Consider the following 56,230-nt stretch of genomic DNA (forward strand, 5'->3'; position numbering starts at 1 on the left):
CTGGCGCACGGCCTGGGACACGCCATGGGCGCTGAAGATCACCGTGTTGTTGTCCGGCACTTCGTCGAGTTCCTCGACGAAGATCGCCCCGCGCTGCTTCAGGTCGTCGACCACGAAGCGGTTGTGCACCACTTCATGGCGAACATAGATGGGCGCGCCCAGCGTTTCGATCGCGCGCTTGACGATCTCGATCGCACGATCGACACCGGCACAGAAACCACGCGGGTTGGCGAGCAGCACATCCATCAGTTCAATCTCCCGGCAGCGGCCGGCTTACGGCTTCGGATTGGCATTATCCGCCTTTTTGGCGGACTTGCCGTCGAACAGGCCAAACAGGGCGATGCCGATGGCACCCACCACGATGGCCGAGTCGGCGATGTTGAACGAGGGCCAGGTGTAGCTGCCCACGTACCACTGGATGAAGTCGACCACGTGGCCGTGCACCTGGCGGTCGATCACGTTGCCGATGGCGCCGCCGATGATGAGCGCATACGGCACCGCGGCCTTCCAGTTGCCGCGCGCGGTGCCGCGCAGCCACCACGCCATCAGGCCGCTGATGGCGATCGCCAGCGCGGTGAAGAAGTACTTCTGCCAGCCACCGGCGTCGCTCAGGAAACTGAACGCGGCGCCGGTGTTGTAGGTGCGGTACCAGTTCCAGAAGCCGTCGATGACCACCACCGGCTGGAACTCCGGCAGGCTCGACAGCACCCAGGCCTTGGACCACTGGTCCAGGCCGATGATGGCGGCCGACAGCAGCAGCCAGACCAGGGCGTTCGGATGCGGACGGGGCGCGGCCATCAGAACCAGCTCCGCACTTCGCCGGCGCCGGTCACGTTGCTCACGCAACGGCCGCACAGTTCCGGATGGTCGGCGTTGCTGCCGACGTCGGCGCGGTGGTGCCAGCAGCGCACGCACTTGGCCTTGGTGGTCGGCTGGGCGCTGACGAACACCTCGTCGGTGGTCGCCGGGCGCACCTGCACGTCGCCACTGATGAATAGGAAGCGCAGTTCATCGGCCAGCGGCTGCCACTTCGCGGCCTGCTCCTCGTTGGCGGCAATGGTGATCTCCGCTTCCAGCGCGGCACCGATGGCGCCGTTGGCACGCATCGGCTCGAGCACCTTGGCCACCTGCTCGCGCACAGCCAGCAGCTGGTCGAAGTCGGTGGCGTTGAGCTGGGCATCGGCCGGCAGCGGCGCCAGGCCGTCGTACCAGGTGGTGAACAGCACATGGCCGGCGTGCTCGCCCGGCAGGTAGCCCCACAGCTCGTCGGCGGTGAAGGTCAGGATCGGCGCCACCCAGCGGGTGAACGCTTCGGCGATGTGGTACATCGCGCTCTGTGCCGAACGGCGACCGTGCGAATCGGTCGGCATCGTGTACAGGCGATCCTTGGTCACGTCCAGGTACAGCGAGCCCAGGTCCACGCTGCAGAAGTTCAGCAGCAGCTGCACGATCTCGGCCATGTTGTAGCCGTCGTAGGCCGCCTTGATCTTCTCCTGCAGCTCCCACGCGCGATGCACGATCCAGCGGTCCAGCGCGACCATCTGGTCGAGCGGACGCAGGTGCTGGGCCGGATCGAAACCGTCCAGGTTGCCGAGCAGGAAGCGTGCGGTGTTGCGCAGGCGGCGGTAGGCATCGGCATTACGCTTGAGGATCTCCTGCGACAGCGACATCTCGTTGCTGTAGTCGGCCGAGGCGATCCACAGGCGCAGGATGTCCGCGCCCAGCTTGTTCATGATGTCCTGCGGCTCGATGCCGTTGCCCAGCGACTTGGACATCTTGCGGCCGTGCTCGTCCACGGTGAAGCCGTGGGTCAGGCACTGCTTGTACGGGGCGCGCTTGTCGATCGCCACGCCGGTCAGCAGCGAGGACTGGAACCAGCCGCGGTGCTGGTCGGAACCTTCCAGGTACAGGTCGGCCGGCTTGCCGAAGCCACGCGCGGCGAGCACGCCTTCATGGGTCACGCCCGAATCGAACCAGACGTCGAGGATGTCGGTGACCTTTTCGTAGTCGGCGGCTTCAGCGCCCAGCAGTTCGGCGGCATCCAGCGAGTACCACACGTCAATGCCCTCGGCTTCGACGCGGTCGGCGACCTGCTGCATCAGCTCCACCGAACGTGGATGGATCTCGCCGGTCTGCCGGTGGGTGAACAGTGCGATCGGCACGCCCCAGGTGCGCTGGCGCGAGATGGTCCAGTCCGGGCGACCGTCGACCATGCTCTGGATGCGCGCCTTGCCCCAGGTCGGGAACCAGCCGACGGTGTCGATGGCGGCCAGCGCATCGTTGCGCAGGTTGGCCTTGTCCATCGAAATGAACCACTGCGGGGTGGCGCGGAACACCACGGGCGTCTTGTGGCGCCAGCAGTGCGGGTAGCTGTGGCGGATCGGATGGAACGCCAGCAGCGAACCGTTGTCGCGCAGCACGCCGACGATGGCCTCCTGCGCCTTCCACAGGTGCTGGCCAGCCAGCACCACGTCACCGGCCGGCGGGGTCGATTCCAGGTACACGCCACGGCCGTCGATCGGGGTCACCTGGCCGGCGTTGTACTTGTCCAGCAGGCCGTACTTCTGGCTGACCACGAAGTCTTCCTGGCCGTGGCCGGGGGCGGTGTGCACCGCACCGGTACCGTCCTCGTCGGAGACGTGGTCGCCGTTGAGCACCAGGATCTCGCGCTCCGGGTAGAACGGGTGCGCCAGCAGCTGGTTCTCCAGCGCCGCACCGGTGGTTTCACCGTGCAGCACCACGTTTTCGACGCCATAGCGCTGCAGCGCGCGCTCGGCCAACGCCGCAGCCAGCACCAGCCAACGGCGCTTGCCGTGGTGCGCCGGGCCTTCGGCCAGCACGTAGGTGATCTCCGCGCCCAGCGACACCGCCAGCGAGGCCGGCAGCGTCCACGGGGTGGTGGTCCAGATCGGTACGGCCACGTCCACGTCGGCCGGCACGCTCACGCCGAACGCCTGGCCGATGGCCTGCGCATCGCGTGCGGCGTAGGCCACGTCGATCGCCGGCGATTCCTTTTCCTGGTACTCGATCTCGGCCTCGGCCAGCGCCGAGCCACAGTCGAAGCACCAGTACACCGGCTTGGCACCACGCACCAGGTGGCCGTTGGCCACGACCTTGGACAGCGCACGGATCTCGTTGGCTTCGAAGTCGAAGCTCAGGGTCTTGTACGGGTTGTCCCAGTCACCGGTCACGCCCAGGCGCTTGAAGTCCACGCGCTGGATGTTGATCTGCTCTTCGGCGAACTCGCGGCACTTCTGGCGGAATTCAACGGCGTCGAGCTTGGTGCCGACCTTGCCCCACTTCTTTTCCACCGCGATCTCGATCGGCAGGCCATGGCAGTCCCAGCCCGGCACGTAGGGCGCATCGAAGCCGGCCAGGTAGCGCGACTTGACGATGATGTCCTTCAGGATCTTGTTGACCGCGTGGCCCAGGTGGATGCGGCCGTTGGCGTACGGCGGGCCATCGTGCAGCACGAACAGCGGGCGGCCGGCGGCGTTGTCGCGCAGCTGCTGGTAGAGCCCCTGCTCTTCCCACCGCGCCAGAATGCCCGGCTCGCGCTTGGGCAGATCGCCGCGCATCGGGAATTCGGTGGCTGGCAGGTTCAGGGTGGTCTTGTAGTCCTGGCTCACGCAGTGGCTCGCAATCTATGTTCGGAAAGGATGGCGCGCGCCTGTTCGGCGTCGCGGTGCATCTGGTCGGTCAGCGCCGCCAGATCATTGAATTTCTCTTCGTCGCGCAGCTTGGCGACGAACTCCACATCGATGTGGCGCCCGTACAGGTCGCCCTGGAAATCGAACAGGTGGGCTTCCAGCAGCGGCTCCACGCCCTCCACCGTCGGGCGGGTGCCGAAGCTGGACACTGACGGCCACGGCTGGTCGAACACGCCATGCACCCAGGTCGCGTAGATGCCCGACAGCGCCGGGGTCTTCGGGAACCGCAGGTTGGCGGTGGGGAAGCCCAGCGTACGGCCGAGCTGGCGCCCGCGCACCACCCGGCCGCTGATCGCGTACGGACGGCCCAGCAGGTCGTTGGCACGGGCGAAGTCGCCCTGCTGCAGCAGCTGGCGGATGCGGGTGCTGGAAATGCGTTCGCCATGCAGGTCGACCGCTTCAATTTCGCCCGCAGTGAAACCCAGTTCGGCACCCATTTTCTGCAGCAGAGCCAGGTCGCCACGGCGGCGGTTGCCGAAGCAGAACTCCGGGCCGATCCAGACCTCACGCGCACTCAGGCGCTTGACCAGCAACTGGCGCACGAAGGCCTCGGCCGGCATCGCTGCCATCGCCGCGTCGAATCGCAGCAGGCCGACCGCATCGACACCGAGCTCGCGCAGGATCTCGACCTTGCTGCGCGCCAGGGTCAGCCGCGGCGGCGGTGTGCCCTGGGCGAAGAACTCACGCGGCAGCGGCTCGAACGCCACGGCCACGGCGGCCACGCCCAAGGCGCGCGCGCGGGCAACCGCGTGGCGGACCAGCGCACGATGGCCCAGGTGGAGGCCGTCGAATGCACCGATACAGACCACGCTTCCGTTGGGGAACAACCCCCCGCCCTCGACGCTTCTGAACAGCCTGCTCATCAACTCTCGTTCCGGCCCGACCGGGGCCGCCGCTTCAATGGTGTAACCCTGAAGTATAGCCGCCACAAGCCGCGATCAATGCCCACGCAGATCGCGCGGGCGGAAGCCCATCGCCAGCATGGCTACCGCGTAGGTGGCACCGCCACCGCCGACCAGCAGCGACAGGCTGCCGATCCGCTCCCACACGCTCATCGCCGAGAAGCCTGGCAGCCAGTGCAGCAGGGCCAGCAGCACACCAACCATGGCCGCACAGGCCAGCAGCAGTCGCAGCAGATAGCCGCCCCAGCCCGGCCGGCGCTGGTAGACGTCGGTCTTGCCCAGCCAGTACCACAGCAGGCCCAGGTTCAGGTAACTGGACAGTGCACTGGCAATGCCCAGCGCCAGATGCAGGCCCGGCTGCTTGCCGATGGCCGCCATCACGCCCTGCGCCTTCAGCTCGTCCGGCACCATGACCTGGTACAGCACCGCCAGCAGGGCGAAGTTGAACACCATGTTGGCCACCAGCGCGGCCACACCCGCGCGCACCGGGGTCTTGGTGTCCTGGCGTGCGTAGAACGCTGGCAACACCACCTTCAGCAGGGCGAACGCCGGCAGGCCGAAACTCAGGCCGTACACCGACAGCGCGGTCATGCGGGTATCGAAGGCACTGAACTGGCCGTGCTGGAAGATGGTCGCGATCAGCGGTTCGGCCAGCAGCAGCAGGCCCAGCATGGCCGGCACCGAGATCAGCAGGGTCATGCGCAGGCCCCAGTCCAGCGAGCGCGAGAAGCCTTCGCGGTCGGTGCTGACGTGGTGACGGGCCAGCGCCGGCAGGATCACCGTGCCCAGCGCCACGCCGAACACGCCCAGCGGCAGCTCCAGGAAGCGGTCGGCCAGCGACAGCCAGGACTGCGAGCCATCGGTCAGCTTGGCCGCGATGACGGTGTCCAGCAGCAGGTTGATCTGCGCCACCGAGGAGCCGAACAGGGTCGGCACCATCAGCGTCATCACCTTGCGCACGCCCGGATGGCTCCAGCCCCAGCGCGGCAGGGTCAGCAGGTTGATGCCCTTCAGCGAGGGCAGCTGGAACAGCAGCTGCAGGATGCCGGCAGCCAGTACCGCCCAGCCCAGCGCCAGGATCTGCTTTTCCGGGGTGCCGCCCAGCCGCGGGGCCAGCCACAGCGCGCCGGCGATCATGCACAGGTTGAGGATGACCGGGGTCAGCGCCGGCATGGCGAAGCGCTGGAAGCTGTTCAGCGCGCCGCCGGCCAGGGCGGTCAGCGACACGAACAACAGGAACGGGAAGGTCAGGCGGAACAGGTCGACCAGCAGGCCCTGCTTGACCGGATCGGTATCAACGCCACTGGAGAAGACCGAGGCCAGCTGCGGCGCGAAGATCAGCGCCAGCGCAGTGACCAGCATCAGCACCCCGCCCAGGGTGCCGGCGGTGCGGGCCATCAGTTCACGCAGCTCGGCGTGGCTGCGGGTCTCCTTCACTTCCGTGAACACGGGCACGAAAGCGGTGGCGAAAGAGCCTTCGGCGAACAAACGCCGCAGGAAATTGGGTACCCTGAAGGCGACCCAGAAAGCATCAGTGATGGCGTTGGTGCCGAACGTGGTGGTCACCACGAAGTCCCGGACAAGTCCGAGAACGCGCGAGACCATGGTCATGCTGCTGAACGACAGCAGGCCCCGCAACAACTTGGGTGAACTCACTCAGCGTCCCTCTTGACAATCGACTTGACGTGCATTTCTTACGCCATCATACTAGCTAGCTTGCTGTTCCCATAACACCGATTTTTTCAGGAAACCACCACCGTGGCCAATATCAAGTCCGCCAAGAAGCGCGCCAAGCAGACCGTCGTGCGCAACGCGCGCAACGTGGCTCAGCGCTCGATGCTGCGCACCGCTGTCAAGAAAGTGATCAAGGCGCTGGACGCCAACGATGCCGCCGGCGCCGAAGCCGCCTTCGCCGTTGCCCAGCCGATTCTGGATCGCTTCAGCGCGCGTGGCCTGATCCACAAGAACAAGGCTGCTCGCCACAAGAGCCGCCTGAACGACCGCATCAAGGCCCTCAAGGCCGCCTGATCCGGCGTTGCCGCCCTGCCCTTAGGGGCCGGGCAGCAGACAAGAACCCGGCCCCGGCCGGGTTTTTTGTTGCCAGCGATCCACGGGGTCCGCGCGATCCGGTAGTGCCGGGCGCTGGCCGGCAACCCCGAGGAATGCCGGCCAGCGGCCGGCACTACCGGGGAACAAAAAAAAACCCGGCCGAAGCCGGGTTTTTCGCATGGAACCACAACAGCATTAACGCGCGTCGCGGGCTTCCTGCTCTTCTTCCTTCTGGCGATCGAAGAAGGCCATGATCCGGCTCATGATCGGGAAGGTGCCTTCGCGACCCAGCGCGGAGACCAGGAACCACGGCTCCTTCCAGCCCAGGTCGGCGACGATCTGCTCGGCCGCAGCCTTCGCTTCATCCTCGAACATCAGGTCAGCCTTGTTCAGCACCAGCCAGCGCGGCTTCTGCAGCAGTTCCGGATCGTGCTTTTCCAGCTCGCGCTCGATGGCGCGCACCTGCTCGACCGGGGAAATGCCTTCCACCCCACCCTCCATCGGCGAGATGTCCACCAGGTGCAGCAGCAGGCGGGTGCGCTGCAGGTGGCGCAGGAACTGCGCACCCAGGCCGGCACCGTCGGCCGCGCCTTCGATCAGGCCCGGGATGTCGGCAATCACGAAGCTGCGGTAGTTTTCCACCTTCACCACACCCAGGTTCGGGTACAGCGTGGTGAACGGGTAATCGGCCACCTTCGGCGTCGCCGCCGAAACGGCACGGATCAGGGTGCTCTTGCCGGCGTTGGGGAAGCCCAGCAGGCCGACGTCGGCCAGCAGCTTCAGCTCCAGCTTCAGCGTGCGCTCCTCACCCGGCTCGCCCGGCAGCGCCTGGCGCGGCGAGCGGTTGGTCGAGCTCTTGAAGTGCATGTTGCCCAGGCCACCGCGGCCGCCCTTGGCCACCAGCAGGCGGTCGCCGTGCTGGGTCAGGTCGCCGATGACTTCATCGGTGGCAACGTTGATCACCACAGTGCCGACCGGCACGGTGATGGTCAGGTCTTCGCCGCCCTTGCCGTAGGCCTGGCGGCCCATGCCGTTCTCGCCACGCTGCGCCTTGAAGATGCGGTCATGGCGGAAGTCGACCAGGGTATTCAGGTTTTCGTCGGCGCGGATGTACACGCTGCCGCCCGCACCGCCGTCGCCGCCGTCCGGGCCGCCGAGCGGAATGAACTTCTCGCGACGGAAGCCAATGCAGCCGTTGCCGCCGTTGCCGGCGAACACTTCGATTTCTGCTTCGTCTACCAGTTTCATTGTTTCGATGCCTGCGATGGGCGCGGCCTGCCGGCCGCCACCTTGAATGTTATGCCTGCCGATGGCCGGCAGCCCGGCCTGGCCGGTCTTGCTTCAACTCTAACGAAAAGCCCCGCCGAAGCGGGGCTCTTCATGCAGCACCCCCATGCCGAGGCACGGGCGCCGGCGATGCCTGGATCAGGCGTCGGCCGAGACGATGCTGACGGTGCGACGCTTCTTGGCGCCCTTGACCGAGAACTCCACCTTGCCGTCCACGAGGGCGAACAGGGTGTGGTCACGGCCCAGGCCAACGCCGGTGCCCGGGTGGAACTGGGTGCCGCGCTGACGCACGATGATGTTGCCGGCTTCGATGGCCTGGCCGCCGAAGATCTTGACGCCCAGGTACTTCGGGTTGGAGTCGCGACCGTTGCGCGAGGAGCCTACGCCCTTTTTATGTGCCATGACTGCTTCTCCTGATGCTTAGCCGGCGATGCCGGTGATCTCGATTTCGGTGTAGTACTGACGGTGACCCTGACGCTTCATGTGGTGCTTGCGGCGACGGAACTTGATGATCCGGACCTTGTCAGCACGACCCTGGGACAGGACCTTGGCGGTGACGGCAGCGCCCTTCAGCGCATCGCCCAGCTTCACGCCGTCGCTGTCACCCAGCATCAGGATGTTGTCAAACTTGATCTCGCTGCCGACTTCGACTTCGAGCTTTTCAATGCGGAGCTTTTCGCCCTGCGCCACGCGGTATTGCTTACCGCCGGTGACCAGTACTGCGTACATGACCAGGCCTTCCTCTGTAGTTATTGTGGTCTGAGCTGCCGCCATCGAGGGCGGACAGGAGCGGAATTTTACGCAGATCAGCGGGCGCGGGTCAAGTCAACCCCTGAACGTCGAAGGAGACGGCACCGGAAAGGGGTCAGAACCCTTTTCACGCCGTCAGCCAGGGATCTGACCCCTGGCTGACGGCCTGTCTCACAAGGTGAGACACCGGGCTGGCAATGTCGCCCATTGCCCCCATCTGGTCACCTCGGTAGGCTGACCGATTGCCGTTCCCTGCTGGCCCGGCACCCAGCCAACGCCCCCACAACCGGATCCCCCATGGCGATGGATTTCATCCGCATCCGCGGCGCGCGGACGCACAACCTGAAGAACCTCGACCTCGACCTGCCCCGCGACAAGCTGATCGTGATCACCGGCCTGTCCGGCTCGGGCAAGTCCTCGCTGGCGTTCGACACCATCTATGCAGAAGGCCAGCGCCGCTATGTCGAGTCGTTGTCGGCCTATGCGCGCCAGTTCCTGAGCGTGATGGAAAAGCCGGACCTGGACCACATCGAAGGCCTGTCCCCGGCCATCTCGATCGAGCAGAAGTCGACCTCGCACAACCCGCGTTCGACCGTCGGCACGATCACCGAGATCTACGACTACCTGCGCCTGCTGTACGCCCGCGTCGGCACCCCGCGCTGCCCGGACCACGGCTATCCGCTGGAAGCGCAGACGGTCAGCCAGATGGTCGACCAGGTGCTGACGCTGGACCCGGAACAGCGCTACATGCTGCTGGCGCCGGTCATCCGCGACCGCAAGGGCGAGCATGCGCAGGTGTTCGACCAGCTGCGTGCGCAGGGCTTCGTCCGTGTGCGCGTGGACGGCGAGCTGCATGAAATCGACGCGGTGCCGCCGCTGGCACTGCGCCAGAAGCACACCATCGAGGCGGTGATCGACCGCTTCCGCCCGCGCGAGGACATCAAGCAGCGCCTGGCCGAGAGCTTCGAGACCGCGCTGAAGCTGGGCGACGGCATGGCCTCGGTGCAGAGCCTGGACAACACCGGAACCGCGCCGACGCTGTTCTCCTCCAAGTATTCCTGCCCGGTCTGCGATTACTCGCTGCCGGAGCTGGAACCGCGCCTGTTCTCGTTCAACGCACCGATGGGCGCCTGCCCCGGCTGCGATGGCCTGGGCATGGCCGAGTTCTTCGACCCCTCGCGCGTGGTGGTGCATCCCGAACTGTCGCTGGCCGCCGGTGCGGTGCGCGGCTGGGATCGTCGCAACGCCTATTACTTCCAGCTGATCGCCTCGCTGGCCAAGCACTACAGGTTCGACGTCGACGCGGCGTGGAACTCGCTGCCGGCCAAGGTGCAGCAGGCCGTGCTTTATGGCAGCGGCGACGAAGCGATCACCTTCACCTACTTCACCGAAGCCGGTGGCCGCACCCAGCGCAAGCACCGCTTCGAGGGCATCATTCCCAACCTCGAACGCCGCTACAAGGAAACCGAGTCGCCGGCGGTGCGCGAAGAACTGTCCAAGTACATCAGCGAACAGCCGTGCCCGGAATGCCACGGCGCGCGCCTGAACAAGGCGGCTCGCAACGTGTTCGTGGCCGACCGCCCGCTGCCGGACCTGGTGGTGCTGCCGATCGACGAGGCGCTGAAGTTCTTCAGCGAACTGAGCCTGCCGGGCTGGCGTGGCGAAATCGCCGCGAAGATCGTCAAGGAAATCGGCGAACGCCTCGGCTTCCTGGTCGACGTCGGCCTGGATTACCTGACCCTGGAGCGCAAGGCCGACACCCTGTCCGGTGGTGAGGCACAGCGCATCCGCCTGGCCAGCCAGATCGGCGCCGGCCTGGTAGGCGTGATGTACGTGCTCGACGAGCCGTCCATCGGCCTGCACCAGCGCGACAACGAACGCCTGCTCGGCACCCTCACCCGCCTGCGCGACCTGGGCAACACGGTGATCGTGGTGGAGCATGACGAGGATGCGATCCGTCTGGCCGACTACGTGCTGGACATCGGCCCGGGCGCGGGCGTGCACGGCGGCGAGATCGTCGGCCAGGGCACCCTGCAGGACATCCTGGAAGCCCCACGCTCGCTGACCGGCCAGTACCTGTCCGGCAAGCGCGCGATCGAGATTCCGGCGCGCCGGCACAAACCGAACCCGAAGATGACCCTGCACCTGCGCGGGGCCAGCGGCAACAACCTGAAGGGCGTGGACCTGGCGATCCCGTCGGGCCTGCTGACCTGTGTGACCGGCGTGTCCGGCTCGGGCAAATCGACCCTGATCAACGACACCCTGTTCTCGCTGGCCGCCAACGAGATCAACGGTTCCTCGCACCCGATCGCCCCGTACAAGGAGATCGATGGCCTGGACCTGTTCGACAAGGTGGTGGACATCGACCAGTCGCCGATCGGCCGCACCCCGCGTTCCAACCCGGCCACTTACACCGGCCTGTTCACTCCACTGCGCGAACTGTTCGCACAGGTGCCTGAAGCGCGCGCGCGTGGCTATTCGCCGGGCCGCTTCAGCTTCAACGTGCGCGGCGGCCGCTGCGAAGCCTGCCAGGGCGACGGCCTGATCAAGGTCGAGATGCACTTCCTGCCGGACGTGTACGTGCCGTGCGATGTCTGCCATGGCAAGCGCTACAACCGCGAAACGCTGGAGATCCTGTACAAGGGCTTCAACATCAACGACGTGCTGGAAATGACCGTCGAGGATGCGCTGAAGCTGTTCGAGCCGGTGCCGTCGATCGCGCGCAAGCTGGAAACGCTGGTCGACGTCGGCCTGAGCTACATCAAGCTGGGCCAGAGCGCGACCACGCTGTCTGGTGGTGAAGCGCAGCGCGTGAAGCTGTCCAAGGAACTGTCGCGCCGCGATACCGGCCGCACCCTGTACATCCTCGACGAGCCGACCACCGGCCTGCACTTCCACGACATCGAAGCGCTGCTGGGCGTGCTGCACAAGCTGCGCGACGAGGGCAACACGGTGGTGGTGATCGAGCACAACCTGGACGTGATCAAGACCGCCGACTGGATCGTCGATCTGGGCCCGGAAGGCGGGCATCGCGGTGGCACCATCCTGGTCACCGGCACGCCGGAAGACGTGGCGGCCTGCCCGCAGTCGTACACCGGCCAGTTCCTGGCCCGCATGCTGCCATCCACCAGCGCGCGCCCGGAACAGCCGGCCGCCGTGGCCAACAAGCCCGATGCCCGCCCGCCGCGCAAGGTGAAGCCTGAGAAGCCGGCCAAGGTGGCGAAGAAGGCGGTGGCTACCAAGAGCACCGGCAAGGCCAGCAAGAGCACGACCAAGAAGAAGGACGCCTGATGAGCAGCGAACACAAGATCCTGGCCCGCATCCCGATCAGCGTGCGCTGGCGTGACATGGACAGCATGGGCCACGTCAACAACGCCAAGTACATTTCCTACCTGGAGGAAGCGCGCGTGCGCTGGATGCTGGGCGTGGACGGCGTATCGATGACCGACCGCATCGCACCGGTGGTGGCCGCGACCAACGTCAATTACCGGCTGCCGATCGTGTGGCCCAACGACATCGTGGTCGAACTGTTCGTCGAGCGCCTGGGCAACAGCAGCGTGACCATCGGCCACCGCATCGTCGATCAGCAGGACGATTCGAAGCTGTATTCCGATGGCAACGTGGTGGTGGTCTGGATGGATACCCAGACCGGCAAGAGCGCACCGCTGCCGGAGGCGATCCGCAGCGCCTCTACCTGACGCGCCCTGGTGGGTGCCGACCTTGGTCGGCACGCTTTGGCTGCAATGAGGTTGCCGGCCAGCGGCCGGCACGACCGACACTGATCAAAGGACTGACATGGTCCACAAGACCGAACTGCGCGACCTGCTGCCCGGCATGGTCCCCTACCCCACCGACGTCTTTCCCGCCGACCAGGCCTGGCTCGGCCAGCACCTGCTGCCGCTGCTGAAGATCGACCTGGGCGTGCTGCGCCCGGAACTGGCTGGCCAGGTGGCAACGATGCTGTGCCCGATCGAGCCGTACGACGGCTGCATCGGCGAGACCACCGAAGAACACCACAACGATTTCACCGGCACCAACTGGATCGCCTTCGAACTGACCGCCGGCAACCAGATGCGCTTCCTCGGCAACGAGGGCTATTTCATCGGCGATGCGGTACAGGACAAGGACGCACAGGAACACATCGCGCAGATGCGCGAGAGCTACGCCAAGGCCCGCGACTACCATGCCACGCACGGTCGTCTCGCCTGCTACTCGCGCTACGGCAAGGGTGAGGCCAGCGAGCGCGATTATCTGGATACGCTGGGTGGCCCCATTGGTTTCGGCAACTGGACCGAGACCGCGGAGATTCCCGCAGCCTTCGAACTGGGCTTCACCGAGGCGGCCGATGACCCCAACGCTGCGGACGATGCCGAAACGGTGATCATCACCCGCAATGGCAACAAATTCTTCGCCGTGGCCGACGTAGCCGGCTACAACTGGTGCGCCACCGGTGCCGACGCGATCGTGATGCTGTACGAGCCGGTCAGCCGCACGGTGCTGTTCTCTTACGACTGGTCGTAAGCCTGTTTGGTAGTGCCGGCCGCTGGCCGGCATACCGAGTTGCCGGCCAGCGGCCGGCACTGCCATCCCGCTACGGCGCGGCCTTGCGCACGGTCAACGTCGCACTCGCTTCGCTACCACCTTCCAGCTGCAGCCGCAGCGGCAGCACCTGCCCTTCCTTCAACGCACCCTTGCCCTGCATCAGCATCAGGTGCAGGCCACCGGGTTTGAACTCGGCACGCGCGCCGGCTGCCAGCGGCAGGCGCTCGATCGCGCGCATCCGGCTGACCCCGTCGACAATCGTGGTCTCGTGCAGCGACACATCACCGAAGCTGCTGCTGGTCGCGCCGGTGATCGCCACCGCCTTGCTGCAGCCGTTGTGGATGACGCCGTAGCCGGCGGTCATCGGCATTGCCGGATTCGGAGGCAACCGCGCCCAGCCCTGCTCCACCGTGACGCACGCCGGTTCGGCGGCCGAGGCCGATGCTGCGGTCGCACACAGGACCCACAGTACGCCAACGAATGGTTTGGTTATCATCGCCCAGGTTCCTTCTTCGCAACGAGACCGCAGCATGACGACGCTCATCGAGGTGATCAACCATGGCCCCATCCGCGAACTGCGCCTGGCACGGCCGCCGGTCAACGCACTGGACACCGAACTGTGCCGGCAGTTGATCCATGCCATCGAGCTGGCCATGGCCGAAGACGCGCATGGCATCGTGCTGTCGGGCAGCGAGCGCGTCTTCACCGGCGGCATGGACGTGCCGCACCTGCTCTCGCATGGCGATGACAAGCACAAGTTGCTGGACACCTGGAACGCCTTCTTTGGCGCCGTGCGCACGCTGGCCGAGAGCCGCATTCCGGTGGTCGCGGCGATCACCGGCCACGCCCCGGCGGGTGGCTGCGTGCTGGCCCTGTGCTGCGACTACCGGGTGATGGCGCGCAGCGCCGATCCGTCGCGGCCGTATGCCATCGGCCTGAACGAGGTGCAGGTGGGCCTGATTGCGCCGGAGGGCATCCAGCGCCTGCTGCGCCGCGCGGTGGGCGTGCACCGCGCCGGCGTGCTGCTGACCACCGGTTCGCTGGTGCCGGCCGAACAGGCGCTGCAGATCGGCCTGGTGGATGAGCTGGCCGAGGGAGACCTGGTGGTGGCACGCGCCATTGCCTGGCTGCAGAACCTGCTCAAGCAGCCGCGCCAGCCGATGCTGCTGACCCGCGCGATTGCCCGTGCCGACCTGCATGAGGCGCTGCACCCGGACCTGATCCAGCTGGACCGCTTCGTCGAGGCCTGGTTCGCCCCGGATGCACAGAACGCGCTGCAGGCCCTGGTAGCCCGGCTCGGCAAGTAAACGGTAGTGCCGGCCGCTGGCCGGCAACCAGGCAATCCTTCCGGGACGCCTGAGGCTGCCGGCCAGCGGCCGGCACTACCGATGATGGGCTGGCCTGCACCGGTATAATCGGGGCCTCTTCACTGCTGTGGCCGCCCCACTTGAACGACACGCCCGAACCCGTCGTCTCCGAGCTGATCGACCTGCTCACGCTGGAGCGGCTGGAGGACAACCTGTTCCGCGGGCAGAGCCGCGACATCGGCACCAAGTACGTGTTCGGCGGGCAGGTGCTGGGCCAGGCGCTGGCCGCGGCGCAGGCCACGGTCGACAACGGCCGCCACGTGCACTCGCTGCACGCCTACTTCCTGCGCGCCGGCAACATCGACCACCCGATCGTCTACGACGTGGACCGCACCCGCGATGGCGGCAGCTTCTCGGTGCGCCGGGTCACTGCGATCCAGCACGGCAAGGTGATCTTCTTCTGCGCGGCCTCGTTCCAGCAGGCCGAAACCGGCGCCGAGCACCAGCACAAGATGCCCGAAGTGCCGCAGCCGGAAGACATCGAACCGAACCGTCCGCTGCCGGCCGAAGTGCTGGAGCGGCTGCCGATCAAGGTACAGCGCTGGCTGTCGCGCGGTGGCCCGTTCGAGTTCCGCCACGTGTACCCGCGCGACGAACTGAACCCACCCAAGCGCCCGCCCTACCACCAGGTGTGGCTGCGCCTGAGCGAACCGGTGGGCGATGCGCCGGAGCTGCACCAGGCGCTGCTGGCCTACGCCTCCGACTTCCACCTGCTGGGCACGGCGACCTTCCCGCACGGTATCAGCTACTACCACCCGCACGTGCAGATGGCCTCGCTCGACCACGCGATCTGGTTCCACCGCCCGTTCCGCGCCGACGACTGGCTGCTGTATTCGCTGGACAGCCCCAGCGCGCAGGATTCGCGCGGCCTGGCCCGCGGCCAGTTCTTCACCCGCAATGGCGTGCTGGTGGCCAGCACCGCGCAGGAAGGCCTGATCCGCGTCGTTCCCGACCAGGCCACGGCCGCTGCCGTGCCAGCCAAGGAGTAACCCCATGCGCCAGATCTTCAGCAGCCAGCGCGTGGAAACCGTCGAAGGCGTGGCCGAGCTCCTGCGCGAGCATGGCATCGACGTCAAGGTGACCAACGGGCGCTCGTACAAGACCCGCCGCCGCGGTCAGTTCAGCTATACCGACCTGGGCAACGCCAACGCCTATCCGGCGGTGTGGATCGTACGCGCCGACGACCAGCCGCGCGCGCGTGAAATCCTGCGCGAGGCGCGCCTGCTCGACACCACCCGTCGCGACCACCCGACCGCCGAGTTCGCCTTCCGCGACGCGCCGGAACCGGGCAGCGGCGGCCGCAGCTGGGCCTGGCGCATCCGCATCGCCCTGCTGGTGGTGATCGCCGGCGTGGCGCTGGTGATCGGCCTGCGCCATCGTAGTGCCCCGGCACCGGTCGCACCGGCCCCTGCCCCGCAGGCCCAGCCGCAGCGGGCACAGCCGGCACCGCAGGCCGCGCCGGAAGAGGAAGAAGTGCGGGTCCGCATCCAGCCCTCCAAGTAACGCACGGGTAGTGCCGGCCGCTGGCCGGCACTACCGCACAGAAAGTCGGTCACATTGGGCGCGCGGCTCCGTCATGGGACACAATCCCCGCAGGAGAGCCGCCGCCATGACGACGTTCGCCGCATCGATCGACCAGACCCTGGAACGCGAACTGCCGGCCGCCGCCAGCGGTTGCCAGCACGCCTATGGCCGCATCGTGCTGGCCTGCCAGAACACGGTCACCGCCATCGCGCTGGCCATCACCCGCGACCGCCAGGCCAGCGAGGACATCGCGCAGGAGGCTTTCGTCAAGGGCTGGCAGCAGCTGCACCAGCTGCGCAGTTCGACCAGTTTCCTGCCCTGGCTTCGGCAGATCACCCGCAACCTGGCCCGCGATTGGCTGCGTGCACAACGTGGCCGGCCGCTGACCGGCGAGGCCGCCGAGGTGGCGATGGGCATGGCCGCCGACCCTTCACCGGGCGCGGCCGACCGGCTGCAGCGGGTGGAAGAAGAGATCGCCGCCGAGGACATCATCTCCGCGTTGCCGGCCGACAGCCGCGAAGTCCTGCTGCTGTACTACCGCGAAGGGCAGCGCTCGCAACAGGTCGCCGATCTGCTCGGGCTCAGCGATGCGGCCGTGCGCAAGCGCCTGTCACGTGCACGTGCCCTGGTGCGCGACGGCCTGCTGCAGCGCTTCGGTGAGTTCGCGCGCAGCAGCGCGCCGAGCGCCGCATTCGCTACGGCGGTGGTTTCGATGGTACTGGTGGCCGCGCCCGGCACGGCCAGCGCAGCGATCCTGCTCGGCACCGGTGTCGGCGTGGGCGGCAGCAAGCTGGGCCTGGGCGGCGTCAGTGCCGCAGGCGGGGCAGCCATGGGTTCACTGACGGCCGCCGCCAGCCAGCTGCACCTGATTCCCGCCAGCGACTGGGCCACCGTTGCCGGTGGCGTCATCGGCGGCATCATCGGCAGCTACCTGGGTGGCCGCTTCCTGCTGCGCTTCGCAGACACCCAGCAGGAACGAACAGCAGTGCGACGCTTCGTGCACCTCAATACGTTCACCGCGATGGTCGTCTGCACCAGCCTGCTGATCTCGCTGATGCTGCAGGTGCCAATCTGGCTGCAACTTGCGATTCTCGTCATCGGCCTGGGTACGGTGAGCTACCAGTGCCTGGTGCCGCTGCAGCGCGTGATGGCACCCATGATCGCGCGCGATTCAGCGCGGCGCGGCCGCAGCGGAACCAACTGGAAATACGAATCCGTGTACGGGCGCACCGGCATCATCGGGGCGAACGTATTCGTGATCGGCCTGGTGGTATATGCGCTGATGCGCAACGGAAACGTGTAACGGACAACGCCGGCAGTACGCCGGCGTTGTCATCGATCACTGCATTGAACCTCAGCGCTGCGGCTTCGGCGCAGCGCCATCACGCGGACCGCCATGGCGCGGGCCACCGTGCATCGGGCCCTTGGCGGCGTCGAACTCGGCCTTGCTCAGCTGGCCGTCCTTGTTGGTGTCGGCGGCAGCGAACCAGGCGTCACGATGCTGCTTCATGCGCAGCTCGCGGTCGGCCTTGTCCAGGTAGCCGTCCTTGTTCAGATCAAGCTGGTCGAAGCGCGCGGCCAGGCGCGGATCGGCCTTGGCTTCCTCGCGGCTGATGCGGCCGTCCTTGTTGACGTCCAGCTTGGCCCAGCGCTCACCGCCGTGGCCACGTCGCCCATGCTGCCAGCGCGGCAGCTCATCGCGCGAGAGCTTGCCGTCCTTGTTCTTGTCCAGCTCGTCGAACTTCGCGGCCAGGCGCGGGTTGGCGGCGGCCTCGCTGCGGTCGATGACGCCGTCGCCGTTGGTGTCCAGCCTGGCCGGGCGCTGCGCGGGCGTGGTCGGGGTGTCGGCCGCGAGCGCGATACTGGAAGCGGAGGTGCCGAGCAGCAGGGCCAGCAGCAGGGGGGTACGGATCATGAGGTCACTCCTGGGGATGGGAACAGCGTCGGGGTGATCACTTCACCCTCGGGGGACAACAACGCCCGGGCGCGACGTCGGTTGACGCTACTGCCGATTCCATTCATCCGCCGGACAGTCGCCGCCACTGCGACAACCTGGGGCTATGCTGTGCCCATGGCGATACATGGCGACAGAGACGACGAACTGCGACTTTTCCAGACCGGCGAGCACCCCTGCGGGTACTGGTCGGACCGGGTGGCACGCGACCTGGTGCTGGACCCGAACGACCGCCGCCTCGGTGCGCTCTATCCGCTGGCACTGAGCTGGGGCTTCCGCCGCAGCGGCGACCTGGTCTACCGGCCGCATTGCGCGCACTGCCAGGCCTGCGTGGCGGTGCGCATCCCGGTGGCGCGCTTCGCTCCGGACCGCAGCCAGCGCCGCTGCGCCGCCCGCAATGCCGACCTGGAGGTGCGGATCACCGCCGCCACCGCGCGCGACGACCTGTTCGCGCTGTACCACCGCTACCTCACCCACCGCCACGCCAACGGCGGCATGGACGACCATGGACCGCACGAGTTCGAGCAGTTCCTGATAGGCAGCTGGTCGCACACCCGCTTCATGGAAATGCGCCTGCCCGGCCACGACGGCCAGCCCAGCCAGCTGCTGGGGGTGGCGGTGACCGACGTCACCGAGCACGGCCTGTCGGCGGTCTACACCTTCTTCGACCCGGACCACGCCGCGCGCGGGCTGGGCACCTTCGCGATCCTGCAGCAGATCGAATGGGCGCGCCGCGAGGGGCTGCCGCACGTGTATCTGGGCTACTGGATCCGCGGCCACCAGAAGATGGACTACAAGCGTCGCTTCCATCCGCTGGAAGCCTACGATGGCCGCCGCTGGCACGATTTCGACAACGATCTGGACGGGCGCTGACAAACCGCTGACACCGGGCCGGGTGCACAATACGGCCCATGAACATGACCCGCCGCCATCCCCTGATCCTCGCCCTGGCCCTGCTCTGCGGCGCCACGGCCCCCGCCTTCGCCACGTCCCCTGCGATGACCGAAAAGCCGTCCGCTGCGCTGCGCCTGGCCACCTACAACACCTCGCTGTACTCCGATGACGCCGGCGGCCTGATCAAGGAGCTGGAAGGCGACAGCGAGCACGCGCGCAAGATCGCCGCGGTGCTGCAGCAGGTGCGCCCGGACCTGGTGCTGCTGAATGAGTTCGACTTCGACGACGCCCATCGCGCCGCCGACCTGTTCCAGAAGCGCTACCTGGAAGTGGCCCAGCCCGGCGGCGGCAAGCCGCTGCACTTCGCCTACCGCTACCTGGCACCGGTCAATACCGGCGTGCCCAGCGGGCTGGACCTGGACAACAACGGCGTGGTCGGTGGCGAAGGCCGCAGCCGCGGCAACGATGCATGGGGCTACGGCCTGCACCCGGGCCAGTACGGCATGCTGGTGCTGTCGCGCTACCCGATCGATGAAGCCAAGGTGCGCAGCTTCCAGCTGCTGAAGTGGAGCGCGATGCCCGGTGCGATCCGCCCGGTCGATCCGCGTACCGGCAAGAGCTTCTACAACGACCACGTGTGGTCGCAGCTGCGCCTGTCGTCGAAGTCGCATTGGGACGTGCCGGTGAAGACCCCGGCCGGCGTGGTGCATGCGCTGGTCTCGCACCCGACCCCGCCGGTGTTCGACGGTCCGGAGAAGCGCAACGCGGCGCGCAACCACGACGAACTGCGCCTGTGGCAGGAATACCTGTCCAAGGGTGACAAGCCATGGCTGTGCGACGACAAGGGCCAGTGCGGCGGTCTGGCGCAGGATGCGCGCTTTGTGATCCTCGGCGACCTCAACAACGACCCGGCCGATGGCGATGGCCGCCATGAGGCGATCGTCGAGCTGATCGAGAACGCCCGCGTGCTGCGCTACCCCACCCCGCGCAGCGTCGGCAGCGAGCAGACCAGCCTGGCCTATGCGGCCAAGGGCATCGAGCGCAAGGGCGCACCGTTCCACGCCACCGGCGATTTCGGCCCGAAGTCCGGCACGATGCGCCTGGACTACGTGCTGCCCTCGACCGGTTTCGAGTACGTGGGCAGCGGCATCTTCTGGCCGGCCAATGAGAGCCCGGAAGCGAAGATCGCCGACGGCAGCGACCACCACCTGGTGTGGGTGGACGTGCGGTAGCGTCGACTGGGTAGAGTCGACTGTTCGTCGACTGCACGGTGGAAAAAGGGGACGGAGGGGATTAAGTCGTTTGTGCCACAAACGACTTAATCCCCTCCGTCCCCTTTTTTGGTTTACGGGCGCAGTTCGACGCCGATGGCGTCGGCGGCATCACGCGCGGTGGCGCGTGCTTCGTCGATGGTTTCCGCGCGCGCCAGGGTCACGCCCACGCGGCGATGGCCGTGCACGCTCGGCTTGCCGAACAGGCGCACGGCGGTGTCCGGCACCTGCAGCGCGGCGGCGACGTTGTTGAAGTACGGCACGCCCTCGCCGTGCGCCAGCAACGCACACGAGGCCGACGGGCCGCTCTGGCGGATCACCGGGATCGGCAGGCCGAGGATGGCGCGCGCATGCAGCGCGAACTCGCTCAGCTCCTGCGATACCAGCGTCACCAGGCCGGTGTCGTGCGGGCGCGGCGACACTTCGCTGAACCATACTTCGTCGCCCTTCACGAACAGCTCCACACCGAACAGGCCCCAGCCGCCGAGGTCGTCGGTGATCGCGCGCGAGATCTCTTCGGCACGCGCCAACGCAGCACTCGACATCGGCTGCGGCTGCCAGCTTTCGCGGTAATCGCCATCCTTCTGCAGATGGCCGATCGGCGCGCAGAACGAGGTGCCGCCGGCATGGCGCACGGTCAGCAGGGTGATCTCGTAATCGAAATCGATGAAGCCTTCGACGATGCAGCGGCCGGCACCGGCACGGCCACCGGTCTGCGCGTACTCCCACGCCGGGGCGATGTCCGCCTCGCTGCGCAGGGTGCTCTGGCCCTTGCCCGAGGACGACATCACCGGCTTGACCACGCACGGCAGGCCGATGGCGGCCACGGCAGCACGGTATTCGGCCTCGGTATCGACGAAGCGGTACGGCGAGGTCGGCAGGCCCAAGGTCTCGGCGGCGAGGCGGCGGATGCCTTCGCGGTCCATGGTCAGGCGCGCAGCGCGCGCGGTCGGGATCACCCGCAGGCCCTGTTCCTGTTCCAGCTGGACCAGGGTTTCGGTGTGGATGGCCTCGATCTCCGGCACCACCAGGTGCGGCTGCTCCTGGGCGATCAGCGCGCGCAGCGCCATCGCATCGAGCATGTCGATCACGTGCGAGCGGTGCGCGACCTGCATGGCCGGCGCATCGGCATAGCGATCGGCGGCGATCACTTCCACGCCCAGCCGCTGCAGCTCGATGGCCACCTCCTTGCCGAGTTCGCCCGAGCCCAGCAGCAGCACGCGGGTGGCGGAGGGGGACAACGGAGTTCCAAGCTTGGCCATGGCGGTTCCAGCAGCGATGTGAAGGCGGGTGGGCATTCTAGCTGGCCGACCGCCCCGGCCACGGCATCCGACGAACGGTAGCCGACAAGTGATATCACTTTGATATCTTCACTCCGAACCCTCAAGGACGTACCGCCATGAAAGAGAAGTCGCTGTCTTCCCTCAACGGCCTCGGCACGCTGGCCGGCGCCCTGCTCGTCGCCCTCGCTGGCGCCGCCCTGTTCGTACTGGGAGTGGCAGCCAAGGCCAGTGCCGGCTCGCCCAATCTGTTGCTGATGCTGCTGGGCGCCCTGCTGGTGGCGCTGGGCGTGTTCATCCTGGCAGGCCTGTACACCATCCAGCCCAACCAGGCGGCGGTGCTGAGCCTGTTCGGCAAGTACGTGGGCACGGTCAAGGACAACGGCCTGCGCTGGAACAACCCCTTCTTCGCCAAGCGCCGGGTCAGCCAGCGCGTGCGCAACTTCGAGAGCGGCAAGCTGAAGGTCAACGAGCTGGACGGCAGCCCCATCGAGATCGCCGCAGTGATCGTCTGGCAGGTGGTCGACGCCTCCGAAGCGGTCTACAACGTGGACGACTACGAGAGCTTCGTGCACATCCAGTCCGAATCCGCGCTGCGCGCGATGGCCACCAGCTATCCCTACGACCAGCACGAGGATGGCCAGCTGGCCCTGCGCAGCCACGCCAGCGAGATCTCCCAGCACCTGAAGAACGAGCTGGCCGAGCGTCTGGCCGACGCCGGCGTGCAGGTGATCGACGCACGCATCAGCCACCTGGCCTACGCCGCTGAAATTGCCCAGGCCATGCTGCAGCGTCAGCAGGCCAACGCGGTGATCGCCGCTCGCACGCGCATCGTGGCCGGTGCAGTCGGCATGGTCGAAATGGCCCTGGCCGAACTGCAGAAGAATGGCGTGGTTGAACTGGACGAGGAACGCAAGGCGCACATGGTCAGCAACCTGCTGACCGTGCTGTGCTCGGACCGCGGCACCCAACCGATCGTCAACGCCGGTTCGCTTTACTGAGCCATCCTCGCAACGGGGCGCCCCACCGCCCCGCCAGGAGTTTTCATGAGTGAGAAGAAAGCCTATCCGCTGCGCATCAATGCCGAGGTCCTGGCCGCGGCACAGCGCTGGGCTGACGACGAGCTGCGCAGCCTCAACGCGCAGATCGAATACGTACTGCGCGACGCCCTGCGCAAGGCAGGACGCCTGCCGAAACCCACGCCATCGCCGGAGGACAAGGAATGAGCAAGCGCTGGAGCTACCAGACCATCGAGGTCAAGACGTCCATGATGGGTGTACTCAAGCCCGAGGACATCCAGGCCGAACTCAGCCGCCAGGGCCAACTGGGCTGGGAACTGGTCAACATCATCATCCCGGCGCCGATGCGCCCGGCGATGCTGGTGTTCAAGAAGGAGGCCTGAACCATGGGCGGCAGCGACCCGAAACCCTTTGACGTGGCCGAGAGCTCGCCGCTGCGCGTGCTCTGGATCGTGCTGCCGCTGCTGGCTGCCTTCGTGGCCTGCCTGTATGCACAGCTGTACAAGGCACCGGCGAGCGCACCCTGGATCGAAGTAACGCTGTCGCCGCCCTGGTTCCGGATGGGCGGCAGTGCGGCATGGAGCCTGCTGGTGATTGCCCTGCTGGGCATTGGACTGGGCACGGCCTTCTTCCGCCGCCGGGTGGAACTGGCCGGCGATGTGCTGGACGTCCGTTCAACGATGTACCGACGGCGGGTGCCGGTGGCGCAGTTGCGGCTGGACCAGGCCGAGGTGGTCGACCTGCAGCGTGACCGCCGCTATGGCATCCGTGTCAAAACCAATGGCTATTCAATGCCGGGCTTCTACTCGGGCCACTTTCGCCTGCAGGGAGGCGGCAAGGGCTTCGCCCTGGTCACCGACCGTGCGCGGGTGCTCGCCCTGCCGGTCAGTGATGGCAACACGCTGCTGCTCAGTGTGGACCGGCCGCAGGCGCTGCTCGATGCGCTGCGCAAGGTGGCCGCGTCGGCGCCGCGGCAGTAAGCTGCGGCGATGCAACGACGTGCCCCCCTGCTGATCAATACCGAGGCCATCGAGCTGTGGCCCGCCCACCTGTTGCGCGCACGCAGCAACCTGGATGCACGCCTGCTGTCGCAGGCGCAGTGGGTGCTGCGGCGCAAGCGTGATGGCCGCTATCTGGCGGTGGTACTGGCGCAGGGTGTGCACCCCATGGTGCCGCGCCTGCCGCGCGAACCCGGGGTCGAGGAAGCACTGGCACTGCTGGATGCCGCGGCTGCACGGCCCTTCGGCGCCGGACTGGAAGATCAGTGGCTGCCGCTGGCCGGGTTGCAGCAGCGCCTGCAGCAGCTTGGCCTGGATGGACAGCGCTATGCCGACGACAGCGGCCTGCCGCTGGAATCCGAGCCGTGCCTGCTGCACTTCGCCGGTCGCGACCGCTTTGCACGTCCATTGTGGCTGCGCCGTGGCGCCGCGCAGGGCTGGCGACGGATGCGACTGCACGCGGCACGGGATGGAATTGCGCTGGATGCCATCTCCGGCTTCCGCAGCCATGCCTACCAGTTGGGCATCTTCGAACGGAAGCTGGCGCGCGGCTTGAGCGTGGCAGAGATCCTGAAGGTAAATGCCGCACCGGGTTTCAGCGAACACCACAGCGGCCACGCGCTGGACATCGGCACACCGGGCGACGCCCCGGCCGAAGAGTCGTTCGACGCCACCGATGCGTTCGCGTGGCTGCAGGCGCATGCCGGCGGGCACGGCTTCCATCTGAGTTACCCGCGCGACAACCCGCACGGCATCGTCTACGAACCGTGGCACTGGTGCTGGAGACCGGCCAACGGCTGAGCCCCTCATGGCGAAAGCCTGGAGCGGTCAGCGCATGGCCGCGGGATGGAACAAGAAGGCAAAGACAGAAGCCGGTCGCTTCACTCGAAGCCTCTATAAGGGATCAGCGCGCGGCTGTTGGGTCCGCCTTCAAGCGAGCCGAGCACCGCAGGTCCGGCGAGGGCGAAGAGGTGCGGGTGTCTGAGCGCAGCGAGTTCCCGCACCGCCCCTCGACGGGCCGAGGAGCGCAGGGGACCGGTGCGCAGCGCCGGCTCGCGGCCGGCGGCGCGTTTCTTTTGGTTACTTTTCTTTTCGCGCGAAAAGAAAAGTAACGCCCATGAACCATCACGATCGCATCGGCATGGATCGGAGCGACAGCCCTGCGACCGTCACCGCCTCAACGCATTGATCGCCAGCAACACCCATCCGGCCATCATGCTGGTGCCCCCGATCGGCGCCATCCGCGTCGGCCACTGCCACAAGGCACCGCCCACCAGGCTGCCGGAAAACAGCAACACGCCCAGCAGCAGCACGTACAGCGCCAGGTGCGCGGTCGCCCCCTGCGCACGCGGGCCAAGCGCCACCAGCACCGCGCCATGCGCGAACGCATACAGTGCCGCCATGTTCAGGTGCTGCTGTGAAAGCGGGTCAGCCACACCGTGCGATGCGTAGGCGGACAGGCCGATCGATGCCGCCGCCAGCAGCGCACCAAGGCAGGCCAGCAGGGAAGGCTTACGTGCGCGACGTTCCAGGTTGAACATGGGGGCTCCTTGCACAGCGCCCTTTCCGGGCGCCAGATGAAAAAAAACGCGCCGCAATGAGCGGCGCGTTTTCGTGTCCAACACTACATGGGTCAGCCGAGGCTTACTTGACGGCCCAGTAGATGTCGTAGGTACCTTCCGGGGTGAACGACTTGTCGATGCCATCCTTCCAGGTTTCGTACGGACGGTCGATCACTTCGTTGCCGGAGGTCACAGCCCAGGCGCGCAGGCCGTTGCGGGCAACGTCCAGACCCGCCATGTGGCCGGTGTAGGCCGCATGTGCCGAGCGGTGCGGAGCCACGTGCACGTACTTCACCGGAGCGCCACCGTCGATCTTGACGGTCAGGGCCTCAGCGGTGGCACCTTCAGCACCCTTCTTCTTCACCGGCTGGGCGATGTCGAAGGCGTACTTCTCCTGGCCGAAGTCGGTGGTGATGATGCGGAACGGACCGGCGGCTTCAAGGCCATTGGCCTCCATCACGCGCTTGATCCACTCCTGGTTGTCCTTGATGGACTTGGTGATCGTGTCCTGACCGCGGTCCACGTTACCGGCGTTGACGACCAGCAGATCCTCAGCCGGCACATCGACGATGGCCAGATCGGTCAGCGGGGCTTCCGGCGTGCGGTAGTCGACGTTCGGGACGGTAGCCAGCATGTTGGCCATGCGCGACAGGCCCATCTTGATGTCGTCGCCGATCTGGCGGCTGACATACAGGCCTGCATAACGGCCGAACAGGTCGAAGCCGTACTTCACCGAGTAGTCCTGGGTGATCTTCACGTTGCGGCCACCCTTGCCGGTCGGCTCCAGGGTGAAGGTGGTGACCTTGTCGTGACCCTTGGTGGCGTCTTCGATGGCGATCGCAACGCGCTTGTTCTCTTCGGCGTCGGTGATCTTCCAGGAGCCGGTGCCCAGGTCCTTGGAGGTGAAGTCCAGGGTGGCACCCTTGCCGGAGGCCGGGCCGGACAGCTTCAGTTCAACGGCGGGATCGCGCAGTACCAGCGGGTTCCAGTCCTTGAAGCGGCGCAGGCTGCTGACCGTGTCGTACACGATCGTCATCTTGCGGTTGGTCTCGATGCTTTCGGTGATGTGACGCTCGCCCGGCAGACATACGCCAATGATGACGAACAGGCCAGCCACGATCCCCAAGGCGATCAGGAACTCGATAATACGGGTCATTCAGAGAGTCTCCGGGGCCGATCCCACGGCCGGGTTGATTGAAGCGAAGCGCCAATCCTAGCAGGCTTCGCGGGCATTGTTTATCGGGATTGGCGCACCGGTTTCCCTGCCGGCTGCGTATTTGTATGGACAAAGAATTCGAAGGGTAACGCATACCGCTACCCGGCAAGTAGGGGGGCACCTTGGCCGGAACCCCCTACCACCACCCAAGTCTTTGTACCGAAACGATTTTCCTCAGACCAGCTGGAGTTCGAACGCCTTCAGTACCGCGCGCGTACGGTCGCGCACACCCAGCTTGGAGAGGATGTTGGACACGTGGTTCTTGATGGTGCCCTCGGCCACGCCCAGCGAGTTGGCGATCTCCTTGTTGGAGAAGCCGCTGGCCATCAGCCGCAGGATCTCGGTCTCGCGGTCGGTCAGCGGGTCCGGGCGGTCCAGGCTGACGAACTCGTTGCGCATGTGCTCCAGGCCCGACAACAGGCGCTGGGTCACCGCCGGCTGTACCAGCGAACCCCCTTCGGCCACGGTACGGATGGCACCGACCAGCTGTGCCAGGGTCACATCCTTGAGCAGGTAACCCTTGGCACCGGCCTTGAGGCCAGCCAGCACCAGCTGATCGTCATCGAAGGTGGTGAGGATGATGGTCGGCGGCAGCTGTTCCTGCCGCGACAGCACCTGCAGCGCTTCCAGTCCGGACATCACCGGCATGCGCATGTCCATCAGGACCACGTCGGGGCGCACCTGCGGGATCAGCTCGACCGCCTGCCGGCCATCGCCGGCCTCGGCCACTACCTCGATGCCATCGTCGAGCGCCAGCAGGGAGCGGATTCCCTGCCGCACCAGGGTTTGGTCATCGACCAGGCAGACGCGAATCATCAACGTACTCCTTCAGGAACCTTGGTAAGGGCGGCCACCAGCACCGTTGCCGGCACCGTTGCCCGCAGGCGGAAGCCTTCACCGGGACGGGTCTCGATCTGCAGCTGGCCACCACATTGTTGCAGGCGCTCGCGCATGCCGCGCAAGCCATTGCCCACATTGACCATGTCCGCGCCGACACCGTCGTCGCGGGCCTCCACCACCACCCGGTCCGGGGCTTCACGGTACACCTTGATCCACAGGTGGCGCGCACCGGCGTGGCGCACCGCGTTGGTGATGATCTCCTGGGTACAGCGCAGCAGGACGTGGGCCCGCTGGGGGTCCTCCACGTTCAGCGGATCCTCGATCTCCAGCTGGATGTCCAGCGAGGGCACGTTCTCGGTCAGCGGGCGCAGCGCCGCGGCCAGGTCGATCGCGCCGGTCTCGCGCAGCTGGCTGACCACCTCGCGCACGTTGCCCAGCAGCAGTTTGGCCAAGGTATGGGAGCGCTTCACGTGCTCCAGCGCCTGCCCTTCGGCCAGGTGCCCGGCCACTTCCAGGTTCAGGGTCAGCGCGGTCAGCTGGTGGCCCAGCAGGTCATGCAGCTCGCGCGAGATGCGGGTTCGCTCATTGACGCGGGCACTCTCGGCAAGCAAGGCGCGGGTGGCACGCAACTCTGAATTGAGCCGGCGCTGTTCGTCGCGCGCCTCGGTCTGCTGCCGGGCAACCAGGCTGGTCACGAAGATGAACATGGAAAAGCCGCCGTACAGCAGCGACTGCATCACCGCTTCGAACAACGGGAAGCGCAGCAGCAAGTAGTAGACCGGGGCCACCGCCAGTTGGCTAACCAGCAGCCACAGCACGCCCAGCCGCACCGACAGCATCCACGGGATGACCCCGGCGGCCACCATCATCAGGATGCTGCCCAGGCCCGAGCCGCTGAGGAAGCTGACGCCCAGCGCCGAAATCGTCAGCAGCAGCAGCAGGCCGCGGTCCAGCCAGCTGGTGGGGCTGTCGCTGCGCAGGATGCGGGTCAGCCAGTAATAGGAGGTGCCGAAGGACAGGTAGGCGACGAACAGCAGGACCGCCCAGCCGCCCATGTCACCGCGGCTGTGCAGGTTCTCGAACTGCGAGTACGCCAAGGGCAGACCGACCATGACCCAGGTGAACAGGCCGGCCAGGCGAAGGACGCGGGTATGGCTGAGGACTCCCAACATGCCAGCACTCTACGGGCCCGGCCTGCACACCGCACCCCACGGAAGTCATGCCTGCCCGGTCGCCTGTTCATGCCGCAGCCCACCCCGGGCATGCAATAATCGTGCGCAGGGTCCCTTGATGGACCAACCGCGTTACCCCACGGAGTCACAATGTCGATTGTCATCCGCGACGTGCGCGAGCACGAGCTCGATTCCGTCCTGGCTTTGAACAACAACGCTGGCCTGGCCATCCTTCCCCTGGATGCGGCCCGTCTGCGCCTGTTCTATGAAACCGCTGAGTATTTCCGCGTCGCCGAGCGCGACGGCAACCTGGCCGGCTTCCTGATCGGCTTCGGCAGCGACAGCCAGCACGACAGCAGCAACTTCGCCTGGTTCAAGCAGCAGCTGGACACCCCCTTCTTCTACATCGACCGCATCGTGGTCGCCAGCCGCCGCCGCGGCGGTGGCGTCGGCCGTGCGTTCTATGCCGACGCGCAGAGCTTTGCCGAGCTGCGCTACCCGCAGATGACCTGCGAAGTCTTCCTCGACCACGGCGCCGATGCCGCCCTGCTCTTCCACGGCAGCTTCGGCTTCCGCGAGCTGGGCCAGAACACCATGGCCCAGGTCGATGTGCGTGCCAGCATGCTGGCCAAGGAACTGTGCAGCTACCCGTGGGTCCAGGAGACCTACGGCGGCAAGCTGCCGGATGTGGCATGGACACGCGCCCGGCAGCTGCCGGCGCAGGCACAGCGGCCGACGGGGACCTGAGCGTGGCGGTGAATTTCGATTACGAACAGGCCGGTGAACTGAAGATCGGCCAGGTGGGCATCGCCAACCTTCGCATCCGTACCCTTGATGTCGAACGCCTCGTGCAGGAAATGCGCGAGCGCGTGACCCGTGCGCCGAAGCTGTTCGGCCGCGCGGCGGTGATCCTCGATTTCGGCGGCCTGAGCCAGGTTCCGGACGTGGCCACTGCACAGGCGCTGGTCGATGGCCTGCGCAGCGCCGGCGTGCTGCCGGTGGCGCTGGCCTATGGCACCAGCGCGGTCGACCTGCTCTCGCAGCAGCTCGGCCTGCCGCTGCTGGCCAAGTTCCGCGCCCAGTACGAACGTGCCGAGGCCGAAACGGCCCCGCCGCCGCCCGCACCGGAACCGCGCCGCGCCGCGCGTGCCGAACCGAAGCCAGCCCCGGCCGCACCGGTAGCCAAGATCGCCGATGCAGCCGCGCCGCAGCCGGGCCGCATGCAGCTGGGCAACGTGCGTTCGGGCCAGCAGCTGTACGCGGAGAACTGCGACCTGACCGTGATGGCCACCGTCGGCGCCGGCGCCGAGGTCATCGCCGATGGCAGCATCCATATCTACGGCACCCTGCGCGGCCGCGCGCTGGCAGGGGCCCAGGGCAACACCGCGGCACGCATCTTCTGCCGTGATTTCCATGCGGAACTGGTGGCCATTGCAGGCCACTACAAGGTACTGGACGATGTTCCGGACAACCTGCGCGGCAAGGCCGTGCAGGTGTGGCTGGAACAGGACCAGATCAAGATCGCTGCGCTGGACTGACGCAGCCCCAAACTAATGCAGAACCAGGAGAAGTCCTTTGGCTGAAATCATCGTAGTCACCTCCGGCAAGGGCGGCGTGGGCAAGACCACTTCCAGCGCGAGCCTGGCCTGTGGCCTGGCGCGGCGCGGCAAGAAGGTGGCGGTGATCGACTTCGACGTCGGCCTGCGCAACCTCGACCTGATCATGGGGTGCGAACGCCGCGTGGTGTACGACTTCGTCAACGTCGTGCATGGCGAAGCCACCCTCAAGCAGGCCCTGATCAAGGACAAGCGCTTCGACAACCTGTACGTGTTGGCCGCCTCGCAGACCCGCGACAAGGACGCACTGACCCAGGAAGGCGTGGGCAAGGTCCTGAAGGACCTGGCCGCCGATGGCTTCGATTACATCATCTGCGACTCGCCGGCCGGCATCGAGAAGGGAGCATTCCTGGCGATGTACTTCGCCGACCGCGCCGTGGTGGTGGTGAACCCGGAAGTGTCCTCGGTGCGCGACTCCGACCGCATCATCGGGCTGCTGGACTCGAAGACCCACAAGGCCGAATCCGGCCAGAACGTGCCTGCCTTCCTGCTGCTGACCCGCTACACCCCGCTGCGCGTGGAAACCGGCGAGATGCTCAGCATCGCCGACGTCGAGGAAGTGCTGGGGCTGAAGGCCATCGGCGTGATCCCCGAATCGGGCGACGTGCTCAATGCCTCCAACAAGGGCGAACCGGTGATCCTGGATGTCGAATCCGCTGCCGGCCAGGCGTATGACGACGCCGTCGCGCGCATCCTCGGCGAAGATCGCCCGATGCGCTTCACCAGCGTCGAGAAGAAGGGCTTCTTCAGCAAGCTGTTCGGAGGGTAAGCATGGGCCTGTTCGATTTCCTCAAAGCGAAGAAGACCACCGCCGAAACCGCAAAGAACCGCCTGCAGATCATCATTGCGCAGGAACGCAGCCACCGCGGTGGCCCGGACTACCTGCCGCTGCTGCAGCGCGAGCTGCTGGAAGTGATCAAGAAGTACGTGAACATCGACGTCGATGCGGTCAAGGTCGACCTGGTGAAGGATGGCCAGCACGATGTGCTGGACATCTCCGTGGCGCTGCCTGAAGGCCCGGACAAACCCTGATGCCCCGCCCCGCCCGTGCCTGCATGGGCGGGGCCGCGTGACCTGCATGACCGATACGACAACCGCCGTGGACATCACCTGCGTGGGCGACATCGCCTTCGCCGACGCGCAGTGCCTGCTCGCCGCGCATGGCCTTCGCCTGCACCACGTGGCCGCAGGCGAACCGATTCCCGGCAGCTACTGGGGCGAGCCCGAGGCGGGCATCATCGCCAGCAATGTCTATGTGCGCGATGACACCCCGGTGCATTCGATGCTGCATGAAGCCTGCCACCTGATCGTACTGCCGCCGGAGCGGCGCGCGCAGGTGCACACCGACGCCACCGATTCGATCGCCGAGGAAGATGCCACCTGCTACCTGCAGATCGTGCTGGCCGGGCGTTTGCCTGGTGTCGGCAGTGCGCGGTTGATGGCCGACATGGATGCCTGGGGGTACACGTATCGGCTGGGGTCGACACAGGCGTGGTTCGAGCAGGACGCCGAAGACGCGAAGGCGTGGTTGATCGAACGTGGGTTGCCGGTGGCGTAACGCATCGGTAGTGCCGGCCGCTGGCCGGCAACCTCATGAACCCGTGAAGCATTACCTGGTTGCCGGCCAGCGGCCGGCACTACCCCATCATCCCTGCCCTGCCAGCGCGCGCAGGGTGATGCCGACGATGTAAGCCAGGTACGTGCCGGTGGCGTAGCCCATCGTGCCCAGCAGCACGCCCACCGGCGCCAGTGCCGGATGGAACGCCGCGGCCACCACCGGCGCCGAGGCCGGTCCACCGATGTTCGACTGCGAACCGATGGCGAAATAGAAGAACGGCACCTTCAGCAGCTTGCCCAAGCACCACAGCAGCACGATGTGCACGGCAATCCAGATCAGGCCGAGCAGGAACAGCCACGGGCGGTCCAGCAGCGCCAGCAGATCCATCTGCATGCCGATGCAGGCGATCAGGAAGTACAGCAGCAGCGAGCCCAGGCGCGATGCGCCCGCGCCTTCCAGCGTGCGCGCACGGGTGAAGCTCAGGCTCAGGCCCAGCGTGGTCGACAGCACCACCACCCACACGAACGGCGCGTCCAGGCTGAACTGCGAGGCCCAGCTGACGTTGGCCTTGAACCAGGCTGCCAGCGGCGCGCCGATGGCGTGCGAGAGGCCCACGCCGCCGAAGGCCACCGCCACACGATCAGCATCAGGTCGGTGAGGCTGGGAATGCGCTCGTGTTCGGCCTGGAAGCGCGCGATGCGCTCCTTCAGTTCATCGATGGCCGAGGTATCGGCGCCACTGCGCGCATCGATCTTCGCTGCCCGCCCCGCCAGGAAGATCAGTGCGGCCATCCACACGTAGCCGACACCCACATCGACCACCGCGAACTGGCCGAACGTGGTCGCATTGACGTCGAATACTTCGCGCATTGCCAGCATGTTGGCACCGCCACCGATCCAGCTGCCTGCCAATGCGGCCATGCCAGCCCAGGTGTCACCGGCCACGGTTTCCGGATGCAGCGCGCGCATCGCCAGGAACGCCACCACCGCACCGAGCATGATGCTGGCCGAGGCGCCCAGGTACATCAGCACCAGCTTCGGGCCGAGCCGCAGGATGCCCTTGATGTCCACCGCCAGGGTCAACAGGATCAACGCTGCCGGCAGCAGGATGTCGCGTGCGATCGGGTTGTAGAGCTTGGTGTTCTGCCCATCGATCAGGCCGACGGTGTTGTAGATGCCGGGAATCAGGTAGCACAGCAGCAGCGCTGGCACGAAGGTGTAGAAGCGCTTCCACAGGCCCTGCTCGCGCGAAGCGGTCCAGAACACGGCGCCAAGGGTGGCGGCGATCAAGCCGAAGACGACGATGTCGTTCTGGATCATGCAGGTGCTCTGGGTAGAGCCGGCCGCTGGCCGGCTGCTGTTGGCGGCGGATCATGAGGGTGTGCCGACCAACGGTCGGTCCCCACCGGTAAAGCAGATGGCGAAACAAAAGCGCCGCCCCGAAAGGCGGCGCTGCAGTCATCAGTTGCCGATGTGCTGCTTCAGCCAGGCATTGACGGTGTCATGCCACAGGATGCTGTTGTTCGGCTTCAGCACCCAGTGGTTTTCATCCGGGAAGTACAGGAACTTCGATTCGATGCCCTGACGCTGGGCAGCGGTGAACGCGGCCAGGCCCTGCTCGACCGGAATGCGGAAGTCCTGCTGGCCGTGGATGACCAGGATCGGCTTCTTCCAGTCCGCCACGTGGTTGACCGGGTTGAACTTCTCGTAGTTCGCGGCCTTCTGGTACGGCGTGCCGCCCTGCTCCCACTCGGTGAACCACAGCTCTTCGGTGGCGTAGCCCATCATGCGCTGGTCGAACACGCCGTCGTGGTTGACCAGGCACTTGAACGGGCTGTTCCAGTTGCCGGCGATCCAGTTGACCATGAAGCCGCCGTAGCTGGCGCCCAGCGCACAGGCCTTGTCACCGTTGAGGAAGGAGTACTTCTTCAGCGCCGCGTCCCAGCCCTTCTGCAGGTCTTCCAGCGGGCGGTCGCCCCAGTGCTGGCTGATCGCATCGGTGAAGGCCTGGCCGTAGCCTGTGGAACCGTGGAAGTCGATCATCACCACGGCGTAGCCCTGGCCCGCGTAGGTCTGCGGATTCCAACGGTAGCTCCAGCCATTGCCGAAGCTGCCCTGCGGGCCACCGTGGATCAGGAACGCGACCGGGTAGGACTTGCCTTCCTGGTAGTTGTGCGGCTTGACCACATAGCCATGCACGGTGTCGTTGTTCCAGCCCTTGAACTCGAACTGCTCGTAGTCGCCGAAGCTGACGTCCTTCAGCACCTCACCAGCGGCCGGGGTCAGCGCGCGCAGTTCGCCGATGGCCTCGCCCGCAGCCGGCAGCAGGCCGACCAGCACCTGGTCGTTGCTCTTCAGGCTGTTGCGGGTGATCGCCACGCTGTTGCCGGCCACATCCACCGAGGTCACGCTGCCGTCGCCGATCAGCTTGGTGGCCTTGCCGCTGGCCACGTCGATCTGGAACAGCGGGTGTTCGCCAAGGTCATCGGCCGTGGTGTAGATGCTGGCACCATCGGCGGACAGGGTGATGCCGCCCGCCGAGCGATCCCACTGCGGCGCAATTTCGCGGGTCTTGCCGCTGGCCAGGTCCATCGCCATCAGGCCGAAGCGGTCGGCCTCGAAGCCCGGGCGCTTCATCGCACGGTAGAACAGGGTCTTGCCGTCCGCACTGAACACCGGGCCGGCATCCCAGGCCGGGTTGGAGGCGGTCAGGTTGACCGGTGCCTGCTTGCCGGCGGCGTCGAAGCGGTACAGGTCGAAGTTGGTCGACCACGGCTCCTGCTTGCCGGCCACGCGGATGCTGGCCACCACGCTGGCGCCGTCCGGCGACCACGCGAAGTCATCATTGCCGCCGAACGGCTTGGACGGCGCATCACCATCGATGGTCGCGCTCAGCGCCGACGCGCCCTTGACCGCACCGGCCTTGGCCGTCGGCAGCGGAGCGACGAACAGGGTGTTGCGGCGACCGTCGTTCCAGGTGTCCCAGTGGCGCACGAACAGCGAATCCCACACCTGGCCGCTGGCCTTGGCGTCCTTCTTTTCCTTCAGCTTCTTCTCGGTGCAGGCCAGGTCCGAGGCACAGGCCTGGAACACGCCGGCGCTGAACAGCACGCGGTCGTCCTGCGGCGACACGTGGTAGCTGTCCACGTCGACCGGGAAGTCGGTCAGCTGGCGCGGAGCACCGCCGCTGATCGGCTGCGCGTACAGCTGCTGGCTACCGTTCCTGGCACTGAGGAAATACACGGTCTGGCCATCGGCCGACAGCGAAGCGGAATTGACGTTCCAGCCGGCCGGGGTGATCTGCTTCGGCGGCGCCGCATCGCGGGTACGCAGGTTGCGCGCGAACAGCGCGGTGGAGGCCTTCAGGTTAGCATCGACGCTGCGCTTGGCGAACACCACGGTGCCACCGTCAGCGGTCAGCACCGGCGCGGAGACGCGGTCCATGGCCACCATGTCGCGGACTTCCAGGCCACGGGCAGCGGCGACGCTGGGCAGGGCGGCCAGCAGGCTCAGTGGCAGCAGGGCATGACGCAGTTTCATCGGGGTCTCCGCAGGACGGCAAAAAACCGATGGTAGGCCCGTGCGGCCGGGGCTGCCAAGGCCATCGGTCATGGCTGCAGGCGGGCAATCGCCAGAAACAGCAATCCGCGCCGTAGCGCGGTCTGCGGTAGTGCCGGCCGCCGGCCGGCAACCAGGGGTATCACGGGATTCCGGGATTGCCGGCCAGCGGCCGGCACTACCCGTTGAACCCAGGGGCAGAGCCCCCTTACGCCTTGGCGTACTTGCCGGTGCGGTAGATCAGCCAGCCGACCAGGAACAGCACGGCCAGGCCGATCCACTGCGCGCCCGGCAGGTGGAACGGCACGGCCAGCACGTCGGCGCGGCTGCTGACCACGATCGGAATCGCGATGGCGATGCCCATCAACGCTTCGCCGGTGATCAGGCCCGCGGCGAACAGCACGCCCGGCTTGTGCACGCGGTCGCGGCCTTCTTCGTCATCGGCGCGCACCTTGTGGAAGCGCTCGACCAGGTGGGCGATCAGGCCGCCGAGGAAGATCGGCACCATCAGCTCCAGCGGCAGGTAGATGCCGATGGCGGCGGCCAGCACCGGCACGCGGAAGCGTGCGTCGCGCGACTTCAGCCAGCTGTCGAAGGCGATGATGGCGGCACCGACCACGGCACCGATGCCGATGAAGGTCCACGGCAGTTCACCACCGAACAGGCCCTTGGCCACCGAGGCCATCAGGTTGGCCTGCGGTGCGGCCAGCGCGTTCGGGTGCAGCTCGGACTTCACGCCGATGCCGTAGGCGGTGGCCAGCAGGTTCAGCACCGGGGCCATGATCAGCGCACACGAGAAGGCACCGATGCCCAGCATCAGCTGCTGCTTCCACGGGGTGGCGCCGACGATGTAGCCGGCCTTGAGGTCCTGCAGGTTGTCACCACCAACCGCAGCGGCGCAGCACACCACCGCGCCGATCATGATGGCGGCCACGGCGCCCAGCGGCGCGCCGCCGGCACCGACCGGCTTCAGGCCGTCGGCGCCCAGCAGCACGACCAGCACGGCCGAGGCGAACAGGATGGTGGAGATGGTGATGCCCGAGACCGGGTTGTTGGACGAACCGATCAGGCCGGCCAGGTAGGCCGAGACCGAAACGAACAGGAAGCCGGCGACGATCATGATGAGGGTCATCGGGATCGACACGTGCCACTGGCCGACGATGGCCTGGTACAGGGCCAGCAGCGGCAGCACGAAGACCACCAGGGCCACCAGCATCCACTTCATCGGCAGGTCGCGCTCGGTGTGCGCCAGCACCGGACCACCGCTCTTGCGGGCGGCGGCAAAGCCGCTCTTGACGCCGTTGAGCAGCGACTTGCGCAGCGAGATCAGGGTCCAGATGCCACCGATCAGCATCGCGCCGACACCCAGGTAGCGCATCTTCGCGCCCCAGATGGCGAACGCCGCCTCGGTGGACGAAGCCGCGGCAACCGACGCGGCCAGTGCCGGATCGGTGTTCATGAAGAACGCCTGGTAGATCGGAATGGCGATGTGCCAGGTCAGGATCGAACCGGACACCACCACGATGCCGACGTTGAGGCCGACGATGTAGCCCACGCCCAGCAGTGCCGGCGACAGGTTGGTACCGATGAAGGCGGTGACCTTGGAGCTGCCGACGTAGGCCGAAGTGGCCCAGGCATCCGGGATCAGGCGCATGCCGCTTTCCGCGGCCAGCTTGACGAAGGCACCGATCACCGCCGACAGGCCGAGGATCTTCAGGCCCGGGCCCGGATTCTCACCGGCCTTGAGCACTTCGGCCGCAGCCTTGCCTTCCGGGAACGGAAGCGGGTCTTCGACGATCATCGAACGACGCAGCGGCACCGAGAACAACACGCCCAGCAGGCCGCCGAGGCCGGCGATGCCGAGCACCCACCAGTACTTGAAGTCCGGCCAGTAGCCCATGATCACCAGCGCCGGGATGGTGAAGATCACACCGGCGGCGATCGACGAACCGGCCGAAGCGCCGGTCTGCACGATGTTGTTTTCAAGGATGGAGCCACCGCCCAGCAGGCGCAGCACGCCCATGGAAATCACCGCGGCGGGAATGGCGGTGGCGATGGTCAGGCCTGCGAACAGACCGAGGTAGGCGTTTGCGGCCGACAGCACCACCGCCAGCACGATGGCCAGGGCCACTGCGCGGAAGGTGAGCTGCTTGGGCGCAGCGTCGTGGTTCATGGAAGCCCCTGCTGGCAAAAAATCCCTTGCACGCTAGCGTTCAGGAGGCAGCAAGTCCAGTGCGGTTCGGGAGGGTTGCGGCCAGGTCGGCAGTGAGATAGTCGCTTCCAGCCAAACTCGGCCAACGCATCAAGCGCATGGGGCACATGCCGGAGGGCTGCCGGGCCTCGCGGTCTCTTTGTCCTGTAGGGGCCCGGCCAACCAGTACTGCAGCATTCCAGCCATCATCGTTTGAAGTGCCTCAACGCCCCGTGCATCGTGTTCATGATCTGAACCGATGACGCTGAGCCGCCCGATGAACACCCCACTGCGGATCCGCCCGATCAAATTACCGGTCGTGGCTGTCGTGACCCTGACCTGCCTGATGCCGCTTTGCGATTACGCATCTGCCTGGAGCCGCATTGGCGCAGTCGAGATCACCGACCACGCCGGCAAACCTTGTTTCGGACTACCCAGGAAGGAGCGCAAGCGTATCGGTAAAACTCCGGAGGTGTTTGGTGTGGAGGTGCATGACGCAATTACTCCACCGCTGCGGCGGCAATGGTCGTTCTACTTTGCCCATCCCGCATCAATCCCACTTCCACCCGGAGCCTGCGTGGTCTACGGAGAAGTGCCAGCCAACGCCATTTCAAGGCAGACGGCGATGCCGCTGCAGCCCGGACGCCTGTACGACGTTTCGCTGTCGGCCACCAGGACCGGCGCCACGCAACACCACAGCGCCCGATTCTGCTTGAAGGCCAACCCCGACGGGAGCCTGCGAGCGATCCAGGTCCACTACGACGAGGCGCTGGGCTGGAGCCCCTCGGTTTGCCTGCCCTGAGCCGACGCGCGCGCTCGTCGGAACCGCCCAGCACGCGCTGGAAAGACGCAATTGTTATGTTATATCCTGTCACGCCGACCGAACCTCGCACGTGGCCCCTTCCCCCACTACCCGCCTGGCCTCCATCGACCAGCTGCGCGGCACCGTGATGCTGTTGATGTTGCTCGACCACGTGCGCGAGACCTTCTTCCTGCAGCACCAGGTGAGCGACCCGATGGACGCGGCGACGGTCTCCCCCGCGCTGTTCGCCTGCCGTCTGCTGGCCCACCTGTGCGCACCCGTGTTCGTCCTGTTGACCGGCCTGTCGGCCTGGCTGTACAGCCAGCGCCAGGCGGATCCGCGCCGGGCCACGGCCGCGTTCCTGCTCAAGCGCGGGCTGTTCCTGGTCGTGCTGGAACTGACCCTGGTGAATTTCGCCTGGACCTTCCAGCTGCCGCCGGAAACCCTGTACCTGCAGGTGATCTGGGCCATCGGGCTGAGCATGATCGCGCTGGCCGGGCTGCTTTGGCTGCCACGCCCGGCCCTGCTGGTGCTGGCAATCGCGGTGGTGGCCGGGCACAACCTGTTCGACGGCTTGCGGGTGCAAGGCGATGGCCTGCTGGCGGTGCTGTGGAAAGTGCTGCACCAGCGCGACTGGATCGAGGCCGGCGCACTGCGCCTGCGCACCTCCTATCCGGTGCTGCCGTGGATCGGGGTGATCGCCCTGGGTTATCTGATGGGGCCCTGGTTCGCCCGCGAGCGCGCGCCGGCGCAGCGCCATCACTGGCTGCTGTGGGCAGGCGTCGGCGCGCTGGCCCTGTTCGCCTTACTGCGGTTCGCCAACGAGTACGGGGATGCTCCTTGGCAGTACCAGACCACAGCACTGCGCACCTGGCTGAGCATCCTCAACATCACCAAGTACCCGCCGTCATTGCAGTTCCTGCTGCTGACCCTGGGCGTGGGGTTGTTGCTGCTGCGCCTGTACGAATGGCCGCCACTGGCGCGTGCGCTGCGCCCGCTGGCCGATATCGGCGCCGCGCCGATGTTCTTCTACCTGCTGCACCTGTATGTGTTGAAGGCGCTGTACCTGGGCGCGCTGGCGGCCTGGGGGCCGACCCATGGCGAGTTGTATGCCCTGGATTCGGTCAGCGGCCTGCTGCTGGTGGCCTGTGCGCTGGCGGTGGTGCTGTACCCGCCGACCCGGGGATTCGCGCGGTTCAAGGCGCGAAGGCGTGACCTGCCGTGGTTGCGGTACCTGTGATCGCCCAGGCCAGTCCGGCAATCCACGCATGGCGTGGATCTACTGAAAGCGGATCGGGCCACAGGCCTATAATTCCGCGATGAATTCCACCGCTATCGCTTCCGACGACTTCCTGGGCCACCCCAAAGGCGTCTATGTCTGCTTCTTCACCGAAATGTGGGAGCGCTTCTCCTTCTACGGCATGAAGGCGCTGTTGCTGCTGTACCTGACCAAGTACCACCTGTTCGGCGACAAGGCCGGCCTGGACCTGCTCGGCGCCTACGGTGGCCTGGTGTACTGCATCCCTGTATTCGGCGGCATGCTGGCCGACCGCTGGCTGGGCATGCGCCGGGCCGTGCTGTTCGGCGGCATCCTGCTGGTACTCGGCCACCTCGGCATGGCCTTCGAAGGCCACGCTGCGTACCGGGTGAACGGCGAAGTGGTGCGCGACACCTCGGCACTGGCGGTGACCTACCTGTCGCTGGCGCTGATCATCATGGGCGTCGGTTTCCTGAAACCGAACATCTCCACCATTGTCGGCAAGCTGTACGCCAAGGACGATCCGCGCCGCGATTCGGGTTTCTCGCTGTTCTACGCCGGCATCAACCTGGGCGCGCTGTTCTCATCGCTGGTGTGCGGCTTCCTCGGCGAGGCCTACGGCTGGAAGTACGGTTTCGGTGCGGCCGGCATCGGCATGCTGGCCGGCCTGGCCATGTTCCTGTGGGGCCAGAAGTACCTGCAGGGCCACGCCGAACCGCCGCAACCGGCGGCGTTGAAGCAGAAGGTGCTGGGCCTGCCGCGCGAATGGCTCATCTATCTGTGCGCAGTGCTCGGTGTGTTGCCGGTGGCGTGGCTGATGTGGGCGGCCGGCAACGGCGCGTTCGCGCTGGGCGGTGAAATCAGCCTGGCACTGATGTTGATGGTGGTGGTGCTGGGCGGCGTGCTGGTCTGGTTCGCCTGGTTCACCGGCAGCAAGTGCACGCCGGTACAGCGCCAGCAGATGATCGCGCTGATGGTGCTGATCTTCATGGCGCTGGTGTTCTTCACCATGTACGAGCAGTCCTACGGCTCGTGGGTGACCTTCACCGACCGGCTGCTGACCAAGGACATCGTGCCCTCGCTGGTGATCACCGGCGGTACGCCGCTGCCGTGGTCGATCCTCTCACTGCTGCTGGCACCGCTGGGCTTCGTGGTCAGCGCGCGGTTGTCCGAGCGTCGTCCGGGTTCGGCTGCGCCGCGCACGTTCTTCGCCGCCATCGTCGTGCTGATGCTGGTGCTGCTGGTGCGCGACTGCCTGGTGATTCCGCAGACCGCCGGCTCGCTGACCTATCTCGGCGGCCTGTTCCTGGTGCTGCTGGCACCGGCCTTCGCCGCACTGTGGACGTGGATGGACCGCCGCGGCTGGGAACCGGGCAAGCCGGTCAAATCAGCCTGGGGCCTGGTGATCGGCGCACTGTCGTTCGTGCCGCTGGCACTGGCCGCGCAGCAGGTGGGCGCTACCGGCGAGATGGCCAGCGTGTGGTGGCTGGTGCTGGCCTACTTCCTGCTGGCCAGTGGCGAGATGTGCCTGTCGCCGGTCGGCCTGTCGGCGGTGACCCAGTTGGCCGTGCCGCGGGTGATGAGCCTGATGATGGGCACCTGGTTCCTGGCCACCGCCTTCTCGGAGACGCTGGCCGCGCTGTTCGGCAAGCTGGCCGCGATCGAGGTGCCGGAAGGCGAATCGCTGGACATGGTGGCCGCCGCCGGTGCCTATGCGCACCTGTTCTGGCTGCTGATGTGGATCGGCCTGGGCTGTGCGCTGGCCGCTTTCATTGCCGCACCACTGTTGAAGAAGATGATGCACGGGGTGAAGTAAGCCCACGCACAGGCAGGAACCGGGGCGGCGGTTGGATCATCCGCCGCCCTTTGCGTTACGGCGCCCTGCCCTTGCCGTCCGCAGCCGCAGTCGTGGCGGTCTTGCCACCCAGGCTGCGCGACAGGAACGCCAGCAGCTTGCCGTAGTACTCGCTGCGATGGGCCTGGGTATAGAAGCCGTGCCCTTCGGTCTTGTAGTACAGGCTTTCCACCGGCGTACCGGCACGCTTGAGCGCCGCTTCCATGCGTTCGGTGTGCTGGATCGGGGCGCGCTTGTCCTGACCCCCGGCCGCCAGGAACACAGGCACCTTGATCCGCTCGGCCAGGTTGACCGGCGAGACCGCGCCCAGCGTGGCCGGATCACCCAGCCACTCGCGCAGGTAGCTCATTCCGGAATCGCGGTCCTGGATATCGCCGCCAGTAAACATCAGCGGCAGGTCGTAGACGCCCACATAGCCGGCCGCGCACTGGTACAGCCCCGGTTCGCGCGCGGCGCCCATCATCGCCGAGTAGGCGCCGTAGCTGGCACCGTAGATGCAGATGCGCCGGGCATCGGCGATGCCTTCGCTGATCGCCCAGCGCGTGGCGTCGGTCACGTCGTCCTGCATCGCGCGCCCCCACTGTTTGAGTGCTGCCCGGCTGTGCGCACGGCCGTAGTTGCCCGAGCCGCGGAAATTGATCTGCAGCACGGCGTAGCCGGCAGCGGCCAGCAACTGGTTCTCGTGGTCGAAACTGCCGTTGTCGAATATCCCGATCGGCCCACCATGCGGCACCACCACCATCGGCAGGTCACGGCCAGTGCTGCCATGCGGGACTGTCAGGAATCCATGGAGCTCCAGCCCGTCACGCGCCTTCAGCAGGACCGGCCGCACCGACGCAGTGGTCTCCGGATCAATCCATTCGCTGCGCGCCATCAGGAAGCGGGCCTGGTTGCGGTCGCGGTCGTAGAGGTAGAACTCGCCCGGATTGGAACCGGACCCGGTTTCCACCAGCAGCCGGCGACCGTCGCGGGTACTGGAGGTGATGAATACTGCACGCCCGGGGAAGGCCGCCTCCAAGCTGCGGTACAACCGTGCCTCGTCCGAGCTTTCGTCGAAGAACCGGGTATGCGGCGTGTTTCCCAGGAACAGCGCGCCGACCGGCACGGTGCTGCCCGGGCTGCGGATCAGTCGTGCCGGATCGACAACCTCATCGCGCAGCACGACCTTGCGCTCCTGCGTGGCCGGGTTCCAGCTGACGATGGCATCGGGGCCGCTGGGCTGCTCGCTGAGCAGGTAGGCCAGCTGGCCGTCGGCGGAAAAGCCCAGCGCCGCCTCGCTGCGACCACTACGTGTCTCATCGTTGACCAGCGCCCAGTCGCCACCATTGCGGTGGTAGAGCCGATGGACGTTGTCAGTACCGGCGCCCTGTACGAAACGTACGTCGCCGCGGGCATCCACCACATAGGAGGCACCCGGCATCGGCGCGCGGGCCAGCAGCCGCTGCTTGCCGCTTGCCAGTTCCAGCTGGGCCGCATAACCGTTGGCATCCAGCCGCGATCCGCCTACCGCGATGACCACGTGCGCATCGTCGCCAGGCAGGGCGTCACTGAGGAACGCTGCGGCCGACGTCCGGTACTTGGGCCGCACGCGCAAGCCAAGGTCGCGGTAGCCCACCAGTAGTTCCGGTCGTCCGGTGCGTGCATCCAGTGTCAGCAGCTCGCCGGTGGCCCATGGCGCGTCGCGGGTACCGAACTTCTGCGCCAGACCGAACATCACCTGATCGTTGTTGACCCAGTGCAGGCCGAAGACATGCGAATTGAGTGGTGGGCGCAGGTTGCCCACCGGCGTGTTGTCGTCCGTACGAAGGATGATCACAGCGGTGAAGCCGTCCGCTGGCACGGTCGCGGCCAGATAATCGCCCCCGGGAGACAGCATGACATCGCCGAACTTGTCCGCTCGCACATAGGCGCCCAGATCGATCGCAGCAGCGGTTCCACACCAAAGTCCCGCCACGATGATGGCGGCCAGCCAGCGCTTATGCATCCTTCTCTCCCACTGCCTGGCCCCCTTGTCCCGGCTGGCCGATTCTAGGCAGGCCAGTGCCCGGCCCGCCAGTGGCGCACAAAAAACGACGGCACCGTTGCCGGTGCCGTCGTTACCACTACCTTGGAGAGAGAGTCAGGACGTGGGTTCGGGGGGCGTGCGCCGGGTCAGTGGACCCCGCGCACCGCCAACGTGAGGGCCAGGATGCTGAGGATCACCGCGATGGTGCCGTCGAGCACGCGCCAGGTGCTGGGCTTGGTGAACAGCGGCGCCAGCAGGCGCGCGCCCAGGCCCTGCGCGGTCAGCCACAGGCAACTGGCGGTGACCACACCGGCAGCGAAGGCCATGCGGGCGTTGCCGAAGTTCTCGGCGATCGAACCGATCACCATCATGTCCAGCCAGAAGTGCGGGTTGATCAGCGAGAAACCGACCGCCGCCATCAGCACCGCGCGGCGGCTGCCGTCGTCGCTGTCAGCCTCGCCCATGCCGCCGCCACCGGCGATCGCGCGGCGCGCCGACTTCATCGCGTACCAGGCCAGGAACGCCACGCCGGTCCACAGCACGGCGGTGGTCAGCCACGGCAGCGCCGAAGTGAGCGTGCGCAGGCCGGCCACGCTGGCAAAGATGAAGATCGCATCGATGGCCGCACAGGTGGCGACCACCGGCACGATGTGCTTGCGCAGGATGCCCTGACGCAGGATGAAGGCGCTCTGGGCGCCGACCACGGCGAACAGGCCGATGCCGGTAGCTGCACCAGAGAACCAGGCACCGAGGCCGGTGCTGGCGGAGATGACCGAGAACATGGGATTCACTGCCTTTACTTGCTTGGGGGGACGGTGCCTCGCGAAGGCGGACAGCACCGGAACGAGCGCCATTGTCGCGCCGCAACATGAAAAAGACGAGCTAAACTTCCTAAACCAACATTAGCGGAACTTAATTCGATGCGTATCGACCATGCCCAGCTGCGCGCGCTGGCCGCAGTGATCCGCGAAGGCAGCTTCGACCGCGCCGCGCAGTCGCTGAATGTCACCCCGTCCGCCATCTCGCAGCGGGTCAAGGCGCTGGAGGACCGGATCGGCCGGCTGCTGGTCAAGCGCGGCACCCCGGCCACCGCCACCGCCGAGGGGCAGTTGCTGGTGCAGCTGGCCGAGCAGACCGCCCTGCTCGAGCACGATGCGCTGCACCGGATGGGCCTGGCCGATGAGGACCTGCCACAGGCCAGCATCCCGGTGGCGGTGAACCACGACAGCCTGGAAACCTGGTTCCCGCAGGCGGCCTATCAGTTCGCGCAGACCACCGGCACTACGCTGGACCTGCGCGTTGAGGACCAGGACCACACCGTCGAACTGCTGCGCCAGGGCACGGTGCTGGGCGCGGTGACCACCCTGGACGAGCCGGTGCAGGGCTGCCAGATCCATGCGCTGGGCAGCATCCGGTATGCCGCCACCTGTACACCCGAATTCCGCGAGCGTCATTTCGCCAAGGGCGTGACCGCGCAGGCGCTGGCGCAGGCACCGGTGCTGGTGTTCAACCGCAAGGACGACATGCAGTCGCGCTTCGCCCGGCGCATGGCCGGCGACGACCTGCCCAGCACCGCACCGACCTGGTGGATTCCCTCCACCCGGGCCTTCGTGCAGGCCAACCTCGGCGGCATGGGCTGGACCATGAACCCCCTGCCGCTGGTCAAGCGCCACCTGGACGCGGGCCGCCTGGTCTACGTGCGCCAGCGCGCGTGGGAAGACGTGCCGCTGTACTGGCAGCATTGGAAGGGCGACGTGCAGACCATGGCCTTGCTGACCCGCGCGGTGCTGGATGCCTCCTCGGCACTGATCCGGCGCAAGCGCTGAAAAGGGGACGGAGGGGATTAAGTCGTATAAGGCCCAAGCGACACATCGGGCAAAGACGACTTAATCCCCTCCGTCCCCTTTTTGCTCCATCCAATCTCCATCAACCCTCCACGCCGGGTCCATGCGTGATGCGGATACTGGTCGGCCGATCAATGCAAGGAGGCCCTGCATGCCTGTATTCGTCCGCGATGCGCGCCCCGAAGATGCCGCCGCCTGCATCGACCTGCGGGGGCGCACCCGCGAAAACGCCTTCAGCGCCGCGCAGTTGGCAGAGCTGGGCATCACCGAGGGCAGCTGGGCAGCCGGCATCGCCCAGGGCGATTCGATCGGCCGCGTCGCCTGGGAGGGCGAGCGCATGGCCGGCTACTGCTTCGCCGACCGCGACAGCGGCGAGGTGCTGGTGCTGGCCCTGCTGCCCGAGTATGAAGGCCGCGGCATCGGTCGGCAGCTGCTGCAGGACGTGGTCAGCCTGACCCGCGATGCCGGCCACCAACGCCTGTTCCTGGCCTGTTCGGCCGACCCACGCTCGCGCTCGCATGGCTTCTACCGGCGCCTGGGCTGGCGCCCGACCGGGCAGGTCGACGAGGCCGGTGACGAGATTCTTGAGCTGGTCTGAGTGAAGCTGTCGCCAGGGATGGCACGACGCTGGCAAGGCTTCGTTCGCCGGGTATCACCCGGCGCCAGCGGGTGAGGATGGCGCGAAACGCCGGATGCTGCGTTGCATCAAAAACAGACCGGATCCGGTTAGAATCGCACATGGATGCTGCAAGGCGTTGTTTCTTCACGCCCTTTCCCTGTCCCACGCGCATCCTGACCCCTTCCCCTCCGCCAACGATCCCGCCCCCATGAAGAAATTTGGCAAGGCTCTTCTCGCCCTGCTCGTGCTGCTGTTGCTGGCCGCCGCGCTGTTCCTGTACTGGCCGCTGACCCAGCGCTCGGTGCCCGCCGCCAGCAACGACAAGCCCGTCGACGTTGTGCTGGTCGGCGCCGGCATCATGAGCATCACCCTGGCCACCTACCTGCAGGAACTGCAGCCGGACTGGAACATCCAGGTCTACGAACGCCTCGACGGCGTCGCCGGTGAAAGCTCCGACGGCTGGAACAACGCCGGCACCGGCCACTCGGCCTTCGCCGAACTGAACTACACCCCGGAACTGCCCGACGGCAGCATCGAGACCAAGCGCGCGGTCGGCATCGCCGAATCGTTCGAGGTCTCGCGCCAGTTCTGGTCGCACCAGGTGAAGGAAGGCCGGCTGGGCCAGCCCAGCGACTTCATCAACCCGACCCCGCACATGAGCTTCGTCTGGGGCGATGACAACATCGCCTACCTGCACAAGCGCCAGCAGGCCCTGGTGAAGAATCCGCTGTTCTACGGCATGCAGTACTCCGAGGATCCGGCCCAGATCAAGCAGTGGGCCCCGCTGCTGATGGAAGGCCGTGACCCGAAGCAGAAGGTTGCCGCGACCTGGATGCCGCTGGGCACCGACGTCAACTTCGGCGTGATCACCCGCCAGCTGACCGCCGGCCTGCAGCGCAGCCCGAACTTCAGCCTGCACCTCAACCACGAAGTGAGCGCGCTGCAACAGAACGCCGACAAGAGCTGGAACGTGACGGTGAAGGACCTCAAGGCCGGTACCGAGTCCACCACCCACGCCCGCTTCGTGTTCATCGGTGCCGGTGGCGCTGCACTGAAGCTGCTGCAGATGTCCGGCATTCCGGAATCGAAGGACTACGCCGGCTTCCCGGTCGGTGGCCAGTTCCTCGCCTTCCAGGGCCAGGACGTGACCTCGCGCCACGGCGTGAAGGCCTACGGCATGGCCGAGACCGGCTCGCCGCCGATGTCGGTGCCGCACCTGGATGCGCGCAAGCTGGACGGCAAGCCGGTGGTCCTGTTCGGGCCGTTCGCGCTGTACAGCACCAAGTTCCTCAAGCACGGTTCGTGGTGGGACCTGTACTCGTCGGTGAACCACAACAACGTCGGCCCGATGCTGGAAGTGGGCAAGGACAACCTGGACCTGGTGCAGTACCTGATGGGCCAGGCGCGCCTGAACGATGCCGACCGCCAGGCCGAGCTGGTCAAGTACTTCCCCACTGCCAAGCCCGGTGACTGGAAGCTGGTGACCGCCGGCCAGCGCGTGCAGATCATCAAGCGTGATCCGCTGAAGGGTCCGGTGCTGCAGTTCGGTACCGAGATCGTGACCGACAAGGACCACACCCTCGCCGCCCTGCTCGGCGCTTCGCCGGGTGCGTCGACCTCGCCGCCGATCATGCTGGACCTGATGGCCAAGGCCTTCCCGGACCAGATGAAGGCCGGCTGGGAAGCCCGCCTGCGCGAGATCGTGCCGTCGTACGGGCACAAGCTCAACGACAGCGCCGCGCTGGTCAACGAGATCCGTACGCTGACCAGCCAGACCCTGCATCTGCCGTATCTGGAGGTGCCGGTGGATGCGAACGCGGCATCGCCCGCTGCGGCTGCAGTGCCGGCAGCGGCCAAGGAAAAGCGCAACGCCAACGAGGAACTGCAGGCGCTGTAAGCCCGCAGTTTGCTTTCGATGCAGACGGACGGCCACCTTCGGGTGGCCGTTTGTTTTTGTGCGAGGTGGGTCGGATCCCTCCCGCACGGAAGGGCTCTGACCTGCACCTGGGCGCCGATGATGGGGTCAGAGTGGGTCAGAACCCATTACCTGCGGCGACGGGATCCGACCCCGGCCCGCCACTGCTCTGCGCCGGAAAGCCCCTGCGAATGACGCGAATTGTAATGTTGTTAAGAATTATTTACATTTGCGTCCTGTGCAGTGATCGCACCTCCCCAGATGGACCTGACCGTGCCCGAAGCCGCCGCCCCGGGTGCTGGACGACTGTTGCCGCCCTTCCCCGCTTCCGAGCCTCGAGCCCACCATGTCCCTGATCCTCCGTAACCGCCTGCCCCGCCGCGCGTTGCTGCCGGCTGCCCTGCTTTCGTCGCTGACCCTGCTGGCCACGCCCAGCGCGTTCGCCGCCGCCGATGGCACTGCCGATGCCAAGACCCTGGACCGGGTCAGCGTCCGCGCCGAACAGTCCGCACCACCGTCGAGCACCACGCGCCTGCCGATCACCCTGCAGGAGACCCCGCAGTCCGCCACCGCCATCAGCCTGCAGCGCCTGCAGGACGAATCACTGTTCAGCATCAACGATGTGATGCGCAATGTGACCGGCGTGAGCGTGTCCTTCTATGACACGCAGCGCCCGCTGTACTACGCGCGCGGCTTCGCCATCACCGACTTCCAGGTCGATGGCATTCCCACCTACAGCGGCTCCACCAACCAGGAGTACGACACCGCCTTCTACGACCGTATCGAAGTGATCCGCGGCGCCAACGGCCTGCTCAGCGGCGCCGGCGTCCCGTCGGCCACGGTCAACCTGCTGCGCAAGCGCCCGGGCAAGGAATTCGATGCGTCGTTCGCGGTCAGCGCCGGCAGTTGGGACTACCGTCGCATGGAGGCCGACGTGACCGCGCCGCTGACCGCCGACGGCCGCTTCCGCAGCCGCGTGGTCGCCGCCTACACCGATCGTGGCCTGTATTACGACCGCTACGACGAGAACAAGATGGCCGGCATGGCGGTGCTGGAAGGCGACGTCACCGACAGCACCACGATCACCCTCGGTTACCAGAGCCAGGACAACAACCCCACCGGCTCGACCTGGGGCACCGTGCCGTTCTTCGACAACCAGGGCCATTTCGCGCACCTGCCGCGCTCGACCAACCTGTCGCCGAAGTGGAGCTACTGGAAGCGCGAGAGCAACACCGCCTTCGCCAACCTGGAACAGCGTTTCGGCGACAACTGGCTGTTGAAGATCAACACCGCCTATACCCGTGGCAACGTGCAGAACGTGCGCCTGTACGGCACCGGCAACCCGGACCCGGTGACCGGCGCGGGCATCTACCTGCGCGCGGCCGCCGGTGATTCGAAGGACACCCGCCGCAATGTCGATGCCTACCTGACCGGCAGTTTCGATCTGTTCGGCCGCGACCACGACGTGACCCTCGGCGCACAGTGGTCGGACCTGGAAGGCACGACGAATACCCTGGCACTGAACTTCCCGAGCGACTGGGCGCGCTGCGGCGGCGAGCGCTGCTACTACATTCCCAACGTGTACAACTGGAACGGCGACATCTCCGAGGTGACTTACCGCCGCACCGGCGCGCGCCGCGTGGCCAAGACCACGCAGAGTGGCGTCTACCTGGCCACCCGCCTGCGCCTGGCCGATCCGCTGTCGCTGATTGCCGGCGCACGCCTGAGCCGCTGGGAAACCCTCACCCGCTCCTACAACGCCGCTGGCGCCTACACCGGCACCAGCGGCGCGTACAAGGTGAGCGATGAAGTCACTCCCTACGTGGGCCTGGTCTACGACATCACCCCGAACGTGTCGGCCTATGCCAGCTACACCGAGATCTTCAACCCGCAGAACTTCAAGGACCGCAACGAGAACCTGCTGGCACCGGTGCAGGGTTCGAACCTGGAAGCGGGCATCAAGACCCAGTGGCTGGACGGCCGCCTGACCGCCAACGCCGCCGTGTTCGAGGCCAAGCAGGACAACTACGCCGTGCGCGACATGGGCGTGCCGGAAGGTTCGCTGAGCGATGGCACCTCCGCCTACATCGGCGTCAACGGCACCAAGGCACGCGGCTGGGAAGTGGACGTCAACGGCGAGATCCTGCCGGGCTGGACGGTCAATGCCGGCTACACCCACGTCAAGGTCACCCGCGCGGCTACCGACCTGCTGTACGCCAACCCGCCAAAGGATCTGTTGCAGCTCAACACCCAGCTGCAGCTGCGCGGTGCGCTGGAACGCCTGAGCGTTGGCGGTGGCGTGCAATGGCAGAGCAAGGTGCAGGGCTACAACATCGCCTACCCGCTGGGCGGCACGGTGACGGTGAACCAGCCGGCCTACATGCTGGTGCAGTTCAATGCCAACTACCGCATCAGCGACAGCTGGACCGCAACGCTGAGCGTGCGCAACGCACTGGACAAGACCTACTGGGCGAATCTGGACTACAACAACTACGGCGAACCGCGCTTCGTGTCGGCCAGCCTGCGCTGGACGTTCTGAGCAACCCGCGAACCGGTAGGTGCCTGGTGGGTGCCGACCGTTGATCGGCACGCCCTCCGCCACGACCCACCGTCGTGGCATACCTGAATGGGCCCGCCTCCGCGCGGGCCCTTCCTTTTGCTGCACTGCAGGTTGCGGCGCCCTTCGTAATTATGCCGTAATTACATCAACACCAATCGGAAGCCGGTCGATGAACCCGAGCTGGGATACGTTGGAACGCAGCCGCCAGGCCCGCCTGGAACGTGCCGCGCCGTGGGCCCGGGGACGCGAGGTCGCCGCCGGCGACGTAGGCGAGCTGCTGCACGCACTGCTGGAGCCAGGCGACAAGGTCTGCCTGGAGGGCAACAACCAGAAGCAGGCCGATTTCCTCGCCCAGGCCCTGGCCGATCTTGATCCGGCCCGCGTGCACGACCTGCACATGGTGCAGTCGGTGCTGTCGCTGCCCTCGCATCTGGATGTATTCGAGCGTGGCATCGCGTCGAAGCTGGACTTCTCGTTCTCCGGCCCGCAGTCGGTGCGGTTGGCCAACCTGGTGGCTGAAGGGCGCATCCAGATCGGTGCCATCCACACCTACCTGGAACTGTTCGGCCGCTACTTCATCGACCTGACCCCGCGCGTGGCCCTGGTCGCCGCGCAGGCCGCAGACCGGCACGGCAACCTGTACACCGGCCCGAACACCGAAGACACGCCGGTGATCGTCGAAGCCACTGCCTTCGGTGGCGGCATCGTCATCGCCCAGGTCAACGAGATCGTCGACACCCTCCCCCGCGTCGACGTTCCCGCTGACTGGATCAACTTCGTGGTGCAGGCGCCGAGGCCGAACCACATCGAACCGCTGTTCACCCGCGACCCGGCGCAGATCTCCGAGATCCAGGTGTTGATGGCGATGATGGCGATCAAGGGCATCTACGCCGAGTACGGCGTGAACCGCCTCAACCATGGCATCGGCTTCGATACGGCGGCCATCGAACTGCTGCTCCCCACCTACGCCGAATCGCTCGGCCTGAAGGGAAAGATCTGCCAGCACTGGGCGTTGAACCCCCACCCGGCACTGATTCCGGCAATCGAATCGGGCTTCGTCAGATCGGTGCATTCGTTCGGTTCGGAACTGGGCATGGAGAAGTACGTCGCCGCGCGAGGCGATGTGTTCTTCACCGGCGCCGATGGCTCGATGCGTTCCAACCGCGCCTTCTCGCAGACCGCCGGCCTGTATGCCTGCGACATGTTCATCGGTTCCACATTGCAGATCGACCTGCAGGGCAACAGCTCCACTGCCACCCGCGACCGCGTTGCCGGCTTCGGTGGCGCACCGAACATGGGCTCGGACGCGCGCGGCCGGCGCCATGCCAGCGAGGCCTGGATCAAGGCCGGCCAGCAGGCCGCGCGCCCGGGTGAGATGCCGCGTGGGCGCAAGCTGGTGGTGCAGATGGTGGAAACCTTCCGCGAGCACATGGCGCCGGCCTTCGTCGAGCGCCTCGATGCCTGGGACCTGGCCGAACGCGCGAACATGCCGCTGCCGCCGGTGATGATCTACGGCGACGACGTCAGCCATGTGCTGACCGAGGAAGGCATTGCCAACCTGCTGCTGTGCCGCACCCCTGAGGAGCGCGAACAGGCGATCCGTGGCGTGGCCGGCTATACCGCCGTGGGCATGGGGCGCGACCGCGCGATGGTGGAGAACCTGCGCGACCGCGGCGTGATCCGCCGCCCCGATGACCTCGGCATCTCCGTGCGCGATGCCAGCCGTGACCTGCTGGCGGCGCGTTCGGTGAAGGACCTGGTGCGCTGGTCCGGCGGCCTGTACGACCCGCCCAAGCGCTTCCGAAACTGGTGAGGAGCTGAGCATGGAAACCCTCGACTATCGATTCGAAGGGCACACCGCGGTGCAGTTTCCGCGCGAAGCGGTGCTGGTCGGCGTGCTGGCCTCGGGCAACCTGGAAATCCTGCTGGAGCCGGCCGCACTGGACGGCGCGATGACGGTGCGCATCATCACCGCCGCGAAGGGCTTCGGCAGCGTGTGGCAAGCGGTGATCAGCGACTTCGCACAGCGTCATCCGCTGCGCGATGTACACATCTCGATCAACGATGCCGGTGCGACCCCGGCGGTAGTCAGCCTGCGCCTGGACCAGGCCGTGGAAACCCTGCGTGCTGGAGATCCACGATGAACCGGACGCAGCGCTACAGCTACTACGAAGCCGATGCGCGCGAGCGTATCGCCAGCCTGGTCGATGCCGGTTCCTTCAGGGAATTCCTCGGCCCGGCGCGGCGGATGATAAGCCCGCACCTGGCACAGCTCGACCAGCCCGCGGCGTTCGACGACGGCATCGTTGTCGGCGAAGCCACGCTGCGTGGCCGACGCGTGCTGCTGGCCGCGCAGCAGGGTGAATTCATGGGCGGCGGCGTGGGCGAGGTGCACGGCGCCAAGCTGACCGGGCTGCTGCGCCGCGCAGCCGAAACACATCCCGAAGGTGTGCTTCTGCTGCTGGACACCGGTGGTGTGCGCCTGCACGAAGCCAATGCAGGGCTCATCGCCATTTCCGAGATCATGCGCGCCACCCTGGACGCGCGTGCAACGGGTGTGCCGGTGATCGCGCTGATCGGCAGCGGCAACGGCGCCTTCGGCGGCATGGGCATCGTCGCCCGCTGCTGCAGCACGGTCATCATGTCCGAAGAGGGGCGCCTGTCGCTGTCCGGCCCGGAAGTGATCGAAACCGTGCGCGGCGTGGAAGAGTTCGATTCCCGTGATCGCGCGCTGGTCTGGCGCGTAACGGGAGGCAAGCACCGCTACCTGATCGACCAGGCACAGGTGCTGGTGCCCGATGCCATCGAGGCCTTCGCGCAGGCGGCCAGCAACGCGCTGCAGCCTGATACCAGCAGCACCGATCCGGATACTGCACTGGCTGCGCTGCAGGCCCGCCACGCTGCACTGAAGGCGCGCGTGCAGGCCTGGGGCGATTGCCGCGATGGCCTGGAGATCTGGGCGCGGCTGGGCATTGCCCACCCCGAACGCCTGCCACTGCTCGACACCGATGAATTCCTCATCGCCACCGCCGACCGGAGCCTGCCATGAGCATGCCGTTGCAGACCCTGCTCGATGCCCTGTTCCCGCATGGGCATGCCATTGCGGTGAACGATTCGGTGCTGACCGGCAGCGCTGCCACCGAGGATGGCAAGGTGACCGTCATCGGTACCGCCGACAAACTTGAAGTCGGCGTGGACCACGCACTGGCACTGGCCGAAACCGTGCTTGCCAGCACCGGCGCACATCCACAGCGACCGATCGTGATGCTGGTGGATACCGCCGGACAGCGCCTGGCGCGGCGCGACGAACTGTTGGGCATCAATGGTTGCTTTGCGCATCTCGCGCAGACGCTCGATCTGGCACGCCGCCGTGGTGCGCGCCTGATCACCCTGGTCTACGGCGAATCCGTCAGTGGCGGCTTCCTCTCATTCGGCCTGATGGCCGACCACATCCACGCCCTGCCCGATGCACAGGTGCGGGTGATGGACCTGCGCGCAATGGCGCGGGTGACCAAGCAGCCGCTGGAGAAGCTGCAGGCGCTCAGCCAGAGCTCGCCGGTGTTCGCACCGGGCGTGAAAAACTACGTGGCGATGGGCGCGGTGGATTCGATCTGGAGCGGCGAGCTGGCCGCACACCTGCTGCAGGCGCTGCGCACGCCCACCGATGGCGACCGCCGCGCCGTGCAGGGTGCCGAACGTGGCGGTCGCATGCTGGCCGCACGCGTGGCTGCAGCCGTGAGCCAGGGCGATGCCTGAGCGGCTGCCACGCCATACGCTGGTCTGGTTGCCAGCGCACGCCCGCTGGCAGGCGGACATCGCCGCGCATGAGCCGCGCCTGGGCGACTGGTTTGCGCAGGGGTTGCCCGCCATCGTCGCCCGGCGAGCCGCCGACGATGCCGATCCCCGCCTGCGCCTCGGCGTGCCGCTGCCACCCGCCGAGGGCAAACTGCGCCTGGCCCTGCGCGTGCCGGCACACGATGTGCTGCGCACCGCAGCGCCACCTACACTTCAGGCGGTGCTGGAAGGCGACCTTGTGCAGGACTGGCAGCGCCCGCTGCAGGCATTGCAGGACATCGCCGCAGCGCGTGTATTCGGTGCCTTCGCATGGCAGCACCTCACGGGCCTGCACTATGTGCACGCGCGCTCGGACATCGATCTGCTGTGGCGGATCGACACCGCCGCACAGGCCGATGCCCTGGTCGCACGGCTGCAGGCATGGGAGACCGAACACGGCCGGCGGGTCGATGGCGAATTGTGCCTGGTGGATGGTGGCGCGGTGAACTGGCGCGAATACGCCGGGCGCAGCCGCGAGGTACTGGTCAAGCGCCTCGATGGTGCCGCACTGGAACTACGTGATGCGTTGTTCGCTTCCACCGGGGTGAGCGCGTGAACGCCCTCGTGCAACCGGCGGTCAGGCCAGCTGCCGTGGACAGCGCGCGTCTGGGGCGCCTCGCCATCGCCAGCCTGCATGCCGAACTCGCCCTTGCACCCAAGCCAGGGTTGGTCACCCCCTTCGACAGCGGCAGCCACCACGACATGGACGCCGGCACGTTCCTGCGCAGCCTGTTCGCGCTGCGCCACTACTTCGTCGCCGTGGCCGACGCCGGTGCCAGCGCGGCGCCGTTCCAGACGTTGCGCCGGCACGGCATCGCTGCGGAGATATCGATGCTGCGCGCGACCGCCGGCATCAATACCCATCGCGGCGCGGTCTTCAGCCTTGGCCTGCTGGTGGCGGCTTCCGCTGCCTGTCGGGGCCGCGCGGGCGGTGCCATCGCAGCCGAGCAGGTCTGCCAGGAAGTGCGCCGCTGGGCTGCCGAGCTCGCCGGCGCACCGCTGGATGCGAACAGCCCTGGCCAGCGCGCGCGCGCACGGCACGGCGTGCAGGGTGTGCGCGAACAAGCGGCCGCCGGCTACCCGCTGCTGCGCGAGGTGGCACTGCCTACCCTGCGCCACGCGCTGGCCAGCGACCTGTCACGCGAGGCCGCGATGTGCCAGACCCTGGTGCAGCTGATCGCGTGCGTGGATGACCTCAACCTGCTGCACCGTGGCGGCGCCAACGGCCTGCGCTGGGCCCAGCAACAGGCGCGAGGCTTCCTCGATGCCGGCGGCGTCTTCGTACCCGGCTGGCAGGCACGCCTGCACAGCATCGGTAATGGATTCGTCGCACGCCGGCTGAGCCCCGGCGGCAGTGCCGACCTGCTGGCCTGTGCCTGGTTCCTGCTGCAGCAGGAGGTCGCATGAGCCTTGCCCTGCTCTGCCCCGGCCAAGGTGCGCAGCATGCGGCGATGTTCGACCGCGTGCGCGATCTGCCCGCCGTGCGCGACGTACTGGAGACCGCCAGCGCAGTGCTTGGACGCGACGTGTTCGCGGCAGCTGCTGACGAATCGCGCTTCGACAATGCTCTGGCGCAGCCCTTGCTGTGTGCAGCCAGCCTCGCGCATTGGCAGGGCCTTCGCGAAGCGGTGCCTGCACCGGTGCTGGTGGCCGGCTACAGCATCGGCGAGCTCGCCGCGCACGCCATCGCCGGCAGCTTCGATGCCACCACCTGCCTGGCGCTGGCTGTGCAACGTGCGCAGTTGATGGACAGCGCCAGCCCCGCCGATGCAGGCCTGCAGGCAGTGCTCGGGCTGGACCGCCGCAGCCTGCAGTCGCTGTGTGATGCGCAGGGCACCTACGTGGCCATCGCCAACGGGCAGGACCATTTCATCGTGGGCGGCACGCACGCCTCGTTGCAGCGGCTGGCCGATGCAGCGCGGGCGCAGGGCGCGGACATCCGTCTGCTGCCGGTGCGCGTGCCCGCACACACACCATTGCTGGCGGCGGCGGTCGCACCGTTCGCTGCCGCACTCGATGCATCGCCACTGCAGGCCCCACGCCTGCCGCTGCTGGCCGGCATCGATGCGCGACCGGTGCGGGACCGCGCAACGGCAGTCAGCACGCTGTCGTTGCAACTGACGCAGACCATCGAATGGGCGCAGGTGATGCGCCAGGCCTTCGAGCGCGGCACGCGCGTGTTCCTGCAGCTGGGCCCGGGCAACGCGCTGGCGCGCATGGTCGCGCCGGCCTACCCGTGCTGCGAGGTGCGCGCGGTGGAAGAGTTCCAGAGCCTTGAA

The 56,230-nt window shown here is 66.8% G+C and carries 53 protein-coding genes and 1 pseudogene (2 of these 54 running past the window's edge); 34 read left to right on the top strand and 20 right to left on the bottom strand.

Translation table 11 applies throughout. The features are described 5' to 3' along the window. The 5 genes from ispH to murJ all read right to left on the bottom strand — a co-directional run. Positions 1-246, bottom strand: the start of a protein-coding gene (ispH, locus tag AC5P60_RS03100) for a 4-hydroxy-3-methylbut-2-enyl diphosphate reductase (protein ID WP_005408565.1). 705 nt of this gene lie to the left of the window's left edge; the window shows 246 of its 951 coding nt (coding positions 1-246); its start codon is at positions 244-246; the stop codon falls past the left edge of the window. Positions 247-273: 27 nt separating this feature from the next. Continuing rightward, on the bottom strand, positions 274-798 hold the full coding sequence (gene lspA / locus AC5P60_RS03105) for a signal peptidase II (protein ID WP_005408564.1): 525 nt from the start codon (positions 796-798) through the stop codon (positions 274-276). Further along, complete coding sequence (gene ileS / locus AC5P60_RS03110; RefSeq protein WP_161772104.1) at positions 798-3,629, bottom strand: isoleucine--tRNA ligase; 2,832 nt, start codon at positions 3,627-3,629, stop codon at positions 798-800. The genes lspA and ileS overlap by 1 nt, the downstream gene beginning before the upstream one ends. Further along, on the bottom strand, positions 3,626-4,573 hold the full coding sequence (locus AC5P60_RS03115) for a bifunctional riboflavin kinase/FAD synthetase (RefSeq protein ID WP_049404718.1): 948 nt from the start codon (positions 4,571-4,573) through the stop codon (positions 3,626-3,628). The genes ileS and AC5P60_RS03115 overlap by 4 nt, the downstream gene beginning before the upstream one ends. A 75-nt stretch (positions 4,574-4,648) precedes the next feature. Then, positions 4,649-6,253 (bottom strand): murein biosynthesis integral membrane protein MurJ, encoded by a 1,605-nt coding sequence (gene murJ / locus AC5P60_RS03120; protein ID WP_032965638.1) that lies wholly within the window; start codon positions 6,251-6,253, stop codon positions 4,649-4,651. Between the two features lie 117 nt (positions 6,254-6,370). Between murJ and rpsT the strand changes: the two genes are divergently transcribed. Continuing rightward, positions 6,371-6,640, top strand: coding sequence for a 30S ribosomal protein S20 (gene rpsT, locus AC5P60_RS03125; protein WP_005408560.1), 270 nt, complete (start codon positions 6,371-6,373; stop codon positions 6,638-6,640). 216 nt (positions 6,641-6,856) lie between these two features. On the opposite strand, the gene cgtA is transcribed toward rpsT, so the two are convergent. The 3 genes from cgtA to rplU form a co-directional block, all read right to left on the bottom strand. Next, positions 6,857-7,909: an Obg family GTPase CgtA gene (gene cgtA / locus AC5P60_RS03130; RefSeq protein WP_483692941.1), complete on the bottom strand. Its 1,053-nt coding sequence runs from the start codon at positions 7,907-7,909 to the stop codon at positions 6,857-6,859. Positions 7,910-8,086: 177 nt separating this feature from the next. Beyond that, on the bottom strand, positions 8,087-8,350 hold the full coding sequence (gene rpmA / locus AC5P60_RS03135) for a 50S ribosomal protein L27 (protein WP_005408558.1): 264 nt from the start codon (positions 8,348-8,350) through the stop codon (positions 8,087-8,089). Between the two features lie 18 nt (positions 8,351-8,368). After that, positions 8,369-8,677 carry a 50S ribosomal protein L21 gene (rplU, locus tag AC5P60_RS03140; RefSeq protein ID WP_005408557.1) on the bottom strand — a complete coding sequence of 103 codons (309 nt, stop codon included), beginning with the start codon at positions 8,675-8,677 and terminating at the stop codon, positions 8,369-8,371. 318 nt (positions 8,678-8,995) lie between these two features. On the opposite strand from rplU, the gene uvrA reads away from it, so the two are divergent. The 3 genes from uvrA to AC5P60_RS03155 all read left to right on the top strand — a co-directional run bounded on the left by uvrA (position 8,996) and on the right by AC5P60_RS03155 (position 13,219). Continuing rightward, complete coding sequence (uvrA, locus tag AC5P60_RS03145) at positions 8,996-11,989, top strand: excinuclease ABC subunit UvrA (RefSeq protein WP_049454959.1); 2,994 nt, start codon at positions 8,996-8,998, stop codon at positions 11,987-11,989. Continuing rightward, positions 11,989-12,396: an acyl-CoA thioesterase gene (locus tag AC5P60_RS03150; RefSeq protein WP_033833359.1), complete on the top strand. Its 408-nt coding sequence runs from the start codon at positions 11,989-11,991 to the stop codon at positions 12,394-12,396. Before uvrA ends, AC5P60_RS03150 begins: the two co-directional genes overlap by 1 nt. 97 nt (positions 12,397-12,493) lie before the next feature. Beyond that, the gene (locus AC5P60_RS03155; RefSeq protein ID WP_483692942.1) at positions 12,494-13,219 is read left to right on the top strand and encodes an enolase; all 726 of its coding nucleotides are present in this window, start codon (positions 12,494-12,496) and stop codon (positions 13,217-13,219) included. 70 nt (positions 13,220-13,289) lie between these two features. Here the strand turns inward: AC5P60_RS03155 and AC5P60_RS03160 are convergent, their stop codons facing one another. After that, entirely contained in the window at positions 13,290-13,736 is a 447-nt protein-coding gene (locus AC5P60_RS03160) for a copper chaperone PCu(A)C (protein WP_483692943.1), read from the bottom strand. A 34-nt stretch (positions 13,737-13,770) separates the two neighbouring features. Here AC5P60_RS03160 and AC5P60_RS03165 point away from each other — a divergent pair, with 34 nt between their 5' ends. The 4 genes from AC5P60_RS03165 to AC5P60_RS03180 all read left to right on the top strand — a co-directional run bounded on the left by AC5P60_RS03165 (position 13,771) and on the right by AC5P60_RS03180 (position 17,434). Further along, entirely contained in the window at positions 13,771-14,547 is a 777-nt protein-coding gene (locus AC5P60_RS03165; protein ID WP_012479449.1) for an enoyl-CoA hydratase/isomerase family protein, read from the top strand. Between the two features lie 140 nt (positions 14,548-14,687). Continuing rightward, the gene (tesB, locus tag AC5P60_RS03170) at positions 14,688-15,596 is read left to right on the top strand and encodes an acyl-CoA thioesterase II (RefSeq protein ID WP_033833355.1); all 909 of its coding nucleotides are present in this window, start codon (positions 14,688-14,690) and stop codon (positions 15,594-15,596) included. Between the two features lie 4 nt (positions 15,597-15,600). Beyond that, positions 15,601-16,110 carry a pathogenicity-like protein gene (locus tag AC5P60_RS03175; protein WP_483692944.1) on the top strand — a complete coding sequence of 170 codons (510 nt, stop codon included), beginning with the start codon at positions 15,601-15,603 and terminating at the stop codon, positions 16,108-16,110. Between the two features lie 106 nt (positions 16,111-16,216). Beyond that, the gene (locus AC5P60_RS03180) at positions 16,217-17,434 is read left to right on the top strand and encodes an RNA polymerase sigma factor (RefSeq protein ID WP_033833353.1); all 1,218 of its coding nucleotides are present in this window, start codon (positions 16,217-16,219) and stop codon (positions 17,432-17,434) included. A 51-nt stretch (positions 17,435-17,485) separates the two neighbouring features. Here AC5P60_RS03180 and AC5P60_RS03185 read toward each other — a convergent pair whose 3' ends face one another. Continuing rightward, entirely contained in the window at positions 17,486-18,046 is a 561-nt protein-coding gene (locus tag AC5P60_RS03185) for an EF-hand domain-containing protein (RefSeq protein WP_483692946.1), read from the bottom strand. 156 nt (positions 18,047-18,202) lie between these two features. Between AC5P60_RS03185 and AC5P60_RS03190 the strand changes: the two genes are divergently transcribed. Continuing rightward, entirely contained in the window at positions 18,203-18,958 is a 756-nt protein-coding gene (locus AC5P60_RS03190; RefSeq protein WP_005408547.1) for an arginyltransferase, read from the top strand. A gap of 38 nt (positions 18,959-18,996) precedes the next feature. Next, positions 18,997-20,211, top strand: coding sequence for an endonuclease/exonuclease/phosphatase family protein (locus AC5P60_RS03195; RefSeq protein WP_483692947.1), 1,215 nt, complete (start codon positions 18,997-18,999; stop codon positions 20,209-20,211). A gap of 113 nt (positions 20,212-20,324) precedes the next feature. Here AC5P60_RS03195 and purT read toward each other — a convergent pair whose 3' ends face one another. Continuing rightward, the gene (gene purT / locus AC5P60_RS03200) at positions 20,325-21,512 is read right to left on the bottom strand and encodes a formate-dependent phosphoribosylglycinamide formyltransferase (protein WP_483692948.1); all 1,188 of its coding nucleotides are present in this window, start codon (positions 21,510-21,512) and stop codon (positions 20,325-20,327) included. A 137-nt stretch (positions 21,513-21,649) separates the two neighbouring features. Between purT and AC5P60_RS03205 the strand changes: the two genes are divergently transcribed. From AC5P60_RS03205 to AC5P60_RS03225, 5 genes are read left to right on the top strand one after another with little or no spacing between them, the layout of a single operon-like run. Further along, positions 21,650-22,531, top strand: coding sequence for an SPFH domain-containing protein (locus AC5P60_RS03205; protein ID WP_005412616.1), 882 nt, complete (start codon positions 21,650-21,652; stop codon positions 22,529-22,531). Between the two features lie 45 nt (positions 22,532-22,576). After that, positions 22,577-22,756: a type II toxin-antitoxin system antitoxin gene (locus AC5P60_RS03210; protein WP_005408543.1), complete on the top strand. Its 180-nt coding sequence runs from the start codon at positions 22,577-22,579 to the stop codon at positions 22,754-22,756. Then, on the top strand, positions 22,753-22,932 hold the full coding sequence (locus AC5P60_RS03215) for a DUF4177 domain-containing protein (RefSeq protein WP_005412614.1): 180 nt from the start codon (positions 22,753-22,755) through the stop codon (positions 22,930-22,932). The genes AC5P60_RS03210 and AC5P60_RS03215 overlap by 4 nt, the downstream gene beginning before the upstream one ends. A 3-nt stretch (positions 22,933-22,935) precedes the next feature. After that, the gene (locus AC5P60_RS03220) at positions 22,936-23,529 is read left to right on the top strand and encodes a PH domain-containing protein (protein WP_483692949.1); all 594 of its coding nucleotides are present in this window, start codon (positions 22,936-22,938) and stop codon (positions 23,527-23,529) included. Between the two features lie 9 nt (positions 23,530-23,538). After that, the gene (locus tag AC5P60_RS03225; RefSeq protein WP_033833349.1) at positions 23,539-24,348 is read left to right on the top strand and encodes a M15 family metallopeptidase; all 810 of its coding nucleotides are present in this window, start codon (positions 23,539-23,541) and stop codon (positions 24,346-24,348) included. A gap of 368 nt (positions 24,349-24,716) precedes the next feature. On the opposite strand, the gene AC5P60_RS03230 is transcribed toward AC5P60_RS03225, so the two are convergent. From AC5P60_RS03230 to AC5P60_RS03245, 4 genes are all read right to left on the bottom strand, one after another. After that, on the bottom strand, positions 24,717-25,088 hold the full coding sequence (locus tag AC5P60_RS03230; protein WP_033833348.1) for a DUF423 domain-containing protein: 372 nt from the start codon (positions 25,086-25,088) through the stop codon (positions 24,717-24,719). 103 nt (positions 25,089-25,191) lie between these two features. Then, positions 25,192-26,265 carry a polyketide cyclase gene (locus AC5P60_RS03235; protein WP_005408538.1) on the bottom strand — a complete coding sequence of 358 codons (1,074 nt, stop codon included), beginning with the start codon at positions 26,263-26,265 and terminating at the stop codon, positions 25,192-25,194. 234 nt (positions 26,266-26,499) lie between these two features. Then, a complete protein-coding gene (locus AC5P60_RS03240; protein WP_005408537.1) occupies positions 26,500-27,141 on the bottom strand; it encodes a response regulator in 642 nt (213 codons plus the stop codon). Continuing rightward, positions 27,141-28,337, bottom strand: a complete 1,197-nt coding sequence (locus tag AC5P60_RS03245; RefSeq protein ID WP_005408536.1) for a sensor histidine kinase — start codon at positions 28,335-28,337, stop codon at positions 27,141-27,143. The genes AC5P60_RS03240 and AC5P60_RS03245 overlap by 1 nt, the downstream gene beginning before the upstream one ends. Positions 28,338-28,487: 150 nt before the next feature. On the opposite strand from AC5P60_RS03245, the gene AC5P60_RS03250 reads away from it, so the two are divergent. Genes AC5P60_RS03250 through AC5P60_RS03270 form a run of 5 tightly spaced genes read left to right on the top strand, consistent with a single transcriptional unit; the run spans position 28,488 to position 31,511 of the window. Then, positions 28,488-29,084 (top strand): GNAT family N-acetyltransferase, encoded by a 597-nt coding sequence (locus AC5P60_RS03250; protein ID WP_005408535.1) that lies wholly within the window; start codon positions 28,488-28,490, stop codon positions 29,082-29,084. Continuing rightward, positions 29,030-29,875, top strand: coding sequence for a septum site-determining protein MinC (gene minC, locus AC5P60_RS03255; RefSeq protein WP_049403214.1), 846 nt, complete (start codon positions 29,030-29,032; stop codon positions 29,873-29,875). The genes AC5P60_RS03250 and minC overlap by 55 nt, the downstream gene beginning before the upstream one ends. 37 nt (positions 29,876-29,912) lie before the next feature. Then, a complete protein-coding gene (gene minD / locus AC5P60_RS03260) occupies positions 29,913-30,722 on the top strand; it encodes a septum site-determining protein MinD (protein WP_005408533.1) in 810 nt (269 codons plus the stop codon). A gap of 2 nt (positions 30,723-30,724) precedes the next feature. After that, a complete protein-coding gene (gene minE / locus AC5P60_RS03265) occupies positions 30,725-30,985 on the top strand; it encodes a cell division topological specificity factor MinE (RefSeq protein ID WP_005408532.1) in 261 nt (86 codons plus the stop codon). A 46-nt stretch (positions 30,986-31,031) separates the two neighbouring features. After that, positions 31,032-31,511: a hypothetical protein gene (locus AC5P60_RS03270; RefSeq protein WP_483692950.1), complete on the top strand. Its 480-nt coding sequence runs from the start codon at positions 31,032-31,034 to the stop codon at positions 31,509-31,511. Positions 31,512-31,598: 87 nt separating this feature from the next. Here AC5P60_RS03270 and AC5P60_RS03275 read toward each other — a convergent pair. The 3 genes and pseudogenes from AC5P60_RS03275 to AC5P60_RS03285 all read right to left on the bottom strand — a co-directional run bounded on the left by AC5P60_RS03275 (position 31,599) and on the right by AC5P60_RS03285 (position 37,241). Continuing rightward, a pseudogene (locus AC5P60_RS03275) lies at positions 31,599-32,830 on the bottom strand (DUF819 family protein). A gap of 141 nt (positions 32,831-32,971) precedes the next feature. Next, a complete protein-coding gene (locus tag AC5P60_RS03280) occupies positions 32,972-35,050 on the bottom strand; it encodes an alpha/beta hydrolase family protein (protein WP_049403215.1) in 2,079 nt (692 codons plus the stop codon). A 226-nt stretch (positions 35,051-35,276) separates the two neighbouring features. After that, a complete protein-coding gene (locus tag AC5P60_RS03285) occupies positions 35,277-37,241 on the bottom strand; it encodes an OPT family oligopeptide transporter (RefSeq protein ID WP_483692952.1) in 1,965 nt (654 codons plus the stop codon). A gap of 277 nt (positions 37,242-37,518) precedes the next feature. Between AC5P60_RS03285 and AC5P60_RS03290 the strand changes: the two genes are divergently transcribed. The 3 genes from AC5P60_RS03290 to AC5P60_RS03300 all read left to right on the top strand — a co-directional run bounded on the left by AC5P60_RS03290 (position 37,519) and on the right by AC5P60_RS03300 (position 41,135). Then, positions 37,519-38,061: a hypothetical protein gene (locus AC5P60_RS03290; RefSeq protein WP_483692954.1), complete on the top strand. Its 543-nt coding sequence runs from the start codon at positions 37,519-37,521 to the stop codon at positions 38,059-38,061. Between the two features lie 91 nt (positions 38,062-38,152). Further along, positions 38,153-39,301 (top strand): acetyltransferase domain-containing protein, encoded by a 1,149-nt coding sequence (locus AC5P60_RS03295; RefSeq protein WP_483692955.1) that lies wholly within the window; start codon positions 38,153-38,155, stop codon positions 39,299-39,301. A gap of 79 nt (positions 39,302-39,380) precedes the next feature. Further along, positions 39,381-41,135: a peptide MFS transporter gene (locus tag AC5P60_RS03300; protein ID WP_033833344.1), complete on the top strand. Its 1,755-nt coding sequence runs from the start codon at positions 39,381-39,383 to the stop codon at positions 41,133-41,135. Between the two features lie 55 nt (positions 41,136-41,190). Here the strand turns inward: AC5P60_RS03300 and AC5P60_RS03305 are convergent, their stop codons facing one another. Together AC5P60_RS03305 and AC5P60_RS03310 are read right to left on the bottom strand one after the other, a co-directional pair. Then, entirely contained in the window at positions 41,191-43,158 is a 1,968-nt protein-coding gene (locus AC5P60_RS03305) for an alpha/beta hydrolase family protein (protein ID WP_049430368.1), read from the bottom strand. A 167-nt stretch (positions 43,159-43,325) separates the two neighbouring features. Next, positions 43,326-43,961 (bottom strand): LysE/ArgO family amino acid transporter, encoded by a 636-nt coding sequence (locus AC5P60_RS03310; protein WP_005408523.1) that lies wholly within the window; start codon positions 43,959-43,961, stop codon positions 43,326-43,328. A 138-nt stretch (positions 43,962-44,099) separates the two neighbouring features. Here AC5P60_RS03310 and AC5P60_RS03315 point away from each other — a divergent pair, with 138 nt between their 5' ends. The 11 genes from AC5P60_RS03315 to mdcH form a co-directional block, all read left to right on the top strand. Next, complete coding sequence (locus AC5P60_RS03315) at positions 44,100-45,005, top strand: LysR family transcriptional regulator ArgP (RefSeq protein WP_005412604.1); 906 nt, start codon at positions 44,100-44,102, stop codon at positions 45,003-45,005. Positions 45,006-45,174: 169 nt separating this feature from the next. Then, positions 45,175-45,621, top strand: a complete 447-nt coding sequence (locus AC5P60_RS03320) for a GNAT family N-acetyltransferase (protein WP_033833341.1) — start codon at positions 45,175-45,177, stop codon at positions 45,619-45,621. Positions 45,622-45,850: 229 nt separating this feature from the next. Beyond that, positions 45,851-47,539: a malate dehydrogenase (quinone) gene (gene mqo / locus AC5P60_RS03325; RefSeq protein WP_483692957.1), complete on the top strand. Its 1,689-nt coding sequence runs from the start codon at positions 45,851-45,853 to the stop codon at positions 47,537-47,539. A gap of 364 nt (positions 47,540-47,903) precedes the next feature. Continuing rightward, positions 47,904-50,096, top strand: coding sequence for a TonB-dependent siderophore receptor (locus tag AC5P60_RS03330; RefSeq protein ID WP_483692958.1), 2,193 nt, complete (start codon positions 47,904-47,906; stop codon positions 50,094-50,096). Between the two features lie 190 nt (positions 50,097-50,286). Next, positions 50,287-51,930 carry a malonate decarboxylase subunit alpha gene (gene mdcA, locus AC5P60_RS03335; RefSeq protein WP_483692959.1) on the top strand — a complete coding sequence of 548 codons (1,644 nt, stop codon included), beginning with the start codon at positions 50,287-50,289 and terminating at the stop codon, positions 51,928-51,930. Positions 51,931-51,940: 10 nt separating this feature from the next. Then, positions 51,941-52,261 carry a malonate decarboxylase acyl carrier protein gene (gene mdcC / locus AC5P60_RS03340; RefSeq protein WP_049403222.1) on the top strand — a complete coding sequence of 107 codons (321 nt, stop codon included), beginning with the start codon at positions 51,941-51,943 and terminating at the stop codon, positions 52,259-52,261. Continuing rightward, positions 52,258-53,166: a biotin-independent malonate decarboxylase subunit beta gene (locus AC5P60_RS03345; RefSeq protein WP_049403223.1), complete on the top strand. Its 909-nt coding sequence runs from the start codon at positions 52,258-52,260 to the stop codon at positions 53,164-53,166. Before mdcC ends, AC5P60_RS03345 begins: the two co-directional genes overlap by 4 nt. Before the next feature lie 2 nt (positions 53,167-53,168). Beyond that, on the top strand, positions 53,169-53,873 hold the full coding sequence (mdcE, locus tag AC5P60_RS03350) for a biotin-independent malonate decarboxylase subunit gamma (protein WP_483693040.1): 705 nt from the start codon (positions 53,169-53,171) through the stop codon (positions 53,871-53,873). Beyond that, entirely contained in the window at positions 53,866-54,507 is a 642-nt protein-coding gene (mdcG, locus tag AC5P60_RS03355) for a malonate decarboxylase holo-[acyl-carrier-protein] synthase (protein ID WP_033833336.1), read from the top strand. The genes mdcE and mdcG overlap by 8 nt, the downstream gene beginning before the upstream one ends. A 35-nt stretch (positions 54,508-54,542) precedes the next feature. After that, the gene (gene mdcB / locus AC5P60_RS03360; RefSeq protein WP_483692960.1) at positions 54,543-55,358 is read left to right on the top strand and encodes a triphosphoribosyl-dephospho-CoA synthase MdcB; all 816 of its coding nucleotides are present in this window, start codon (positions 54,543-54,545) and stop codon (positions 55,356-55,358) included. Continuing rightward, on the top strand, positions 55,355-56,230 hold the 5' portion of the coding sequence (mdcH, locus tag AC5P60_RS03365; protein WP_483692961.1) for a malonate decarboxylase subunit epsilon. It continues 45 nt past the right edge of the window; 876 of the gene's 921 nt are visible here — the first part of the coding sequence; it begins with the start codon at positions 55,355-55,357; its stop codon lies beyond the right edge, outside the window. The genes mdcB and mdcH overlap by 4 nt, the downstream gene beginning before the upstream one ends.

It is taken from the genome of Stenotrophomonas sp. YJH_SMC_120 (assembly GCF_059368675.1).

What these genes read in the sequence shown, in the direction of transcription:
- AC5P60_RS03305 (WP_049430368.1), bottom strand. Translation starts at nt 43,158, where the DNA reads ATGCATAAGCGCTGGCTGGCCGCCATCATCGTGGCGGGACTTTGGTGT.
- purT (WP_483692948.1), bottom strand. Translation starts at nt 21,512, where the DNA reads ATGGCCAAGCTTGGAACTCCGTTGTCCCCCTCCGCCACCCGCGTGCTG.
- AC5P60_RS03175 (WP_483692944.1), top strand. Translation starts at nt 15,601, where the DNA reads ATGCGCCAGATCTTCAGCAGCCAGCGCGTGGAAACCGTCGAAGGCGTG.
- AC5P60_RS03165 (WP_012479449.1), top strand. Translation starts at nt 13,771, where the DNA reads ATGACGACGCTCATCGAGGTGATCAACCATGGCCCCATCCGCGAACTG.
- AC5P60_RS03195 (WP_483692947.1), top strand. Translation starts at nt 18,997, where the DNA reads ATGAACATGACCCGCCGCCATCCCCTGATCCTCGCCCTGGCCCTGCTC.
- minC (WP_049403214.1), top strand. Translation starts at nt 29,030, where the DNA reads ATGGACACGCGCCCGGCAGCTGCCGGCGCAGGCACAGCGGCCGACGGG.
- rplU (WP_005408557.1), bottom strand. Translation starts at nt 8,677, where the DNA reads ATGTACGCAGTACTGGTCACCGGCGGTAAGCAATACCGCGTGGCGCAG.
- AC5P60_RS03300 (WP_033833344.1), top strand. Translation starts at nt 39,381, where the DNA reads ATGAATTCCACCGCTATCGCTTCCGACGACTTCCTGGGCCACCCCAAA.
- AC5P60_RS03285 (WP_483692952.1), bottom strand. Translation starts at nt 37,241, where the DNA reads ATGAACCACGACGCTGCGCCCAAGCAGCTCACCTTCCGCGCAGTGGCC.
- uvrA (WP_049454959.1), top strand. Translation starts at nt 8,996, where the DNA reads ATGGCGATGGATTTCATCCGCATCCGCGGCGCGCGGACGCACAACCTG.
- AC5P60_RS03205 (WP_005412616.1), top strand. Translation starts at nt 21,650, where the DNA reads ATGAAAGAGAAGTCGCTGTCTTCCCTCAACGGCCTCGGCACGCTGGCC.
- AC5P60_RS03210 (WP_005408543.1), top strand. Translation starts at nt 22,577, where the DNA reads ATGAGTGAGAAGAAAGCCTATCCGCTGCGCATCAATGCCGAGGTCCTG.
- AC5P60_RS03320 (WP_033833341.1), top strand. Translation starts at nt 45,175, where the DNA reads ATGCCTGTATTCGTCCGCGATGCGCGCCCCGAAGATGCCGCCGCCTGC.
- AC5P60_RS03290 (WP_483692954.1), top strand. Translation starts at nt 37,519, where the DNA reads ATGACGCTGAGCCGCCCGATGAACACCCCACTGCGGATCCGCCCGATC.
- mdcG (WP_033833336.1), top strand. Translation starts at nt 53,866, where the DNA reads ATGCCTGAGCGGCTGCCACGCCATACGCTGGTCTGGTTGCCAGCGCAC.
- cgtA (WP_483692941.1), bottom strand. Translation starts at nt 7,909, where the DNA reads ATGAAACTGGTAGACGAAGCAGAAATCGAAGTGTTCGCCGGCAACGGC.
- lspA (WP_005408564.1), bottom strand. Translation starts at nt 798, where the DNA reads ATGGCCGCGCCCCGTCCGCATCCGAACGCCCTGGTCTGGCTGCTGCTG.
- mdcE (WP_483693040.1), top strand. Translation starts at nt 53,169, where the DNA reads ATGCCGTTGCAGACCCTGCTCGATGCCCTGTTCCCGCATGGGCATGCC.
- AC5P60_RS03330 (WP_483692958.1), top strand. Translation starts at nt 47,904, where the DNA reads ATGTCCCTGATCCTCCGTAACCGCCTGCCCCGCCGCGCGTTGCTGCCG.
- AC5P60_RS03315 (WP_005412604.1), top strand. Translation starts at nt 44,100, where the DNA reads ATGCGTATCGACCATGCCCAGCTGCGCGCGCTGGCCGCAGTGATCCGC.
- mdcC (WP_049403222.1), top strand. Translation starts at nt 51,941, where the DNA reads ATGGAAACCCTCGACTATCGATTCGAAGGGCACACCGCGGTGCAGTTT.
- AC5P60_RS03215 (WP_005412614.1), top strand. Translation starts at nt 22,753, where the DNA reads ATGAGCAAGCGCTGGAGCTACCAGACCATCGAGGTCAAGACGTCCATG.
- AC5P60_RS03160 (WP_483692943.1), bottom strand. Translation starts at nt 13,736, where the DNA reads ATGATAACCAAACCATTCGTTGGCGTACTGTGGGTCCTGTGTGCGACC.
- AC5P60_RS03310 (WP_005408523.1), bottom strand. Translation starts at nt 43,961, where the DNA reads ATGTTCTCGGTCATCTCCGCCAGCACCGGCCTCGGTGCCTGGTTCTCT.
- AC5P60_RS03180 (WP_033833353.1), top strand. Translation starts at nt 16,217, where the DNA reads ATGACGACGTTCGCCGCATCGATCGACCAGACCCTGGAACGCGAACTG.
- AC5P60_RS03240 (WP_005408537.1), bottom strand. Translation starts at nt 27,141, where the DNA reads ATGATTCGCGTCTGCCTGGTCGATGACCAAACCCTGGTGCGGCAGGGA.
- AC5P60_RS03235 (WP_005408538.1), bottom strand. Translation starts at nt 26,265, where the DNA reads ATGACCCGTATTATCGAGTTCCTGATCGCCTTGGGGATCGTGGCTGGC.
- AC5P60_RS03185 (WP_483692946.1), bottom strand. Translation starts at nt 18,046, where the DNA reads ATGATCCGTACCCCCCTGCTGCTGGCCCTGCTGCTCGGCACCTCCGCT.
- AC5P60_RS03280 (WP_049403215.1), bottom strand. Translation starts at nt 35,050, where the DNA reads ATGAAACTGCGTCATGCCCTGCTGCCACTGAGCCTGCTGGCCGCCCTG.
- AC5P60_RS03155 (WP_483692942.1), top strand. Translation starts at nt 12,494, where the DNA reads ATGGTCCACAAGACCGAACTGCGCGACCTGCTGCCCGGCATGGTCCCC.
- AC5P60_RS03225 (WP_033833349.1), top strand. Translation starts at nt 23,539, where the DNA reads ATGCAACGACGTGCCCCCCTGCTGATCAATACCGAGGCCATCGAGCTG.
- AC5P60_RS03150 (WP_033833359.1), top strand. Translation starts at nt 11,989, where the DNA reads ATGAGCAGCGAACACAAGATCCTGGCCCGCATCCCGATCAGCGTGCGC.
- AC5P60_RS03250 (WP_005408535.1), top strand. Translation starts at nt 28,488, where the DNA reads ATGTCGATTGTCATCCGCGACGTGCGCGAGCACGAGCTCGATTCCGTC.
- AC5P60_RS03245 (WP_005408536.1), bottom strand. Translation starts at nt 28,337, where the DNA reads ATGTTGGGAGTCCTCAGCCATACCCGCGTCCTTCGCCTGGCCGGCCTG.
- AC5P60_RS03115 (WP_049404718.1), bottom strand. Translation starts at nt 4,573, where the DNA reads ATGAGCAGGCTGTTCAGAAGCGTCGAGGGCGGGGGGTTGTTCCCCAAC.
- minE (WP_005408532.1), top strand. Translation starts at nt 30,725, where the DNA reads ATGGGCCTGTTCGATTTCCTCAAAGCGAAGAAGACCACCGCCGAAACC.
- AC5P60_RS03345 (WP_049403223.1), top strand. Translation starts at nt 52,258, where the DNA reads ATGAACCGGACGCAGCGCTACAGCTACTACGAAGCCGATGCGCGCGAG.
- mdcA (WP_483692959.1), top strand. Translation starts at nt 50,287, where the DNA reads ATGAACCCGAGCTGGGATACGTTGGAACGCAGCCGCCAGGCCCGCCTG.
- AC5P60_RS03220 (WP_483692949.1), top strand. Translation starts at nt 22,936, where the DNA reads ATGGGCGGCAGCGACCCGAAACCCTTTGACGTGGCCGAGAGCTCGCCG.
- rpmA (WP_005408558.1), bottom strand. Translation starts at nt 8,350, where the DNA reads ATGGCACATAAAAAGGGCGTAGGCTCCTCGCGCAACGGTCGCGACTCC.
- AC5P60_RS03270 (WP_483692950.1), top strand. Translation starts at nt 31,032, where the DNA reads ATGACCGATACGACAACCGCCGTGGACATCACCTGCGTGGGCGACATC.
- mqo (WP_483692957.1), top strand. Translation starts at nt 45,851, where the DNA reads ATGAAGAAATTTGGCAAGGCTCTTCTCGCCCTGCTCGTGCTGCTGTTG.
- AC5P60_RS03230 (WP_033833348.1), bottom strand. Translation starts at nt 25,088, where the DNA reads ATGTTCAACCTGGAACGTCGCGCACGTAAGCCTTCCCTGCTGGCCTGC.
- AC5P60_RS03190 (WP_005408547.1), top strand. Translation starts at nt 18,203, where the DNA reads ATGGCGATACATGGCGACAGAGACGACGAACTGCGACTTTTCCAGACC.